Source organism: Dactylosporangium sp. NPDC048998, assembly GCF_043197855.1.
GTDB lineage: Bacteria > Actinomycetota > Actinomycetes > Mycobacteriales > Micromonosporaceae > Dactylosporangium.
This window is the reverse complement of sequence record NZ_JBICTV010000006.1, coordinates 110,769-165,930: the sequence shown is the minus strand read 5'-3', so window position 1 is coordinate 165,930 and position 55,162 is coordinate 110,769. Positions and strand designations below refer to the sequence as shown.

Below are 55,162 nucleotides of genomic sequence, written 5' to 3'. Positions count from 1 at the left end.
GGGACGGGGTCACCGGCGCCAAGGTGCCGGTGCTCGCCGCGGCCGGCGAGCACGACGCCGTCCTGCCACCCGAGCTCGTCCGCGCGGCGGCGCCGACCACCGCGTTCGCGGTAGTTCGCGGCTGCGGCCACCTGCCGCCGGCCGAGGACCCCGCCGCCGTGGCGACCCTGCTGACCGACTTCCTCACTACCCAGCGAGCGGACCGATGACCGACAACCACGACGCCGGCATGACCACGCGCCGACAGGTGCTCGGCGACGACCACGTCAACCGTGCCCAGGCCCGCACCACCGACCTGACCGCCGACTTCCAGGCGTTCATCACCCGCTACGCGTGGGGCGAAGTCTGGACCCGCCCGGGCCTGGACCGCCGCACACGCAGCGTGATCACGCTGACCGCCCTGATCGCGCACGGCCACTGGGAGGAGCTCGCAATACACCTGCGCGCCGCGCTGCGCAACGGGCTCACCCGCGAGGAGATCGCCGAGGTGATCCTCCAGGCCGCCGTCTATTGCGGGGTTCCTGCTGCCAACCACGCCTTCACGATCGCGCAGGGCGCCCTGACGGACGAGGAGCAGGAGTGACCAACCAGGCCTTCGTATACGACGCGGTGCGCACGCCATTGCCGGCTCCACGTACCTCGCCGAGGGCTACACCGGATGGCCAACGAGGTCGAAGACGCCGACGCCGCACTGAGTCCAAGCCGGACGCCCGATCAAACACGCCCAGGTACGCCAGTCGTAGCAGCACGGCCCTCGCACTGCTCGAGCACGGCTCGCTGGAGTCAGTCCGCGAGGGCGCCGTGGCCGACCGGCTTGCCGTCCTCGAAGAGCACACCGGTTGGCCCGCCGGCAGGCAGCATGGCCGCCCAGGCCACCCAGCGTGCGCTCTCGACCGTCGGCCGCCCGTCGTTGTCGTCGCCGAGCTCGGGATGGCTGGCGAACTGCCCAGGGTCGACGGAGTTGGCCAGGATCCCGGCGTCGCGCAGTTCGACGGCCAGCGAGGTGGTCAGGGCTTCGGCGGTGAATTTGGCCATCGAGTACCCCGGTGCACCGACGGGGCTGGGCAGCGCGGCGCCGGCGCGGACCTGCATGGCGGCGCCGCTGGACACGGTGACGATCCGGGCTGCCGGCGCCGCCTCCAGCAGAGGCAGGCAGGCCTGGGTGAGTGCCCACGGGCCGAAGACGCACACTTCGAAGGCGGCATGTACGGCGTCTGCATCGGCCTCCAGGAGCCGGAACGTGTCCCAGTCGGGCATCAACGCGGCGTTGTGGATCAGCGCGTCGAGCCGGCCGAACTCGGCACGAAGCCGCGCCGCGGCCTCGGTGATGGTTGCGGGATCGCTCAGGTCGATGCGTACTGCGGTGGCCGCGAAGCCGGCGACGGACATCTCCTCGGCCCGCAGCCGGGTCTCGTCGAGGTCGCGGCCGGCCAGAATGGCATGGAAGCCGTGTGTCGCAAGCTCGCGGGCGACGGCGACCCCGAGGCCGTACGGGCGACTGGCCCCGGTGATGAGGGCGACCCTGCCGGTGGCGTAGTCGTCGGTGCCGGAGGTGGTGGGCATGGGAAATCCTATCCCTGGTGCGGGATGTTGGGCTTCCTCAGAAGGCTGTCGCCAGGTACTGATGGCGCCGCGCCGAGTTGGCGTCTCGGTCCGGCGGGAGCGCGCACGAGGCCTTGGTCGGCCCGTCTGGCCTTCCTGCCCGAAGGGGTCCTGACCTAACGTCCCGGGCCGACCCCGGCCATGCCGCATACGCCGGCGACGGTGGCCTCGCGGCACAGCCGGCGGATCGTGTCGGTGGCCGCGGTGCGGTTGATGGTGCGTCCGGTGCGCCGCGGTGGATCAGGTGTTGCCCGCGGCGCGGCGGGTGGCGCGCCGGTCGCGTTGCCGTGTCCATGGCCCGGTCGGCCCGGCCGAGCCGAGGGCGATGTGCGGGTCACCGCCGGGGGTGCGGCAGATGCCGATGCTGACGCGCATCGTAACGGGTCTTCGGTTTCGCTCGTCGCCGCACGTTCGGAGGGGTTTGGCGTTACTGCTTGCGGGCAGGGACATGGTGATCATTCGTGGTGGGAAACGCGTGAGGCGCTGGGTCGAGGCCGTGCACGACATCGAGCCGCGCTGGCCCAACGGGCCTGAGACGACCCTGCGGCCGCCTCCGGGCGGGTGTGGCCTTCCGGCGCGGTGTGAGCGGCCGGTGGCCTCGATTCCGCAGGGGCGCATCTCGCGGGGCAGGCACGCCACGCGGGAGCGGGGCGAAGGGTCACGTCGCCGGGTGGCTGGTCGGCTGGTTCCCGGCGAGGCGCTACCCAGGCTCGTCGCCGGTCGCCGCTGGCCGAGCGACCAGAGAAGCAAGCTGTAATGGGACCTTTACTGAAAGCGTTGTTGCAAGCGGGGGAATGCGTTTCATGACAGATAGCGACGAAAATGTGCGTGCGGGACGACCACGGTGGAAGTTGAGCAGGCGACGCTTTCTTCAAGGGACGGTGGGCACTCTCGGCGCTGCTCTGGGATCCGCCGGCATCTATAAGATGATCGACACCATTGCGCAACCACCGGAGCGGCCCTCTGCCGCCTTCAGCCCACCCACCGAGGAACAATATGTCCTCCAGGGCGAGCAGGTGGTCAAGGTCGATGGCTCGGGCGTGAAGAGTAGCAATGGCACGATTGCGGTCCGGGTGCCGGCCCTGCACGATCATGTCATTACCGCAACCCTGAATGTCTCGGCGAATGCCCAGGCGTTGCAGGCGGCGCAGCACCACCTCGAGTCCGTCCTCCTGGGCCTGGAACGCAAATTTCCGCCCACTCCCACAGGAGTGGGCATCACGGTGGCCTGGGGACTTCCCTATTTTCGAGACTACATCCCGAGCCTGGGCAAGGCGTCGGGTTTCTTCAAGGCGGGAACATCCTATCCAGCGTATCTGCCGGTCGATTTGATGACCTCCAAGATGGAGGGCCGTACCGTGTATGCGCTGCAGGAGTCCAGGACGTTCCCCAGTGACCAGCCCCCGCCTGGCTTCGGGCCGGTCCGGTTGGAACAGAATGACGTGGCCGTGCTACTACGCAGTGACTCGATCGCGAATATCATGGCAGCCACGAACGCCCTGTTCCGGCCCGGATTTAACCCAGCGGGCAGCCTGTTCAAGGTGACGAGTATCCGCCGGGGCTTCTCCGGGGGCGGTTTCTACGGGCAACAGGGCCTGCCGAGCAAATTGGCGCTGGCAGCTCATATCCCGGGCGCACATTCGATTCCTCCGCAGGCGCAGGGCTTCCTCGGCTTCACCACCACCCTGGAGTCGAATATGGGACCCGGCGTCATCGCCAATCTGGAGACCCTGCCCGGCGTCACCGATCAGTGGCCCAACGGCTACTTCAAACAGGGGACCACCATGCATCTCTCGCACCTGTTTCAAGATCTGGCAAGCTGGTACGAACAGAGCTTCCCCCAGTATGCGCATCGCGTTCAGGCGATGTTCCAGCCCGGCCTCTCACCCGCGCCCGCGCCGGGCACGCTCACCCTCGAACCGCCAGGTCAAAGTGAGGCCGACGTGGCGCAGGGGGTCCAGCGGTATCATGCCTACGGCCACAGCGGGAGCATGGCGCAGGTGGACAGCACGACGTCGCCGATAACCAGCAACTACGGCGTGGCCTACCCCACGGGGACGACCATCCCGGTGCGCGGCGATTTCGACACGCTGGACAATCCGTTCTACTACACCGCCGATCCGGCGGGAGACCACTACAGCAAGACGAAGGCGGCCGGGTTGCACTTCATTGTGTTCCAGCCGACGATTGCAATCTTCAATCGCGTTCGGCTCGCGATGGACGGCCACTATTCCGATAAGACCCTCCCTGTCGCACCGCGTTCCCCTCACGCCGGCATCAACTCGGTCCTGTATACGACCCACCGGCAGAACTATCTGGTTCCACCACGTCGCCATCGCTCGTTCCCGCTCGCCGAGTTCCTCGCCTGACACGAACCGACGCGCGCCTCCGCGGCGCGCCGCACATGGTGGGCTGGCGCCGAGCGGGCTGAGGGACATCCCTGGCGAGGAGCGTCGATGATTGATCGGATAGGGCTTGTTGTGCACGGCGGCCGGCCGGCAGCCGTCTCGGCCGCAAGGGATGTCCGTCGCTGGGCCGACGAACGGGCCATCCCGTGCGTCGACATTGACGTATGGGACTCCTCGCCCGAGGGTGGCCGCCTCAGTCCGGCGGGCGAGGCCGCGCGCGCCAACAATCCGAGTCTCATCGTCGCTGTCGGCGGCGACGGTACATTCCTGCGTGGCGTCCGGGTCGCGGCCGCCATCGACGCGATGGTTCTGGGCGTTGACGTTGGTCGTGTGGGATTCCTTACGGAGGTGGAGGCGAGCGACGTCGCCGCGGCGCTCGACGCCGTACACACCGGGCAGTTTGCTGTTGACGCCCGACTCACCTTGACCATGCGGGCCTCGCGCCCGCTGGAGATCCCCACTGATATGCAGGTGTTGCTGCGCTACGGCCGTGGCCCGGCGCTTCCACCGCCACAGGTTCGTCCGAGCGACGCGACGCAGGTGGGCTGGGGCGTGCCGCTGGACGTGATCGCGCTCAACGACGTGGTCTTGGAGAAACTCGTCCGGGATCGTCAGGCGAGTCTCGCCGTCTACGTCAGCGGCCGGTTCTTCGCCTCCTACTCAGCCGACGCGCTGATCGTTGCGACCTCGACCGGATCGACTGCGTACAGCTTCGCCGCCGGCGGCCCGATCGTCTCGCCACACCTCGACGCGTTGATTTTCACGCCGGTCGCCCCGCACATGGTCTTCAACCGCAGCCTCGTCCTCGCCGCGCGGGACCAGCGCGTCGCCGTCCGGGTCCTCGAGCGATCCGGGCGGGTGGCCGTCACCCTCGACGGCCAGCTCCGCGGCGTGCTGGACCCCGGCGACTGGGTCTCCGTCTACGCTGGGCCCCGACGCGCCAAGCTCCTCCGTCTGGCGGAGCACGACTTCCTCGGACGGGTCCGGGACCGATTCCGGCTGGCGGACTCGCCGGCAGCCCTCGCCGACGGTTCCACACCGGCGATGTACAGCCCGCCCGAGCCGCTGCCGCCAGATCTCAGGCACCCTGGCCCACCGGACATCCGTTGAGGTCCAAGCGAAGGATGTCACTCAGTGTTCGCCGATGCGTGACCAAGGGCCCGCACGTGGGAGAGCGGCCCTGTGCGTGTCTCCCTGCTCATCGTCGTTGTCGCCTGAAAGTCACCCTGGAATTTGCCCGGGCAGCTGCGGCTATCGGCTGTGCCGCGCCGGCGCCGTGGCGCGGATGCCGTCGAGGAGCACCTGCAGGTAGCGGTCGACCCGGACGCCCGGCTCGTCGCCGATGCGCAGTGCGAAGACGATGCCGCAGACCAGATGGCGCAGGTCCTCGTCGGTGAGACCGGGTCGCAACTCGCCACCGTGCCTGGCGCGCCCGAGCACGGTCCGGGCCAGCTGCCCGAACTCGTCGCGATGAGCGGTGGTGCCCGGGCTGGCGTCCAGGTCCGGCCCAGTGGAGATGACCTCGGCGAAGCACGGCTCGGCCAGCTGCCGGGTGAGCAGCGCCCGCAGCAGCAGCTCGACGCCGGCCCAGGCGTCGTCGTGCCGGCTCGCGGCACGCGCGTCGTCGAGCAGTGCGGTGAAGGTGCCGTCGGCGAGGGCCTCGACGAGCGCCCGGCGGGTCGGGAAGTGCCGGTAGACAGTGCCGACGCCCATCCCGGCCCGGCGAGCGACGTCGTTGAGCTGCAGCGACAGATCGCCCGCAGCCACCATCAGGCGGGCCGTGGCCAGCAACCGGTCACGGTTGCGGGCGGCGTCGGCGCGAAGCGTCGCGGTCACGGCACCAGTCTACCGAACCGGATTGACAATCCGCTTCCAGCGCCCTTCAATCGGATAGGTCATCCGTTTAAGGCTCAGGAGCACTCATGCCCGACACCACCACATGGAGCATCGACGATCTCGGCGACCAGACCGGCCGCACCCTCATCGTCACCGGCGCCAGCAGCGGTCTTGGCGTGGCGATCACCCGCCACCTCGCCGCACGCGGCGCTCGGGTGATCATGGCGGTCCGCGACACCGGCAAGGGCGACCGCGTACGCAGCCAACTGCGGGCCGTGCACCCGAAGGCCGACCTCGAGGTCCGCCACGTCGACCTGCTGGACCTCGACACCGTGCGCCGCTTCGCCGACCGCCTGCACGCCGACGGCGTCACCCCCGACGTGCTCGTCAACAACGGTGGCATCGGGACCGTGCCCCGACGACTCAGCCCGCAGGGCGTGGAGATCCAGCTCGCGACCAACCACCTCGGGCACTTCGCGCTCACCGGCCTACTCCTCGACCGGCTGACCGCCGGGCGCGACCCAGCCGTGGTCACCGTCGCGTCCGGTCTGTACCGCATGGGCCGCCTCGACCTGGACGACCTCGCCGCCGAACGCAGCTACTCGCCGGGCGGCGCCTACGCCACCTCCAAGCTCGCCAACGTCCTGTTCGGCCTGGAACTCGACCGCCGCCTGCGCGCCGGCGGGTCACCGGTGCGCAGCCTGCTCGCCCATCCCGGCATGGCGAAGACCGACCTGGACCGCAGCGCACCGCCCTCGGCCCGCGTGGTCGGTACGTTGCTCGGACTCGTCCTGCGGCGCCCGATCGACGACGCCGTGACGCCGATCCTCTATGCCGCCACCGAGACCGCCGCACCCACGGGCCGCCACATCGGCCCAGGCCGGCCGTTGCGCCGGGCCCGTCCGACATTCGAGACATTCTCCGGCGCCGCCACCGACCGCCACCTGGCGACGCGTCTGTGGTCGCGGTCCGCGGAGCTGACCGGGGTCGACATCACACCGGCCCTGCCCCGCCACTGACGTCGCTCGGGGGACGTCCGTAGCCTCCTTCTTCCAGCCGGTCCCGGAGCCGTCGGCGGTGCGCTGCTCACCGTCGCGCTCGCCCGGACCGGCTGGCCGGGGCTGCGCGGGTCCACCGCGAGTAGGCCGGCAACTGGCGCACCGTCGCGCCCCCGTGGAGGTCACCGCCTGAGCCGGAAGCGGCCGGTCAGGCCTGCCGCAGCCGCGGCGTGTTGTCGATCTCGCCGTACTCCAGCCCGGTGGCCGGGTTGATCATCGGCGGACCCTCCTCGTCCGGGTCGAAGTCGTCCGGGTTGCGATCCGCGGCCCGCTGCCACTCCAGCCGCGTCGGCAAGGGGTCCGCCTTGGCCTCGGCCGCGGTCCGCTCGTACACCCGCTCTGCCATGGCAGCCCTCCCGTTCTTTGGCAATTTGTGCGCGAAATTGGATTCCCCGGAAGCGGCGGCGCAAACGTTGAGGGCCGCACTCCACGCGAAGGACATCCTGCGAGCGGCCCGGCGACGGCCTCGACCGCCTCTCGTGGGAGACGGACGCCTCGGTCTTCGGCGACCGGGCCTCCGAATTCCAGCGGCGCGAGCACGACTGAACCGACGCTGTACGACAACGCGGGCGCTGGCCGACGGTGAAGGCGAGGCCGCCGCGAGCAGCTTGCCGAAGTTCCGGTCCTGAGAGGCTCGTCACCGCCAAAAACATAACGCACTAATATAAGTACATGATATAGAAATGGTGTGTCCAGGATCCCCCCAGCCTCGACCGTCGACGGCGCGGCGCTGGCGAACAGCCTCGAGCGGGTCGTCGCCCTGCTCCGGCGGCTGACGCCCGCCGATGACGTCTCACCGACGACGGCCGCGACCCTGCGCACCTTGGACGTGCACGGACCCTGCCGCGTCTCGGATCTGGCGACGCGGGAGGGCATCACCCAGCCGGCGATGACCCAGCTGGTGTCGCGCCTGGAGCACGACGGCTATGCGGAGCGGCGCTCATGGGCCGACGACGCCCGGGTCGTCATGGTGCACCTCACCCCGGCGGGCGCCGATCTGCTGCGCCGCCGCCGCGACGCTCGGGCCCGCCTGCTGGACAGCCTGACCGGCCGCCTCAGCGCCGACGACCGCGCCGCGCTCGCCGCCGCGCTGCCCGCCCTGGACCGACTGGCCACCGCGTAACACACCGAACCCAGGAGTACCTCCGCATGAGCCATCAACACAGCCGCACGACGGCCAGCCCGTTCCGACAGCCGAAGGCGGTGTGGGCGGTCGCGTTCGCCTGCGTCGTGTCGTTCATGGGCATCGGCCTGGTCGACCCGATCCTGCCCGCCCTGTCGGTGAAGCTGCACGCCTCGCCCAGCCAGGTGTCGCTGCTGTTCACCAGCTACCTGCTGGTCACCGCGGTCGCGATGCTCATTACCAACCTGGTGTCCAGCCTCATCGGCCCGAAGCGCACCCTCATCGCCGGCCTGGTGCTCATCGTGGTGTTCGCCGCCCTGGCCGGCACCTCGGACACCATCGGCGGCATCGTCGGCTTCCGGGCCGGCTGGGGCCTGGGCAACGCGCTGTTCATCGCCACCTCCCTGGCGGTCATCGTCGCGTCGGCCAGCGGCGGCTTCGCCGGGGCGATCATCCTGTACGAGACGGCGCTGGGCATCGGCATCGCCGTCGGCCCACTGCTCGGCGGCGAGCTCGGCGGGATCAGCTGGCGCGGGCCGTTCTACGGCGTCAGCGTGCTGATGTTCATCGCGCTCATCGCCACCATCGTGCTGGTGCCCAAGACTCCGAGGCCCGCCCAGCGGACCTCCATCGCCGCGCCGATCGCCGCGCTACGACACCGCGGGCTGCTGATCATGAGCCTGACGGCCGTGTTCTACAACTGGGGCTTCTTCACCATGCTCGGGTACGCGCCGTACCCGATGCACCTGACCGAGCACAAGCTCGGGCTCGTCTTCGCCGGCTGGGGCCTGCTCGTCGCCATCTTCAGCGTCGCCGTCGCCCCGCGGCTGCAGCGCCGCTTCGGGACCGCCTCGACGCTGTACGCCAACCTGTTTCTGCTCGCCGTCGTCATGACCGTCATCGGGGCGTTCACCAACTCCCCCAAGACCGTCATCGTCGCCGTCATCGTCTGCGGCGCCTTCATCGGCATCAACAACACCCTGACGACGCAGGCCGTCATGACCGTCGCCCCGGTGCCGCGGCCGGTCGCCTCCGCCTCGTACGGCTTCGTGCGCTTCATCGGCGGCGGCCTCGCCCCCTTCGCCGCGGGCAAGCTCGCCGACCACTTCAACATCCACGTGCCGTTCTACGCCGGCGCCGGGGCGTTCCTCATCGCCATCGCCGTCCTGGCCACCGGCCACAAGATCCTCAGCGAGGCCGAGGCGAAGGCGGACGAGGCGGCCGCCGAGCCGTCCGACCTGGCCGTCGGCGAGCTCATCCCGGTCGGCCGGACCGGCGAGCCGAACGGCAACCCGCCGATCGTCGTCGCCGTCGACGCCGGCCCCGCCGCGGCGGCGGTGACCGCGGCCGCGGTCGAGGTGGCCACCCGCTGGAACGCGCCGCTGGAGCTGCTGCACGTCCAGGAGATCGCCGTCGTCGGCGACGACGCCGTGGACCGGGAGAGCTTTGAGCAGGCCCGCGACCGTGTCCGGGCACAGCTTGCCGAGCTGGCCGCCCAGGGGATGCCCGCGTCCGGACACATCCTGCGCAGCGTCGCCGACCACGGCCACGCCGGCAGCATGATCGCCGAGCACGCCCGCGCCGTCCACGCCCGGCTCATCGCGATCGGCAGCCCGTCGCACAACGGCGTCGCCCACCTGCTCGACGGCAGCGCCAGCCAGCGGGTCATCGCCGAGGCCGGCTGCCGCGTGCTGGTCGTCCCGCCGGAGGCCGCCCACGACACCGCGGACCGGCAGCCGGCGCTGCGCTGACCCGCAGCGGTCCGACCGGCTCGTCCGTGGCCAGGGCGCGGGTGAGCCGGGCGGCGACGTGCAGCAGCCGGTAGCGCAGTCTCTTGGGTTCGGCGGCGGCGAGGTCGCCGTGCAGGAGCAGCATCTGGGTCCAGGCGAGCAGGTCGATGCCGGTGAGGACGAGTTGGAGCCAGGCGGCGTTTGATGGCGAAGACCCGGGAGGGGAACCGGCCGAAGCCGGTGTCCTTGCCGGTCCGGATCCGGTCTTCGACGCGGGCGTGGCCGCGGTGGCGGGCTTCGACTGCGAGTTCGCCGGAGAGGCCGCAACGGGGGCACCTCTGCGCGGACGGTGCCGCTCGGGCATGCGATGGCCGAGTTGGTCAGCCGGCCGGGCCCCGCCCTGGTCGAACTCTGCGACCTCGCGGTTTCCGGCAGGGGTCGCCATCGGGCAGCGCCGGCGCTCCATCGGCGCGACCACCGCCGGCTCCATGAGGCCTGGGCTTGGGCGATTCCGCGAGCCGGAACCTCGGCCTGGTCGGGCATACCGGATCGGCACACACTCGGCAGGTGCATGCCAACACCGCCGCCGAAGCGGCCGTACGCGCCGACGCGCTGCTGAGCGACCTCACCGTGCTGGAGATCGGCTCCCGCCTGTCGACCGCGTACTGCGGGAGGCTGCTCGCCGACCTCGGCGCGACGGTCGTCAAGGTCGAGGCCCCTGCAGGTGATCCGCGCCGGGTGGACGACCCTGCCTACGCCGCCTACCTGGACGCCGGCAAGCAGTCGGTCGTCAACGAGAGCCCGGCGGCGCCGGTTGGCCTGGCGGACATCGACGTGACGACGGTCGACCTGGTCGTGTGCGACGATCCGCGCGTCGCCGAGGCCATGCGAGCGCTACGCGCACGCAGCCCCGCGCTGGTCGTCGTGCTGACGACGGACTTCGGGTCGACGGGGCCGTACGCGCACAACCCGGCGAGCGAGCTGACGCTGCAGGCGGGCGCGGGCCTGGTCGCCGTCCACCCGCACGGGGACCGGCCTCCGGTGATGGTGGGCGTCCCGCTCGGCGAACTGTGTGCCGGCGTCAACACCGCAGTGGGCGCGCTGCACGCGCTGCTGTCCACGGACGCCGGCGGTATGGCGATCGACGTTGACGTCTCGCGCTTGGAGTCGCTGGCCAACCTGATCCAGTACCCGTGGATGTACGACCAGATCGAGGGCCACTCGCCGTTCGTCGCTCCCGCGAACCCGGTGCCCGGCATCGAACCCGCGTCCGACGGATGGGTGTGCATTGTCGCCGTCACGCCCGACCAGTGGACGGCATTCAAGAGGATGTCCGGGCTCTCCGAGCTCGACGATCCGCGGTTCAACCTGGCCAACGAACGGTTCCGCCACAACGACGAGCTCACCCAGATGGTCCGACGGTTCACTACGAAGCACACCGTCGAGGAGCTGCTCGCCCTCGGCGTGGAGTTTCGCGTGCCGGTCACACACGTCGCCACCGCGCGCTCGGCGGCCAACCTGCCGCCGTTCGCGTCGCGTGGCAGCTACGTGCACAACGCCGCCGGCGGCTTCGACCAGCCGCGCCCGCCCTTCCGGATCGACGGCGCCGACGACTGGACCCCGCAGCCGGCGCCGGCCGTCGGCGAGCACAGTCGCCGCGCAGCGCCGCGCGGCGAATCCCGGCCGATGACCCCGCGGGCCACTCCGGAGCGTCCCCTGGCCGGCCTGCGGGTGGTCGAGCTCGGCTTGTTCCAGGCCGGACCGCTGGTCACGCAATACCTCGCGTTGCTCGGCGCCGAGGTAATCAAGATCGAATCACCGTCCCGCCCGGATCTGATCCGGTTCAATGGCGGTCCGCCAGCGGCGCCGCAGACGTGGGAGCGCAGCTCGGCGTTCCTCGCGCCGAACATCGGCAAGCGCGACATCACGGTCGACCTCAGCTCGCCGCACGGCCTCGAGATCCTGCGTCGACTGATCGCAACGAGTGACGTCGTCGTGGAGAACTACGCGCCCCGCACGCTGACGGCACGCGGCCTGGATTTCGCCGGGATCCACGCGATCAGACCCGACGCGGTCGTGATGCGTATGCCCGCCTGGGGCCTGACCGGGCCGTGGAGCGAACGGGCCGGCTTCACCTATACGGCCAACGCGATGTGCGGCATCGCCGACTTGACCGGTTACCCGGACGGCGCACCCCTCCTCAGCGGTACGATCATCGACCCGGCCGCAGCGGCCTATGGCACCCTCGCCGTGCTGGCGGCGCTGCGTCACCGTGCCCGGAAAGGGCAAGGCCACACGATCGAGATGGCGCTGTGCGACGTCGCCTCGCAGCTCAGCGCCAAGGCCGTGGTCAACGCCGGCGGGCCGCAGCCGAGCGCACGCTCCGGTAACGTCGTCGACGGGATCCATCACCAGGACGTCTACCGGTGCGCGGACAGTGCGTGGCTGGCGGTGTCCGTGCCCACGCAGGACCGGTGGCCTCTGGTGACGGCAACCCTCGGCACCGGCTCGGCATCGGTCAGCGACGCGCTGCGCGACTACTGCGCCGGCACGCGGTCCGCCGATGCGGTCGAGCGGCTCCGCGGGCTGGGCCTGCCGGCCGCCGTCGTGACGACCGGCGCGGACCTCATCACGCATCCCCAGCTGCTGTCGCGCCAGCGCGTCTACGAGAGCGCGCACCCCGTGGCGGGTCGGATCAGCTACATCGCTCCCGCCGCCCGGCTGTCGGTCCAGCCCGGTATCCCGCCGCTGCCGCACGCACCACTGTTCGGCCAGGACAACGAGGAACTGCTGCGCGACCTCGGATTCACCGACCCGGAGTTCATCGCCCAGCTGCGCGCCGAGAAGGTGATCGCGCAGTCGCCGTTCGGTCTCCCTCTGCCCGAGGCAGCCTCGTGACGGCGCCGTTCCCGCACTGTTCGCTTGGTCATCCTGCGGCCCGTCCCATCAGGCCGCGCGCGATGAGGAGACGCTGGATCTGGCCGGTTCCCTCGAAGATGTCGAGAATCTTGCAGTCCCGCCACCATTTCTCGATCAGCAGGTCCTGGCTCGTGCCGTCCGGACCCAGCAACTGCATGCACCGGCGGATGACGCGCTCGGCGGTTTCGGGCGCATAGGCCTTGCCCATGGCCGAAATTGCGCGGTCCGGCCGACCGCGCTGGACGGCGTCCTGCGAGCGGTAGGCCATGCGCCGGCCGCGGTCGATCGCCGTGCGCATCAGCGCCAGCTCGCGCTGCACGGCCGCCCACCGCTGCGGCGTGAACCCGAGGCTGCGACTCTTCAGCTCCTGCCCGGCGACGTCCAGCGAGGCGCGGGCGAGCCCGACGGCGATCGCCGCCATGTTGGGACGATTGTTGTTGAGAGCAGCCAGAGCGCCACCGCGTCCGCTCTGCCGCGGACTCCCCTCGCCGTCCGGACCGCATCCAAGCATGTTCTCCAACGGGATGGCACACTCGTCGAACGCGAGTTGCGAGGTCATCCAGCTGCGCATGCCGAGCTTCTCCTCGTTCTCCTTCACCACCACGTAGCCGCGGGTCTCCCGGGGCACCACGAATGCCTTGATGGCGGCTGGCCCCTGGTCGCGATCCGTGGTGGCGAAAACCGTCGTATAGTCCGCGATAGCGCCCTGACTGCAGTACAGCTTCACGCCGCTGAGGACCCACATGTCGCCGTCGCGCCGGGCCGTGGTAGCGACCAACGAGGTATCCGAGCCGAACTGCGGTTCGGTGAGCGCGAAGCCGGTGCATGTGCCGTCCCGCACCACCGGGTCGTACCAGCGCTCGATCTGCTCGGGCGTACCCATCGCCTCGACCACCAAGTGCCCGATGCCATTGCCGACCGACCCGTACATCCACGGGTCGCCGTAGTTCAGGCTCTCGTGAAAGACGAGTGCGCGGATCCACTCGCCGTCCGGGACGCGCGGCAACGCGTCGGCCTCTCCCTTGCCCGCCCGGCCGAGCGGTACCGGACAGGTGTCCAGGATCTCGGACCAGTTGTCGGGACGGGCGTGGCGGGTGTCGGCCTCCCGCGCATACAGACGGCCGACGGCCACGGCCCACTCCTCGAGCTGCTGGCCGTACTTCGCGAGCTCTGGACTGACTTCCATGGAGAGCGTCATGACTGTGGTGTTCCTCCTGTAAGAGCCGTGCCTACACGGCAGGGGTGAACGGTGAAAGCGCCGCGTCGAAGTCGATCGCCGACAGCGCTGTAGCTGTGCGGTACCAGCGCTCGACAGGGTGGTCGACCATGAACCCGTGGCCGCCCAGGGTCTGAACGGCAGTACGCGTCGCCTCCGTCGCGGCTGTCGAGGCGTAACTCACCGCGAGGTCGACGGCGCCGTTGACGGGGCCGGCACCGGCGTCCAGAGCCTCGGCGGCCAAGCCGACCTCCAGCCTGGACTGGTCCAGTCGCATGTGCGCCTCGGCCAGCGGGAAGGACACGCCCTGGAAACCGGCGATCGGCTTGCCGAATGCGATCCGCTCGGTCGCGTACTGGGCGGCGTAGTCCACAGCGTGCTGGCCGGTGCCGACGAGCGCGGCGGCGAGCAGCAGCCGGATCCGTTGCACGCTGCTCAGCAGGGCGGCGGGCGCGATCTCCGTGCCGCCGACCAGGGCGGAGGCGTCGATCGTGGCGTCGAAGCGAACCTCGGTGAGCCGGCCGGCCCCGAGCGCGAGTGGGCCAACGGGCGCGGCGGCATCCACACCGGGGGTGCTGACCCGCGTGACTACAGCACGCAGCCCGCCGGTGTCCGGGTCCTGCCCGACGACGACCAGGGGGTCGGCCTCGTCGCCGAATGCCACGGCCACCTTGGTCCCGACGACGCGGACGCCCGCCGGCACGGTCACGATCGTGGTGCGGTACTCGCCCGGAGCTCGACCAAAGCCTTCGTAGAGCGCGAGCGACGGACGTCCCGCGCCGCGCGCAGCCTCGATCTGCTCGGCGGAACCATGTGCGGCTAGCAGCAGCTCGGCGGCACCCGACCAGACCGCGGCCATGGTCAGCCCGCCATCACCGTACGCGAGGCTCTCGACGATCCGGACGTGCGCAGCCGCCGTGGGAATCGAGTCGGCGCCGCCGTCGAGGTAGCCGCCGGCGAGTCCCGTCGCCGCGAGCTTCGCCCACACGTCCTCGGGGTAGCGCCCACCGATCTCAGCGGCACGGGCAGCCGGCTCCAGCACCTTCACCCCGACCGAACGCGCCAGCTCCGAAAGTTCGGCGTCTTCTGCAGAAGCGGACAAATTGATCATCTGGACAACCCTTCGGTGGGAACCGAGGGGGAGGCTAGGCGCGTGGGGATGCACCGTGCCAGCACGGCGTTCTGCGGTACGGACCCGGTTCTGCCGCGTGGAACGCCCGCATAGCCCGATCGCGACCAGTCTGCGTACCGTATCGCTGAGGAGGGCCATGGCATGCTGGATGTACTGGACCGCGACGGCGTTGTGCTCCGCTATCAGCTCGAGCGGGCCGCCCGCGTCGCGCCCGACCAGACCTGCGTGGTTTTCGAGGACGGCTCCAGCTGGACCAGAGCCGAGGCGCTACGCGAGGCATGCGCGAGCGCCAATGAGCTCAGCCGCGCTGGCGCTACCCGCGACCGCGCCGTCGCCGCGGCACTGCCGAACGGCCCGGCGTACCTGCGGACCTGGTGGGGCGCGGCGATGCTCGGCGCACCCGTCGTCCCGTTCAACACGGCCTACCGCGGCCCGATGGTGCGCCGGCTGATGCGCCAGGCCAAGCCGGCCGTCGTCGTGACAACGTCACAGTTCCGCCCGCATCTGATCGACGCCATGGACGACGCGGCCACCGGGGACCTCCCCGCGCCGGCCGCTCTGCTGCTCGATCCGGCCGAGATCGTCGGCTCAGACGCGACGACTCCCGTGCTGGACCGGCCGATCGAACCGTGGGAGCCGATCAGCCTCGCGCTCACGTCGGGCTCGACCGGGCCGTCCAAGCTTGTCCGAGTTACCTATGCGCAGAGCATGGACAGCGGCCAGGTGAACTTCTCGCTGTGGGACATCGGCGCACCGGACACCTACCTCTCCGACATCCCAATGGTGCACGTCAGCGCCCTATACTTCCTGCACGCGTCCGTCGGCAATCTCACCCGGATCACCGTGCGGTCACGGCCCGCACTGGATCACTACTGGGAAGTCGCCCGTGACACGGGAGCGACGGTGAGCCAGCTGTACAGCACCATGATTACGTACCTGGATGCCCAGCCGCCGCGCGGCGCAGAACGGACACACCGGCTGCGCGTCGTCGTCACGGTGCCGCTGCCGCCCGACCCGACCGGGTTCGCGGCGAAATTCGGCATCGAACACCTCGCCATCGGCTATGGCTCGACCGAGACGTCCTGTCCCATCGCGGCCCGCCCGGGCGACGGCCTGCCCCCGGGCTCGATCGGACGACTGCGGCCAGGGTGGGACGTCCGGCTCGTCGACGAACACGACGTCGAGGTCCCCACCGGGCAGCCAGGCGAGGCTGTCATCCGCAGCAGTAAGCCCTGGCTGATCACCACCGAGTACGTGGACAACCCCGAGACGACCGCACACGCCTGGCGCAACGGCTGGTTCCACACCGGCGACCTGCTGTGCCGAGATGCCGACGGCACCTTCTACTACGTCGATCGGCTCAAGGACGTCATCCGCCGGCGGGGCCAGAACATCTCCAGCTACGAGGTCGAGTCGGTCATCCGCACCTATCCGGGCATCACCGACGTCGCCATCGTCGCGGAACGCTCCGGCGTCGAGTCCGAGGACGAGGTGAAGGCATGGCTCATCGTCAAGGAGCCGGCACGCATGGACTTCGTGGATCTCCTGCAATTCTGCACCGACCGGCTGGCGCACTACATGGTTCCCCGGTATTTCGAGATCATCGACGAGTTCCCCCGCACGGCCTCGGCCAAGGTCAAGAAGCAGGAGCTCCGCGATCGCGGCGGGTCCGAGCGCACCTGGGACCGGGTGGTCTACGGCTTCGACGTTCGCAGGACCGGCCTCATCACGATCGGTGGCCGACGGGTCGACGTCCGCTGATTCCCTATCGGGGAGGCACTGTTGCATTGAGCGCTGGCAAGATCGAGGCAGGCTTGAGCAGTGAAGCCATCGACCCGCTCTCGCCCGTAGTTGCCTCCAACTTCGGCGTTCGCCGGGTTTCGGGTCCCGACCGAGGTGATCGTGGTCGCGGTCCGCTGGTATCTGCGCTTCAACCTCTCGTATCGCGACGTTGAGGAGCTGCTGGTCGAACGTGGGGGCGAGGTCGGTCACCGTCTACCAGTGGGTGCAGCGGTTCACGCGCGATGTCGACGGCGGCCAGTGCGTCAGCCTGGTGCCCGACGAGGTGGCCGCGTTCGCGCATGAGCCCGCAGAGTTCTGTCCACAGTGGCCGGACCCTGCGGGGATCGGCGCCACCAGGAACACGAGCACGAACGGTACATCACGGCGAACGGCACGAACCAGTCCATACCCGTCATTGAACATCGCCGCGACCTGATGTCCGGGCCTTGCCCAGCGCCCTATCCAGGTCGGCGGCTTCGGCGGCCATGGCGCTCAACGTGCCGTCCAGTGGAACGCTCTGATTGCGGCCGTTGTCGAAACACTCGAACCTTGTGCCCATGAGTGAGGCGCTCTCGAATCGCGTCGACGTGGCTGCCGTCGCCGCCGCTGTCGACCGCCTACGGGCCGCGGCCGCGGACAGCCGGCCCACCCGGCCCGTGCGGGACCTGATCGGGCACGACGACGTCGTCGCGGCCTACGCCGTGCAGCGGCAGCTGGCCGCCGAACGCGTTGCCGCCGGCGCCACCATCGTCGGCCGCAAGATCGGGCTGACCTCCGAGGCGGTCCAGCAACAGCTCGGTGTGGACCGTCCGGATTTCGGCCTGCTCTTCGACGACATGGCCTACGTCGGTGGCGACACTGTGCCCTACGGTGCCGTGCTACAGCCTCGCGTCGAGGCTGAGATTGCGTTCATGCTCAGGGAAGACCTGGCCGACGGCCCGCTCGACGCCACTCATGTACGGGCCGCCATCGACTACGCCTCACCCGCACTCGAGATCTGCGGCAGCCGTATCCAGGACTGGGACATCACCTTCGGCGACACCGTCGCCGACAACGCTTCGGCCGGGGCGTACGTCCTGGGCCCTCTACGCAAAAAGCTCGACCAGGTCGAGCCCAGGTCGGTCGAGATGCAGATGACCGTCAACGGCGAGATGGTCTGCACCGGCAACGGCACGGCCTGCCTGGGCGACCCGATCGACGCGGTCGTCTGGCTGGCGCGTCAGGCCCGCGAGCTCGGCGAGCCGCTGCGAGCGGGACAGCTCGTCCTCTCCGGAGCTTTGGGACCGATGCGGCCCGTGCGACCCGGCGACTCCGTCACCGCCACGATCACGGAACTCGGCAAGGTCTCGGTCACGTTCAGCCAGTAGGGCTGCGAGCACACCAGCCAGTGAGGACAGTCATGCGCAAGACGAAGGTCGCCATCATCGGGTCCGGTAACATCGGGACGGACCTGATGATCAAGGTGATGCGGACCAGCCGACACCTGGAGATGGGCGCGATGGTCGGCATCGACCCCGACTCCGACGGGCTCGCGAGGGCACGGCGGTTCGGATTCGCCACCACGCCCGAGGGCGTCGACGGACTCATCGCACTCCCCGAGTTCCACGACATCGAGATCATCTTCGACGCGACCTCGGCCAAGGCGCACGAGCACAATGCCAGCAAACTTCAGCCGCTGGGCAAGCGACTCATCGACCTCACACCGGCCGCGATCGGACCCTATGTCGTTCCCGCGGTCAATCTCGCGGAGCACCTCGACGCACCGAACGTCAACATGGTGACTTGCGGCGGCCAGGCGACCATTCCGGTCGTCGCGGCCATCAGCCGGGTCGCCCCCGTGCCGTACGCCGAGATCGTCGCCTCGATCGCCTCGAAGAGCGCCGGTCCAGGCACCCGGGCCAACATCGACGAGTTCACCGAGACCACCTCGGCTGCGATCGTGGAGGTCGGCGGGGCGCGACGCGGGAAGGCGATCATCATCCTCAACCCCGCCGAGCCGCCGCTGATCATGCGGGACACGGTCTTCGCTCTGGTCGACGCCTCCGACGAGAAGCTCCACAATGAGATCCGGCGCTCGGTCGAGAAGATGGTTGCCGACGTGGCGGCCTACGTGCCTGGTTACCGGCTCAAGCAGCAGGTGCAGATTTCCAAGATCCCGGATGACCAGCCGGTCGAGACCCTCCTCGAGCCCGGCGCGAAGCGACCGACCCACCAGGTATCAGTGTTCCTCGAGGTCGAGGGCGCCGCGCACTACCTCCCGGCCTATGCCGGCAACCTCGACATCATGACCTCCGCAGGCCTGCAGGTGGCCGAGCGGATCGCCGCTCGCCATGACCAGGAGACCACCGCGTGAGCACCGCGATCTTCGTCCAGGACGTCACGCTCCGCGACGGAATGCACGCCGTCCGCCACCGCATCAGCACCGACGACGTGCGACGCATTGTGACCGCGCTCGACGCCGCCGGCGTCGATGCAATCGAGGTCGCCCACGGAGACGGGCTGGCCGGCTCTTCGCTCAACTACGGGCCCGGGTCCCACACCGACTGGGCGTGGATTGAAGCGGCCGCCGACGTGCTCCGCAACGCCCGCCTGACCACACTGCTGCTGCCCGGCGTAGGCACGATCCACGAACTCAAGACCGCGTGGGACCTCGGCGTCCGCTCGGTCCGGGTGGCGACCCACTGCACCGAGGCCGACATCTCGGCCCAGCACATCGCCGCGGCCCGCGAGATCGGGATGGACGTCGCCGGCTTCCTCATGCTGTCGCACATGGCACCGCCCGAGGAGCTGGCCAGGCAGGCGAAGCTGATGGAGTCGTACGGCGCCCACTGCGTCTACATCACCGACTCCGGCGGCCGGCTCACGATGAACGACGTCGTGGCGCGGGTGCGGGCCTACCGCGACGTGCTCGACCCAACCACGCAGATCGGCATCCACGCACACGAGAACCTCTCACTCTCAGTCGCGAACTCGGTCGTCGCCGTCGAGAACGGGGTCTACCGGGTCGATGCGTCCCTCGCCGGGCACGGAGCGGGCGCGGGCAACTGCCCCATCGAGGCGTTCATCGCGGTCGCCAACCTGTCCGACATCAAGCACGGGTGCGACCTGTTCAAGCTGCAGGACGCCGCCGACGACATCGTCCGGCAGCTGCAGGACCGCCCGGTGCGAGTCGACCGCGAGACCCTGACACTGGGCTACGCCGGCGTCTACTCCTCGTTCCTCCGCCATGCCGAAACCGCCTCCCGCCAATATGGGGTCGACGTCCGGGACATCCTCATGGAATGCGGCGCACGCCAGCTCGTCGGCGGCCAGGAGGACATGATCATCGATATCGCGATCACCCTGGCCACCGGCTGAACAGGGTGGCAGCGCGCCACAGGCAGGATCGTGACCGTCGCAAGCCTTGACGCAGGCTGATCACGCTGCACCCTCGACAGCAGAGGTTCGCTGCGCCGAGGTGCGCGTCGGGGGGTCCAACGCAGGCACGATGAACGCTCCGGCGGATGCCGAGGTGAGATCGACGACCCGCTTGCCCGACGGTGCGAGCGCGGCCGCGTTGCTTTGCGGGCACCCGTGTCAGGGTTCCACAAGAGCGGGGTACGGCAGGCTGACCAGCTCCAGCTGGGTGCCCCAGGGGTCCTGGCAGTAACACATCCGCCGGCCCGGACGGATCTCGTGGATCGCGGTGCGCGGCGCGCCGCCAGCGACCACGACGCGGGCGAGGGTTGCGTCAAGGTCCTCGATCGTGAGGCTGAGGTGGCTGATGCCGGTGCGCCAGTAGCCGAAAGGCTCGGGGACCGGCTCGGTCGGCGGGTCGATGAACGTGAACAGCTCGAGGCCGGCACGGTGACGCCGATGTGGTTGAGCTTCATTCGCCACTCCCTATCAACGTACGTGTTGACACCACCCGGGCAGGGCAATGAACGAACCGTCCAGGTATTTTCAACGCACGTGTTGACGGCTATGTTGGGCATTGTAACCGTCATCAGACCGAAACAGGGATGTCATGACACAGACTCTCGCCCTCAAGCTCGACGTCCATCCGCATCCCCCGGCGAGCTTCCCGGAAGGCGGCTCCCTGTCGAGCGTCGGCAAGTCGCTGCAGATCCTGAACTCGTTCCGGGGCTCCGGCGTCCTGCTGGGCGTCTCACAGATCGCCGAGCGTGCCGAGGTGTCCAAGAGCACCGCGCACCGGCTGCTCGCGGTGCTCGTCGAGCACGGGTTCGTCGAGAAGCGGGACGGGCGTTACATGCTCGGCCGGTCGATCTTCGAGCTCGGCAACCTCACCGCCGACACGCGGCCACGAAGCCTGCGCGAGAACGCTATGCCGTTCATGGTCGACCTGTACAAGGCGACCGACGCGACCGTCCACCTGGCGGTGCTCGACGGATCCGACGTCCTGTACATCGAGAAGATCTACGGCCACGCGGCGGTCCCGCTGCCCAGCCGGGTGGGCGGCCGGGTCCCCGCCCTCTGCACGGCCCTCGGGAAGGCCCTGCTGGCGTACACGCCACCCGACGAACGGGACTCCGCGCTGGCCAACCCGGTCCCGCGGCTGACGCCGTACACCGTCGTGGACACTCGAGTGCTGCAGGATCAGATCCACCACGTGCGCGCGCACGGTTACGCGGTGGACCAGGCGGGGTCGAGCATCGCGGCCCAGTGCTTCGCGGCTCCCATCCTGGACTCCCGGTCGCGTGCGGTCGCCGCCGTCTCGATGACCATCCCGGTCACGTCGACCGTCTCCACGGGCGCCCTGCGCGAGCTGATGCGAGCGGCGACCGGCATCGGACGGACGCTGACCTCGTGAGCGTCGTGGTCGTCGGGGCGTCGCTGAGCGGCCTGCGCACGGTGCAGGCGCTGCGGCGCCGGGGGTACGACGAGCCGATCACCCTCATCGGCGACGAGCGGGAGCGGCCCTACGACCGGCCGCCCCTGAGCAAGGAGTTCATGGCGGCGCCCGACGCGTCAGCACCGTACCTCACCGCCGACGGCGAGTTGGAGGGGCTCGGCATCGAGCTCCTGCTGGGACGGCGCGCGACCGGCCTCGACCCGGCCCGTCGGCGGGTCGCACTGGCCGGCGGCGACACGGTCCCCTACGAGACCCTGGTCGTCGCCACCGGCGCCACCGCCCGGCGGCTGGCCGTCCCCGGCGCCGATCTCGGCGGCGTCCATTGCCTGCGCACCCTGGACGACGCGCGGGCGCTGCGCCGGGCGCTCGACCGGACGCCACGCGTGGTCGTCGTCGGTGGCGGGTTCATCGGCGCGGAGTTCGCCTCCGCCGCCCGCGAGCGCGGCCTCGACGTGACGATGATCGAGCGTGAGCCGGCGCCCTTCGCCCTCAGCCTGGGCGGCCAGGTCGGCACTGCGCTCAGCCGAATCGTCCAGGACTGCGGCGTCGCGGTCCGCACCGGCGTCTCGGTCGTCGCGGCCCACGGCAACGGCCACGTCGAGTCGATCGCCCTCTCCGACGGCAGCCGGGTCGACGCCGACCTGGTCCTCCTCGGCGTCGGGGTCGCCCCGGCCACCGCATGGCTGGAGGGCTCCGGGGTCGCGGTGTCCGACGGCGTACGCTGCGACGCGCAGCTGCGCTCGGTCTCCACGCCCAATGTGTACGCCGCCGGGGACGTCGCCGCGTGGCCCCACCCCGGGCTGGGACGCGAGGTACGCATCGAGCACTGGACCAACGCCAACGAGCACGCCGACGTGGTCGCCGGCGGCATCACCGGCGACGCCGTCACGGCTGCGGCCGTGCCGTACGTGTGGTCCGACCAGTTCGGCCGGCGGCTGCAGGTGGTGGGCCGCTCCGCTGCAGGCGACAACGTCCAGCTCGTCGAGGCCAACGGCGTGCTGTCCGCCGCGGCCTGGTCCCGCGACGGTGTCCTCACCGCTGTCCTTGCCATCGACGCCCCGCGGATTGCGGTGCGGGCCCGCAAGGCGATCCAGCAGCGGGCGGCGGCCGCCGACTTCGTCCGGGAGCAGCTCGCCTCCGCCTGAGCCGGCGACCCGGCCTGCTCAGGCGGAGGCGTGGACGGCGGGGTCAACAGCCGAGCAGGGCCCGGGCGTTGCCGCCCCGCACCGCGGCGGCCTCGTCCGGGGCCAGTTCGTCGAGCCGCTCGAGGGTCGTGACGTCCTCGGCCGGCAGCGGGTAGTCGGTGCCGAACAGCACGTGCGAGCCGCCGGCGATGTCGAGGACGTACCGCAGGTTGCGCACGTCGTAGAGGACGCTGTCGACGTACACCTGCGAAAGGCGCCTCTGCAGCGCCTCGAGATCGCCGGGCGACATCAGCCGCCGCGCCCGGGACAGCGCCCAGAAGAACGCGCCGCCACCGTGGGCGAGCACCACGCGCAGCCGGGGATGCCGTTCGAGCACGCCACCGAAGACCAGCTTCGACGCCGCGATCGCGGTTTCGGTGGTCATCCCCAGGCCGAAGCGCATCTCGGCGCCGGTGATCCGCTCGCCCACCGCGTCGTCCAGGGTGGTGGCGATCGGGTGGACGAACACGAGCATGCCCAGACGCTCGACCGCCTCGAAGAAGTCGCCGAGCCCGGGGTGGTCGAGCTCGCGACCGCCCAGATCGGTGCCGATGAGGACCCCCACCAGGCCGGCCTCGTGGGCCCGCTCCACCTGGCCGGCCATCAGCTCCGGGTGCGCCTGGGCGACCGCCCCCATGCCGCTGAACCGGTCGCGGTGCGGGGCGACCAGCTCGGCGATGGACTCGTTCAGCCGATCGGTCCACGGGCCGGCCTCTTGCGCCGTTCCCGCGAGCGCCACCAGCGAAGGAAGCGGCGAGAGCACGTGATGGTCGATGCCGCGCCGGTCCAGCTCGAGGATGCGCCGATCCATCGACCATGCCTCGGGCGGCACCGTTCGCACGACCCGCCCGGCAACGCTGAGCCGGCCGGCCGTGCCGTCCTCCTCGAACACCGGGAAGGCGGCGCCGGGCGCCGGCGGGAGCGGCGGCACGACGTGCGTGTGCACGTCGACGCGGGCCCCCGGCGGCAGCCGCGGCCGTGACGTCGTCATGGGTTGACGAACTCCCGGGGCTCGCCCGGCGACCCGAGCAGCTCGTGCAGCCTCGCCAGGTGGCGTTCGTCCGCCACGCCCGCCGTCACGGCCGGCGCCGGCTCGCCCTGCCGGCCGAGGCACCGCACGAGGACGACGCTCGGGGTGGCGGCCTCCCACACGCGGCCGTCCTCGTCGGGGATGGCCGGCTCGACCTCGACGGCGATCACCGGGGTGCCGTTCTCGTCGTGGAGGCCGACGAGCACATTGACCGCACACCCCATCGTCTCGACCCGGACCAGCTTGTGCGGCCCGTCAGGATCGTGCTTGAGGAGCTGCATACTCACCCTCTCGACAAACCCGCGGTCCCGGACGGACCGGCGGTCAGACCTGCTCAACCAGCGTAGGAATCTCGGGGCGGCGCTTCGACACGCCGGCCTTGTCCGCGGTTGCCCTCGACACCCGGCCGGTGGCGAAGAACTCCGTGAAGACCTCGGCGAAGAGCTCCGGCTGGTCGGTCTGGCCCTGATGGCCACAGTCCTCAGGATAGAAGAACTGCACATTGGGCAAGGCGTCCTCGACCTGGAAGCCAAGCTCCTCGGCGGGCAGGATCGCGTCGTTCATGCCGTACAGGCAGATGCCGGGTATCGTCGTCCGGTCGAGCTTGCCCTTGGTCGACAGCGCCAGGGCGACGTCCGGGTCCACCTCGCCGAAGTTGTTGACCCGCTGCCAGGCCTCCCAGCCCTCCTTGTGGTTGTCCGCGGCGAGCATCCGCATCTCGAGCAGGTCCTCCGTGATCGCCTCCTCGTGATGGATGATGGAGCGCATCATCACCCGCATCGTCTCCCGGTCGCCCTTCTCCCAGCCGACCTTGGCCTTCAGCTGCTTCTGCGCTTCGAACCTGACCAGGTCACCGACCGGGCCGGCGATCAGGACAAAGCTCTTGACCCGATGCGGGTACCGCACGACGTAGTGCGAGGTGTTGATGCACCCCATCGAGTTGCCGGAGATGTGGAACTCGTCCAGGCAGAGCGCGTCGGCGAACCGGTTGATGAAGTCGACGTGCGTGTACGGGCCATTGACCGGCCAGTACTGCCGACGGTTGTCAGACAGCCCGAAACCGGGCTGATCCGGGCAGTACACCCGGAAACCCTGCGCCGCGAGCAGCGGCGCCATGAGCCGCCAGCCGGCCACCCCGGAGGATCCCGGAATGCCTCCGTGCAGGAGGATCACCGCCGGGCCCGTCTCGCCGGCGGTCATGTAGTGCGCCCGCTGGCCGTCGCCCAGCTGGACCCAACGGCTCAGCAGGCCCGGAACCTTGATGATGCCTTCGTCGGTCAACGCCATCTCTGCTCCCTTCTCCACGTTCAACGACGCGTGCCCGGCCGCGTCCCCAACAGGCTGCTCCCTCGGCACCGGCGCGACAACCTGGCCTTTTCGCCTGATGGAACCTACGTTCGGGCCGACAGGTAGGCCGCCTCGATCTCCGGCAGGCGCCGCAGGAGGTCCTCGGCTCCGCCCTCCATCGAGACCCGCCCCTTGCTCAGCACGTAGCCCCGGTCGCAGATGCGCAGCGCCTTGCGCGCCTGCTGCTCGACCATCAGGACGCCAACGCCGTCGTCGGCGGCCCGGCGGACGAGCCCGAGCAGGCGGTCCAGGATCTTGGGCGCCAGACCCAGCGACAGCTCGTCGGCGAGCAGCACCGCCGGACGGGCGGCCAGCGCCCGGCCGACGGTGAGCATCTGCTGCTCCCCGCCGGACAGCAGCCCGACCCGCCGGTCCAGGAGCGGGGCGAGCTCGGGCACGAGGTCGAGGGCCGCGTCCACCCCGCCCCGGCCGAGCCGGAGGTTCTCCCGCACCGTGAGCGACATGAAGGCGGACCGCTCCTCGGTGATGAAGGCGAGTCCGCGACGGGCGCGCTGGTACAGCGGGAGTCTCCGGCTCTCGCCGTCGAAGAGGATCTCACCGCCGATGCGCGGCAGGTCACCGGCCACGGTCAGCAGCGTCGTGGTCTTGCCCGCGCCGTTCGGCCCGAGCAGGACCACCACCTCACCGGCCGCGACGCAGATGTCGACGTCCTGCACGACCGGGACGCCGCCGTAGCCGGCGGTCAGCCCCCGGCACTCGAGCACGGCAGTTCCGGCAACCGGGGTCCTCATGACGTCACCTCTACACCTTCGGCGGCGGTCGGCTCCTCGGCGCCAAGATAGGCGGCCAGGACCAGGGGGTCCGAGCGCACCTCGGCCGGCGTACCGCTGGCGATGGTCCGCCCGAAGTCGATGGCGGTGATGTGGTCACACACCGACATGACGAGGTCGACGTCGTGCTCGATCAGGATGATCGCGATGCCCCAGTCCCGGGCGAGCCGGCGCAGCAGCTCGGCCAGCTCGCCGCGCTCCACGCCCGACAGGCCGGCCGCCGGCTCGTCCAGGCACAGCACCGACGGCCCCGCGGCCACGCTGCGGGCGATCGCCACCAGGCGCCGCCGGCCGTAGGACAGCTCGTCCGGGAGCCGGTCGAGGTCCCGCTCGAGCCCGAACTCGTGGATCGCGGCCCGGGCCGCATCGCTGAAGGCCACCTTGCGGGGATGGACCAGGTCGGTGGCGAGGGACGAGAACCGGTGGCCGCCCGATGCCAGCAGCAGGTTCTCGCCGACGGTCAGGTCGTCGAAGAGCTCCAGGCTCTGGAACGTGCGGCCCAGCCCGGCGCGCGCACGCGCGTGGGCGCTCGACCCGTCCAGCGTGACGTCGCCGAGCCGGACCGTGCCCCGGGCCGGCGTGGTGTACCCCGTCACCGCCTCGACCAGCGAGGTCTTGCCGGCACCGTTCGGCCCGATGATGCCCAGGATGGTGCCGGGCTCCACGGTGCAGCTGAACCGGCTGACCGCCGTCACCCCGCCGTAGCGCACGTCGAGGTCACGGACCTGCAGGGCGCGGGGCGCGACCCTGAGCGGTACCTCGTCGCGGGCGGCGAGGGCGCCCGCGCCCGACGGCCGCCTCCGGAAGACGAGTCGGCCGAGGTGCTGCCGGACGAGCCCCACCAGGCCGTCGGGGGCGTCCTGCATGAGCTTGATCGTGCCGAGCCCGAGCACGAGGCTCAGCCAGAGCGCGAAGGTGTCGCCCTGTCCGTGGAAGATGGTCGGGATGATGCTCGCGGGCTGGCCGAGGGAGCCCGTCAGCGGCCCGAGCACGTAGCCCACGCCGCCGACCACGGAGTAGAGCACGCCGTTGATGGACTGGATCGGCTGGAACTGGGCCACATAGCTCAGGCTGGTCTGCCGGAAGACCAGCAGGATGCCGCCCAGCGCCGCGATCGACCCGGACAGCGCGAACGCGTAGAGCTTGGCCCCGTAGACGTTGATGCCCACGGCAGCGGCGGCGCGCTCGTTGGACCGCATGGCGAGCAGTCTCCGGCCGGTCTGGCTGCGCCGCAGGTTGGCCACCATCAGGCTGGCCAGCACCACGAGCACGAGCGCGAACGTGGCGTACCGGCTTGGGTGCAGGAAGGTGTCAAGCTGCCAGCCGAAGACGGCGGGTACCGGCACGGTGACGTAGCTGCCGCCGGTATATCGGCTGTTGAGGAACAGCACGCCCTGCAGCGCCGAGGCGATGCCCAGGGTCGTGATGGCGAACGTGATGCCCCGCGTGCGCAGCGCCGGCGCACCGATCAGCAGCGCGAACGGGAAGGCCAGCACGACGCCCAGAACCAGGGCCAGCAGGAAGGGCAGGCCGAGCTCGCTGACGAGGAGCCCAGCGGTCACCGCGCCCACCCCGGCGAGCGCGAACTGGCACAGCGACAGCTGGCCGGCGTAGCCGGTGACCACCACGCTGGACAGCAGGATCAGCCCGACACAGAGCGTCAGCGTGACGGCGTCGACGTACTCGACCGGGAGCACCCAGTTGAGCAGGACGAACACCAGCAGCGCCGAGATCACCACAAGCAGGGGTCGGATCGTTCCGGACCCGACCCGGGGTCTGGTCTCGCGCGGTTGCGGCCGGCTCGGCAGGCCGGTGCTGCGCGCGACCATGACCGCGATGATGATGGCGAGGGGCACCGCGTCACCCCAGCCGGGCGTGTGGATGTAGCGGCCGACGAGCGCCTGCGCGATGCCGATGACGGCGCCGCCGGCGAAGGTCCAGCCGAACGAGCGCATGCTGCCCATCAGCGCGGCGGCGAGGACGGGCACGACGAGGCCCAGCTGGCTGGCCAGCTGCACCTGCAGTGCGGGCGCCATCATCGCGCTCGCGAAGCCGGCGATGCCCGCGCCGGCGCACCAGTTGGCCGCGCCGACGAAGCCGGGCGACATGCCCAGCGCCGCCGCGCCGCGGGCGTTCTCGGCGGTGGCCGTGGTGGCGAGCCCGAACCGGGTCCGCCGGTAGACGAGCACCAGGGCGACGGTGACCACGACCGAGACCGCGAGGAGGATGAGCTTGTCGCCGCGGACGGCGAGCCCGCCGAGCGCCACGTTGCCGTCCGGCAGCGGGTTGGGCACGATGCGCTGGTCGGAACCGTACCCGAGCTGCAGCGCCGACTGGACGACGACGAGCACGGCGAGCGTCGCGACCAACTTCGTCAGCGTCGACGCCCCGTGCAGCGGCCGGATCACCAGTGTGTACACCACCAGCCCGGCCAGCGCTGCGACCACCGTCGCGGCCATGACCGCGACCGGGAACGGCAGCGAGTGGTTGACGTCGAGCTCCCAGTACACGAACGCGCCGAGGCTGCCGATGGCCGCATGCGCGAGGTTGAGCACGCCCGAGCCCCGGAAGACGACCACTACGCCCTGGGCCGACAGGCTGATCATCGCACCGGCGCACAGGCCGAGTACAACGAGGTTCACGACTTCCACGGGTATACCTCCTCGGGCGTCGGGATCAGTGCTGCAGGGCCGGTGTGGCGTCGCCGAACTCCGCCGCGCCCTCCAGCGTCGGTTCGCCCTTGACGACCTTGACCACCGTGTACTTCACGTTGAACAACCGCGGCGCGTCCGGCACGGCGCCCTTGTCGGAGAAGGCGAAGTCGCCGATGACGCCGTGTCCCTGGACGGCGCCGAGCTTGCGGTAGGCGTCGAGCACGGACGCGGCGCTGACGTCGCCGCTCATCCCCTGCAGAACCTTGACGAGCAGGTCGGCGCCCATCCAGGAGGACAGCGCGAAGGCGCTCTGGGTCGCGTCCGGGGTGTACTTGGTCATCTCGGCGTGGAACTGGTCCAGGTAGGCGTTGCCCTTGGTGGTGACCGGGATCTGCGAGTCGGACAGCACGAAGCCCTCGGCGTCGGCACCCAACGCCTTGATGATCGGACCGGGCAAGTTGCCGGAGCTGGTGATCAGCGTGGCGCCGGGAAGTGCCCGGCGGAAGGCGGGGATCGCCTTCGGCATCTCCGGGACCGAGATGGCGTAGTACACGCAGTCCGCGCCGGCGCTGGCGGCGGCGGCCGCGGCCGGGGCGTAGTCCGACGACGTCGCCGGGGTGACGGTCTCCCCGGGCTCCTTGCCGGAGGCGGCCTTGACGCCGGCCTTGAACGCGGCGGCGACGGTGCGGTTGCCCGGGACGTCACCGTCGATCACGTAGATCGACTTGCACTTGAGGGTATTTACGGCGTACAGGCCGGCGCCGCCGGCCGTCGAGGCGCCGCCGCCGACCAGGGGGAAGGCAACCGCGCTGTGCAGCTCGCCCGGGCTGAGCGGGCGGTTCCCGGTGTACACGATCTTGGCCGACTCGAGGGCGCCGGTGAGCGCGTCACCGACCGCGGAGATGCCGCCGATGACGGCGACAGCCTTGTCCTGGGCGGCCTTGCGGACGCAGGCGGCCGCCTCGTTCGGGTCGGCCTTGTCGTTGCACGATGTGAAGTTGATTTTGCGCCCGTTCACCCCTCCCGCGTCGTTGACGGCCGCAAACCGCGCCTTCGCGGCGGCGGACGACTCGGGGAAGCTGTAGACCTGCGACTCCGTCGACCCGATGAACGCGACGGTGATGTCACCGCCGGAGCCGCCCGGCGCGGCGTCGTCCTTGGCACACCCGGCGAGCGCGCCGGCCGCGGCGGCGAGGGCCGCGATTGCTGCGAGGGTTCTCGACCTCTTCATCCGACTATCCACCTTTCGAGGCGTTCCCGGGCTTCGCGTACGGCCTGCGACCAGCCGAAAGTCCCGGGATACGCGGAACCGACGTGTAGAGGACGTCACCGTACGAGCGCCGCGACGGCCGCAGAACGCCGTTGTTCTGGATGCCGGAACCGGGCCTCGTCAAGGTCGGTTCCGTTGCCGGGAACGGCAGGATTTCGCCCGAGTGCCGGGGCCGTTACCGTGCCAACGGTCGTCGGCACTGCAAAGGAGTCAGCATGAACGGGCAGCTCGAAGGGCGTGTGATCGCGGTGACCGGCGCGGCCACCGGGGCAGGGGCCGCTGCCGTGGCGGCGCTGGCGGACGAAGGCGCCCGCGTCTTCGCGTTCCAGCGCTCCTCCGCCCCAGGTGCGGACCTCCTCGGCCGCGCGACCTGGCTGAGGTGCGACCTGACCGACCAGGCTGCGACCACGGCCGCGTTCGAGGAGATCCGCCGGTCCGCCGGACGGCTCGACGTCCTCGTCCACGCGGCGGGGCTGTGGGCTCCCGGCGCGCCGGGCCAGCTCACCGGCGACGACCTTGACCACATGCTCGCGGTCAACCTCAAGTCGACAGTGTTCGCCAACCAGGCCGCGTTCGAGCTCATGCGGGACCGCGGCGGCCGGATCGTCAACTTCGGCTCCGTCGAGGGGATCGCCGGGAACCCGCGGTCAGCCGCCTACGCCGCGGCGAAGGCCGGCGTGCACGCGTGGACCCGCTCGGCCGCGCTCGCCTGGGCCGCGTACGGCGTCACCGTGAACGCGGTCAACCCCGTGGTCGACACCACCAACGCGCAGCGGTTGCGCGAGCACTTCGGCCCAGACGGCGGCGCGCTGCTCGAACAGCGGATGAAGGCGCTGATCCCGCTCGGCGGTGCGATGGGAGACCCGCTGCGGGACCTCGCCCCGGTGCTGGTCTTCCTGTCCGGTGACGGCGCGCGGTTCATCACCGGACAGGTCATCGGCGTGGACGGCGGGATGCGCATGCTCGGCGCTTGACCCGCGGCGCGCCGGACACCCCGCCGTTCATACCGCCGGGGTGTCCGCGGTCCGGCGCTCGGCGACGAAGACGTCGCCGTCGATGACCTCCACCGAGTACGTCTCCAGGGCCCGCATCGCGGGCAGGCACAGCGGCCGGCCGTCACGCACGTCGAAGCGGGCCATGTGCAGCGAGCACGTCACCTCGAACCCGTCGACCTCGCCCTCCTCGCCGAGGGACCACTCCTCGTGAGAGCAGGAGTCGGCGGTGGCGTAGAACGCGCCGTTGACACGGTAGATCGCGACGGGCGGGTTCGTGTCGGCGCGCAGGCACTCGCCATCGGCGAGGTCGTCCACGCGACAGGCGTGCTGCCGTTCCATGTGCGCAAGGTCCTTCCGAAAAACTCATCTTGTCACAGCATCGAGCTGCCGCCGTTGACGCTGACGACCTGGCCGGTCATGTAGCCCGCGTCGTCGGAGGCCAGGAAGGCCACCGCCGCTGCGACCTCGCGCACGGTGCCGCCCCGGGCCATCGGGATCGAGCCGCGGATCTGCTCGACGAAGGCGTCCTGCCTCGCCGAGGCGTCGGGCTCGAGCGTGGCCACCAGGTCGAAGTACTGCGGCGTCAGCACCATGGCCGGGGCGACCACGTTGAACGTCACGCCCGTCTCGGCGAACTCCCGGGCCAGGCCGGTGGTGAAGCCGTGCACGCCGCCCTTCGCCGCGCTGTAGAAGGCGTGCTGCCACAGGCCGTTGCGCACGGACTCCGCGCCGATGCTCACCACCCGGCCGTAGCCGTTGCCGAGCAGGTGCGGCAGCATCGCGAGGGTGCAGTAGGTCATCGTCCACAGGTTGCGGTCGATGGTCTGCCGCAGCGTCTCCTCGGTGTGCTCCAGCGTCGGCCGGATCACGCCGCCGCCCGCGTTGTTGACCAGGATGTCGACCCTACCGAACGCGGCGATGGCCCGCGCCGCCATCGTCTCGGCGCCGTCGCGGGTGCTCAGATCCGCGACGACGCCCAGATGCGGGCCCTGGGCGACCACGGGGATGGTGGGCAGCACCTGGTCCAGGCGGTCGCCGTCGATGTCGGCGAGACAGACGCGGACGCCCTCCTCGGCCAGGTAGGTCGCCATGCCGAGGCCCAGGCCGCTGGCGCTGCCCGTGACGATCGCGGTGCGGTTGTCGAACTGCACGGTGAGGTCCTCCGTTCCGGCCGCAGCGGCTCAGATGATGATGCTGATCTTGCCGTGCGGATCGAGCGACTCGTGCTCGATGAGCGCGGTGCGATGCTTGATCTTGAGGGTGTCGCCGTCGAGGACGAAGAGGTACTCGTACCGGCCGACGTACGTGACGTCCTTGCCGTACCGGGAGCGGAACACGGCGAAGTTCGCGGTGGCCCGGATGCCGCTGCCATCCTGGGACAGCAGCCGCACGTTGGTGACCAGCCGGCGGGTCCGCGAGTGCGGGTACTCCGCGTGCGCGGTGGGCTTCTTCAGCCGCAGAACCCGCTGCTCCAGCAGCGGGCGGCGGTCGTGCACGAGGGAGTAGACCAGACCGCCGTCCATACCGCGGGTGTCGGAGGCCGGGACCTCGTAGACGCAGTCAAGCGTGAAGAGGTTCAGCCATTCCTCCAGCCGCCACTCGTCGAGCAGCGCCGCCTCCTCGTACAGGAAGTCCTCGATCTCGGCGCGGGTCACCACTCGCGTGCCGAGCGGTTCGTCCACCATCGTCACGTCACGCACCTCCTGTCGTGGCCGTCGAGCCGGACCTGATGTAGCCGGTGTCCAGCGGGGCGTTCTCGAACGTGTAGGACTCACCGGTGATCTGTTTGTTCCACTCCCGCCAGAACGCGCGCATCTGCAGTTCGTCGACGATGGCCGGGTTCTCCTTCTTCATCCCGCGGGAGATGTCGGACCACGCGACCTCGTTGGTCGAGGCGAAGCCGCGCTGGCACTGCTCGAGGCCCTCGACGTCGTCCGGCGTCGCCAGGCCGGCCGGCCCCCAGAAGCTCAGCGCGTTGTCGATGCGGTAGCGCTGCATCTGCTCGCTGATCCCCTCGGGCATGAGCTGCCAGCCGACGATCTCGGTGTGGCCCGGGGCGATCGGGTACATGGTGCGCACCTGGATGCCCCAGTTGAGGTCGATGATGGCGGAGTTCGGGAAGAGCACCATGTTGCGCGTCATGTTGGCGATGCGGATCGCGTGCTCCTCGCCGAACTTCGCGACCAGCTCCGCCCGTCGCTGCCGACGCTCGAGGAGCACCTCCTCGGACATCAGCGGCGAGCCCAGCTCAGGCATCAGCGCGACCGCATGGCCGTTGCCGAGCTCGACGCCCCGGCCGATCGCGCGGTTGCCGTCGAGGCCGGGTGGCGTGGTGCCGAGGTTCATCATCATCTCGAAGTACGTCTGGTGGACCGTGAGGGCGTGGTAGCCGTCGACGCTGTTCTCCATCAACAGCTTCCAGTTCGCGCGCATGGAGTAGCGGTGCGTGCCCACCACGATCCGCATGCCCTGGTCGGAGAGGTCCGAGACCTGGTCGAGAATGTGCGTCGCGTCGGCGAGGTAGTCCAGCAGCGGCTGGGTCTGCTGGCTGAACGTCGCGAACACGAAACCGCGGTAGCTGTCCACCCGCGGCTGGGCCAACCCGAGCTCGCTGCGGTCGAAGCCGGACGAGTACGAGTCGCTGTCCGGGACGCTGACCAGCGCACCGGAGTTGTCGTACGCCCAGCCGTGGTAGAAGCAGGTGAAGATCTTGCGGTTGCCGCTGCGCTCCCGGCACACCTCGGCGCCGCGGTGGCGGCAGGTGTTCAGCAGTACCCGCACGACGCCCCGGCGGTCGCGGGTGAAGATGACCGTCCGGCCGCCCACCTGCCGGGTGTGGAAGTCGTTGGGGTTGGAGATCTCGGACTCGTGACCGACGTAGAGCCAGGCCTTGTCGAACAGGTGCCTGCGTTCCAGGTCGAGGACCTCGTCGGAGACGAAGACCTCGCGGTTGACCCGGAACAGACCGCGCTCGCGGTCGTCGATCACGAAGCGGGGGGTCGAGTCGGCGGACATCAGCGGGCACCTACCGTCTCACGCACGTCGTTGCCAACGGTCCGGGCGGCGACCGAGCGCGGGTCGCCGGTGGAGCCGACCTCAGGCATCGCGCTGAGGCTGTCCACCTCCTGCAGCCCCATGTCCGGGATGACGATCTCGGGGAGCGGCGAACGCCAGACATCCGCGGTCTCCGGCGACATGGGCAGGATGCGGGCCTTGTGGTGCTCGTCCTCGATCCTGGGGTGCCCGACGCAGTACTCGACGGCGAAGCCGCGCGCCTCGTCCTTCATGTACACGCCGATCGAGCCCGACGGTGCGTGCCGGAGCAGGTCGTCGCGAAGCTTCACACCGTGGCGCAGCGCGTTGTTGCGGAAGCGCATCACGTCGTCGAGCGACTCGACCTGGATGCAGAAGTGGTTGAACGCCGACCGGTTGCTGCGCAGCATGACCGCGGAGTGGTGGAACTTGTCGCCGGCCCGGAAGAAGCCGACCTTGTCGCCGATCCAGTCGGAGGCCTTGAAGCCGAGCACCTCCTGGTAGAACTTGGTCGTCTGGTCGAAGTTCGCGGTCTCCCAGCCCCCGTGCAGGAACTTCTCGATGTTGACACCGTTGTTGACGGGGGCGACGCCCCGCTCGTACATGCCCCGATAGAGCTCGATGGCCGTCCCGCCGGGATCGGTGAAGCGCATCCAGCGCTGAACGCGGTCCTGCTGGGGACTGCCGCCCTCCTCGTACTCGATGCCCCACTGCTGCAGGCCAGCGCGCACGACGTCGAACGCGTCGTCGCTCGCGAGTTCGTAGCCGACGCGCTTGACGCCCTGATGGTTGCCCTGCTCGAGACGGATCCAGTGATGCTCGAGCCCGCCGGTCATGAACGCGGTGTCGCCGATCCTCTCGGTGAGGTCGAGGCGCGCGAACCGCGAGTAGAACTCCACGCCCTCGCGCAGGTCGCGTACGCCGATCGACAGGTATCCGAATTGTTGGACAATTGCCATCATGCCCTCCCGGAAGTAGGCTTTGAGCAGCGTAAACGTCGCGGCTCAGGCTGGGAACCGGCCCGTTTCACGGGTCGGAACGCAATCGGGCGTCTGCCCCGAAACGTACGATCCGGGGACGCACCAACCGGTCAGCTCTTGGGGTGCGTCTCGGGGTACGTGCCCGTGCTCAGTTCGATGGGGTTGCCCCACGGGTCGCGGCAGTAGCAGATGCGGCAGCCGGGCCGCACCGCGTGGATGCCGGTGCGCACGCTGCCACCGGCGGCCTCGAGCGCGGCCATCGTCGCATCGAGGTCGTCGACGGTGAACGCCAGGTGCGACAGGCCCACCCGCCAGTAGTCGAAGTGCTCGGCCGGGAAGACCATGGCCGGCTCGATGAACTCGAACAGCTCCACCCCGGTGCCGTTGGCGTCGGCCAGGTGCGCGAGCTTCATCGCCCCCCACCGGGCGCCGAAGACCTCGGCGCGCCGGTCGGCCCCCGGCGTCTGCGTGGTCGCCGTCTCCGCGACGACGAGCAGGTCGAGTTCGAAGACACGCGTGTAGAACTCGATCGCCTGATCCAGGTTTCCGACGGTGACCCCGACGTGGTTGACGTTCATGGCAGGCACGCTATGGTTGGCCGCAATTGTTGTCAACGCTAATGTTGACACCAGGCGGGCCGGGAATAGGGAGTGCCACATGGCTTGGGAGTTCGAGACCGATCCCGAGTTCCAGGAGGAGCTCGACTGGGCCGACCGGTTCGTGCGCGAGCGCGTCGAGCCACTGGACTACCTCCTGAAGAATCCGCACGACCTGGCGCAGCCTCGGTTCGACGAGCTGGTCCGGCCGTTGCAGGCACAGGTCAAGGCCCGTGGCCTGTGGGCCTGCCACCTGGACCCCGAGCACGGCGGCAAGGGCTACGGGCAGGTCAAGCTGGCGCTGCTCGCGGAGTTGACGGGCCGCGCACGGTTCGGCCCGACGGTCTTCGGCGCGCAGGCGCCCGACACCGGCAACAGCGAGATTCTGGCCCGGTTCGGCACGCCCGAGCAGCGGGCGCGCTACCTGGAGCCTCTGCTGGACAACCGCATCGTCTCGTGCTTCGCGATGACGGAACCGCACGGCGGCTCCGACCCGACCGCCCTGCGCACCACCGCGACGCTCGACGGCGACAACTGGGTGGTTGTCGGCGACAAGTGGTTCTCCACCAGCGCCAAGTACGCGGCGTTCTTCATCGTGGCCGCCGTGACCGACCCGGACGCGAGCCCGCACCGCCGCATGTCGCTGGTGATCGTCCCCGCCGGGACGCCCGGCGTGCGGATCCTGCGCGACAGCGGCTTCCACGGCGAGCCGGAGCCGGCCCACTCGCACGTGCGGTTCGACCGGGTCCGGGTGCCGGCGGGCAGCCTGCTGGGCGAGCGCGGCGCCGGCTTCGCGGTCGCGCAGGCACGGCTCGGCGGTGGCCGCATGCACCACGCCATGCGCACCGTCGGGCAGGCCCGCCGGGCGTTCGAGATGATGTGCGAGCGCGCCGTGTCCCGGACGACGAAGGGCGAGCGCCTCGCCGACAAACAGCTCGTCCAGGCGATGGTCGCCGACGCGTGGACCCAGCTGCGCATGTTCCGGCTGCTGGTGCTCGAGACCGCGTGGCTGATCGACGCACGCCGGGAGCCGGCCGAGGTGCGCCGCAACATCGCCGCCGTGAAGGCGACCATGCCGCGCGTGCTCCACGACGTCGCCTCGGCGGCGCTGCAGGTGCACGGGTCGCTCGGGCTGTCGACGGACATGCCGTTCTCGGACTGGATCATGCAGTCGTACCGGGTCGGGCTCTCCGACGGCCCCACCGACGTGCATCGGATCAACCTGGCCAAGCAGCTGCTGCGCGACGTCACACCCGGCCCCGAGGACTTTCCGGAGTACTTCCGGCCCTTCGCCCACGAGCGGGCCGTGCGGCAGTACCCCGTCGGCGTCGCAAGCTAGCATCACACCATGGCGAAGAGCGGGATCGGGCGGCGGCGAACGGCCGCGCTGCGCGACCACGGCGAGGGATACACACAGCGCCGCAACGAAATCATCGCCGCGGGGGCGCAGGTCTTCCGGGACAAGGGTTTCGAGGCATCCAGCCTGCGTGATGTCGCCGAGCGGCTAGGCACCGACCGTGCTTCGCTGTACTACTACGTCGCGAGCAAGAACGAGCTGTTCCAGCTCGTCACGCAGCGGGCGGTGACCGAGGTTGTCGTCGCCGCCGAGGCGGTCGCCGCCCAGAAGGGCGACGCGGAGAGCCGGCTCCGCGAGTTGATCGTCACGACCGTCGAGAAGTACGAGGCCCATTTCCCGTACATGTTCGTGTACATCCAGGAGGACATGAACCGGATCCACTCGAGCTCGATCGACGAGGTGTGGGCGCGCACGATGGTCGAGCTCGGGCGCCGGTTCGAGCTGGCCCTGATGCGCATCCTGGAGGACGGCGACAAGGACGACAGCCTCGTCATCGCCCATCCGCACCTGGCGATGAACGTCATCATCGGCGCGGTGAACTGGACGCACCGCTGGTTCACGCCGGGGCGCGGTTCGACGGGACGCGTGCTCGGCGACCAGATGGCCGACATGTTGCTCGACGGGTTCCGGGCCCACCCTTAGCCCGACTCCAGCAGCCTCACCGCGTGGCGCATGTTGGTGAGCGCGCCCGGTCCGCGCCGTTCCCACTCGGGGTCCTCGCGCTTGCCGCGGCGATGCAGGCTCAGGTTCAACGACGCGATGACGGCGTACTTGTAGTGGGCCAGTGCCTGGAACCACGTCACACCGGCGCTGTCACCGCCCGCCTTCGTGTACAGCGCGCGCAGCTGCTCGGCGTCGAAGTACGACGCGGACTCGCGGGCCAACGGGCCCCACGCCCGCCGGTCGTGGAAGGCCATGATCCACCCGAGGTCACTCAGCGCCGGCGCCACCCCGCACAGCTCCCAGTCGATGACGGCGGTCAGCGCACCGTCGTCGGTGAACATGAGGTTGCCGAACTGGAAGTCGCCGTGACACAACGCGAGCCGCTCGTCGCTCGGCGCGGATGCCAGCAGCAGCGCGCGGGCACGCTCGAAGTCGCGACGGAGCTCCGCGACGTACTCACCCTTGACGAAGAACCGGTCCCATCGGGTCACCTGCTGCTCGGGCCCCTCGAACGGACCCAGGTACCCCTCGACCGCACCGGCGGGCACCGAGTGGATCCCGGCCAGCGCGGCCATCGCCTCCGCGGCCATGCGATCGCGGACGTCACCGGCGAGACCGGCGAGCGAGCCCCGCCCTCCCCGTGCGCGACCCGCCACCACCGAGGTGACCAGGTAGTCGCCGACCAGCGCGTGCTCACCCTCCGCCAGCACCACCGGATGCGGTACCTCGGTACGCCCCAGCGCTGCGAGGGCGGTGCTCTGCCGCCGCAGGTCGGCGGTCCCCGCACGGCGCACGCCCGGCGGGGCAAGCCGCAGGAAGCAGGTGCGCTCCCCCTGGTCCGTGGCCACGTCGAACAGGTAAGAGAAGCCGGCATTGCCGCCGGCGGAGCGCACGCGGACCAGCGACGCGCCCGGCATCGCATCAGTCAGGTCCGGCAGGAGGTCGGACAGGGCCCGGGCGACGGTGGCGAGATCGCGATTGCGCATGGTCACGGGTTCCGTTCCGAAGGCCGGCCGAGCACGAAGTGGAAGTCGGTGATCCGCCCGGCCGGTTCGTCGGCGAACACGACGTCCACCCGCGTCGCGCGGAGGAGCCGCTCGCCGGCCGCGTCGGCGTCAGTGAGGTCCACGCCGCGGAGGAAGTTGAGGATCGCCGAGTCGGCGCCGTCGAGCGTGACGAAGCCGATCGCCAGCGGCGGCTCGGGAAGGCCCGGAAAGTGAGCCTGGATGATGGCGAACGCCTCGAGCGTGCCGGACAGGCCCACTTCCTCCCACTCCCCGGTCTCGACGTAGCAGGCGTCGCAGTACGACCGGGCGGGGATGAGCAGCCGCCGGCAGGACGGGCAGCGCCGCCCCATGATGCGGCGGTGGTCGCGCAGCTCCGCGAAGAAGCGGCTCGCGGTCTCGCCGGCGAAGTACTGGTAGTCGAAGTTCCAGTTGCCGGGGAGTACCAGCAGGTCGTCGACGGTCATGGCGCCTCGCTTCCGAGCAGGCAGACGGTGGAGAACTGGGTCGCGCCGCCCTGTCCAGTGGCCAGCGCCGTCCGGGCGCCGGGCACCTGTCTGTCGCCGGCCCGGTGGCGGACCTGGAGCGCCGCCTCCGCGATGCGCACCAGCGCCGTCGCGGACACCGGGTTGGCGGCCTGGGCGCCGCCCGACGGGTTGACGGTCAGCGGAATGTCGAGGACGATCGCCCGCTCGACGAAGTCGCGGTTGCCCTCCAGGTCGCACAGGCCCAGGGCCGGGTAGGCCATCGCCTCGATGATCGCGAAGGGTGCCTGCAGCTCCAGCACGTCGATCTGGCGCAGGGGGTCGGTGACACCGGCCTCGCGGTACGCCTTCACCGCGGCCCGCCGCAGCGGCACCATCTCGATCAGGCTGCCCTCCGGCCGGTGCATTCGGTCGCCCATCGCGTAGGTGTCGCTGTAGGCACCCGTGCCGAGGATCCACGCGGTGTCGCGGGAGCGGGCCAGTTCGCCGCGGGCCACGATGACCGCACAGGCGCCCTCGGAGATGGGGCAGGCCTCGTACAGGTGGATGGGCCAGGCCAGCACGGGCGAGGCCAGCACGTCCTGGACTGTGCGCGCCTTCGCGCCGACCACGAGCGGGTTGCGAGTGGCCTGAGTGAAGTTGCGCGAGGCGATGCCGGCCCAGTGCTCACCGGTGAAGCCGTGCCGGCTCATGAGCATCGTGGCCCGCAGCGCGGCCATCGTGATCGTGGTGAGGACGAAGTCCTTCTCGTAGATGGGGTCGAAGATCGTGTTGAAGATGCTCTGCGCCGTGGTCGCCTGACCCATCCGCTCCAGAGCGACGACGAGCACCACCCCGGCGCGGCCCGCGTCGATCAGCGTCCGGGCGGCCAGCAGCGCCGACGCACCGGTCGCACCACCGGTGTTGACGTGCAGGTACGGCTTGCCGGGCACACTGATCGCGGACTTGTCGATGTCGGCGATCCCGCTGAGGGCGTCCGGAGCCACGCCCCCGACGACGAAGTCGACGTCCGCGAGGTCGATGCGCGCGTCGGCGAGGGCCTCGGTGACGGCGAGCCGGACCAACTCTGCCGCGGACCGGTCTGGGTTGCGCTTGCGATACGGAGTCTGGCCGACGCCGATGATGCCGAGAGGCTCGCTCATATCCGCTCCAGGACGACCGCCGTGGCGGTCTGTTGCGCCACCGTCGAGCCGGCGACGACGAGACCGACGGAATCCCCATGATGGCCGCGCAGCCGACGGGCGGCCGCGACGAAGCGCAGCAGGCCGCCGCAGGGGAAGCAGTCGCCCGCCGCCGACCCGCCCGAGGGGTTCACCCACCCGCTGTCGGCGAAGACGCCGAGGCCCTCGCCACGGGCGGCGAGTCCGGCCGCCTCCAGGGTCAGGACCTCGTCGAAGAGCGTCGGGCCGGCGAGCTCGGCCAGCCCGACGTCGGACACGGCGCGGCCGGCGGCCCGCAGGGCGGCGACGACGGCGTCACGCACGGCCGGCAGCTCAACGAGGTCCCGGTCGCCGATCCCGGCCCGGTCGGTGCCGTGGCCAACCCCGGTGACACGTGGCCCGCGGCCATGCGGCCCCAGGACGACGGCGGCCGCGGCGTCGGCGGTGACCGCGAGCTCGGCGGGGCGCAGCGGCGCGACCACCCGGGCGTCCGCGTCCGCCGGCGCCGCCGCGGCCCGGCGCCAGCGGGCGGCGGCGGCCTCGGTGCGCCGGTCCCCCGGGTAGCGGCGCAGGTACGCCGAGGCCCGCAGCGCCGACACCGCGGTGTCGGTGAGCCCGAGCGGCTGCTCGACGACCGGGTCGAAGCCAGCGCGCGACGTCCGTTGCGGGCTTCCCTCGCTGGCCCGGCCCCAGGCCGCCACGAGGACCCTCGTCGCCTCGTGAGCCTGTAGGCGGGCCGCGGCCAGCGAGACGGCCACGAGCCCGTCGTCGGAGACCCGGATCTCGTCGCGCAGATACGCGCCCGCGGCGGGCCCCGTGATCATGCTGGACAGCGAGCGGCCGTCCACGAGGTCGTGCGCGGCGATGACGACGGCGTCGACGTCGGCCATCGTGCAGCCGGCGTCGGCGAGGGCAGCGGAGACGGTGGCGAAGATGAACTCGGGGAGGGAGCGGCTCGCGTCGCCGGTGACGACGCGCGCGCTCATACCCTGCACGACCGGCGCCGTCATGCGACGACCGAGTACAGGACGACGTCGTCGGCGCTCGCCGCGACCTCGCCCCGGTGTACCAGGAACGCGAGGTGGGCGCGGGTCTCGGTGACCGCCAGCGTGCGGTTGAACAGGTCGAGTTCGGCGAACGTCCGCTCGTGCCGCGTCCAGGGCAGCTCCTGCGCGACCTCGGCCGCGGTGGCGGAGGCGAGCCGGGCCACGGCGGAGCGGGTCTGGTCGAGTCGGCGGCGATGGTGCTCGACCAGCTCGTCGATGCGGGCGTGTACGCGCGCGTCAGCGGGGCCATGCGCGGGCAGCAGCCGGGCGTCCGGGAGCTGCCGGACCCGTCCGAGGGAGTCCAGGAACGACACGAGCGGCTGCGGCTGCGGTACCGACTCGAAGCCGATCGACGGCGTGATGTGCGGCAGGATCTGGTCGCCGCTGAACAACAGCTCCTCGTCCTCCAGCCACAGCACGATGTGGCCCTGGGTGTGCCCGGGTGTCTCCAGCACGCGCAGCGTCCGCTGCCCGATCTTGATCTCGCCCTCGCCGAGCCACACGTCGGGCAGCTCCCAGGACTCGGCCACCGGATCGGCCGCGGGGTCCTTCCGCGACATGTACTCCGCCAGCTGCGGGGCACCCGCGGTGAGGAGCTGGGCGGCCTGGAACCCGTGACGGGGCCCGTGACCGGTGATCCAGGTGAGCGAGTCCCGTTCGCCGCGGCCGACCGCGACCGGCGCGCCGTACTCGGTGCGCAGCCGTACGGCCAGGGTGTAGTGGTCGATGTGGGCGTGCGTCACGACGGTCCGGGTGACGTCGCCGGGGCGGTAGCCGATCGAGTTGAGCGACGCGGCGAGGACGTCGAACGCCTCCGGGATCGCCCATCCGCCATCGATGAGCGCCACGCCGTCGCCGTCCTCGATCGCGTAGACGTTGACGCCCTTGAGCCCGTCGTCGCGCAGTGGCAGTGGCAGCCGGTGGATCCCGGGCGCGATCGGGAAGGCGCCCGGCTCCGTCCACGCACCCGCGCCGGCCCTGCTCATACCGACTCCAGGATGGTGCTGCGGCCCGTCGTGTCGTACCGCGTCGAGGGCAACGCGACCTCCGTGGAGGAGATGCCTTCGAGATCGGCCTTGATCAGCAGAGCCAGGAAGCGCGAGTACAGCCGGCAGTCCAGCAGCGAACCTCCGGCGACCCACAGGCCCTCCTGGGCGGTGCGCTGCCACATGTTCCGCATGATGTAGTTGTCGTCGAAACCCCACACCGGGCCGACCTTGTCGGCCACCTCGTCGCCCAGCATGGCGCGGATGCCGTCCTGCTGGTCGCGGTAGCCGGTCGCCAGCACGACCAGGTCGTACTCCCGCATCCGGCCGGTCTTGAGCCGGATCCCCGCGGGCACGAAGGTCTCGTACTCTCCGGCCTGTATCAGCTCGATCTCGCCCGACACGATCAGGTCGGAGGCGCCCACATTGATGTAGTAGCCGCCGCCCTTGCGCAGGTACATCATGTGGAAGCCGGTCGCGTCGGTGCCGAAGTCCAGCTTGAATCCCCGGGCCGCCAGGCCGTCGAGGAGGGCCTGGTCGAGCTCGGTGGTCTTCCTGGTCAGGAACCGGTATGTGCTCTGCAGCACCGGGAACGGAATCGCGGCGGTGACCAGGTCGACGTCGTCCGCCGGCGGCCCCTCGGAGTAGACGGCGTAGACCATCGTGCCGCAAGGGATCAGGCTCACCACGCAGGTCGGGCTGCGCTGCATCAGGGTCACCTCGGCCCCGTTGCTGCGCAGGTCCTGGGCGACGTCGTGGCCGCTGGTGCCAGTTCCGACGACCAGCGCGCGCTTGCCCGCGTAGGGGACGCCGCTGGTGAACTTGCCGGAGTGCAGCACGGTCCCCTCGTAGTCGGCGAGGCCGGGCAGTTCGGGGATGTTGGGCACGCCGCTGGTGCCGCCGGTGGCGAGCACGAGATGGGGCACGGTGAGGTCTCGGACGCTCCCGTCGGCCCGCCGCAGCCGGACCGTCCAGCGTTCGGTGTCCCGGTCGAAGCGGGCCGACTGCGCCTCGGTCGACGTCCAGACGTTGAGCTCCATCGCTTCGGCGTAGTACTCGAGCCAGTCGGCCAGCTTGTCCTTGGGCACGAACGCCGGCCAAGTGTCGGGGAAGGGCAGGTACGGCAGGTGGTTGGACCACACCTCGTTGTGCAGCGTCAGGGAGTGGTACCGATCGCGCCAGTTGTCGCCGACCCTGGGGTTCTTCTCCACCAGCAGCGTCTGCACGCCGAGCTGGCCGAGCCGGGCCGCCAGGGCGAGGCCGGCCTGGCCGGCCCCGACGACGAGCACCTCGGCCCGCTCGCCGGCGGTCTCGACCGCCCTGCGCCGCTCGTCCGTCCAGTTGTCGCCCGCGAAGTTGTGGGAGTACTGCAGGCCGGACGGGCGTCGATCGCCCGTCCGGGGCTCGAAGCCCCGCAGTTCCTGCAGGGTGGTGAGCAGTATCCAGATGGTGGGCGGGGTGGCCGAGCCCGGCGCGTACAGGAGCCGGACGAACCCGGTGCCGCTGCCCACCGCGGTGTCGAAGTCGAAATATGCCTCGATGACGTCCTTGGCCGAGCGGCGCACGAGCCGGGCCGGGGTGCGACCCTGCGCCTTGCGCACGTTGCGCGGTCGCGTGGCGGCGATGGTGGCGCGCAGGCCGGCCTCGATATCGGACCGCTCCCCGAACGTACGGTAGCCCCAGGTGAAGGCGAGCACGTCCTTCCAGTAGCTTTCCGCAGCGAAGTCGCCGAGCACCGCGTCGATGTCGTGGCGCTCGAGGGCGTCGCCGAAACGCCGCAGCCACGCGGCGTAGACCTCGTCGGCGTCGGTGTCCTGGTCGGTCTGGTTCAAGGCCATGTATCGATCCTTGCCATTCGCTGAATGATGCGGGTCCCATTCCACCCGCCCTCCACCATGCTCGTCAACATGTGTGTTGACAAGAGTTCCGAACATCACGCCCCGCTCACGCGACGGCCCTCCTGGGCCCAGTACGGCTCCTTGACGGCCTTGCGCTGGAGCTTGCCGACCGGGCTGCGCGGGAACGGCTCGGTGCGGAACACCACGCGCCCCGGCTGCTTGTAGGCGCCAAGCTGCTCACGGCAGGCGGCCACGACCGTCGCCGCCGGCACCTCGGCACCCTCCTCGAGGATCACCTCGGCGACCGGCGTCTCACCCCAGCGCTCGTGGGGCGCGCCGACGACGACCACCTCGCGAACGCCGGGCAGCGCCGAGATGACCCGCTCCAGTTCGGCCGGCCAGATGTTGAATCCGCCCGAAACGATCATGTCGTCGACGCGATCGAGGATGTAGAGGAAGCCACGGGCGTCCAGCCGGCCCACGTCTCCGGTGAGCACCCACCCGTCGACGAGACGGCGTGCCGTCTGCTCGGGATCACCCCAGAGCCCGGTCATCTGCCCCTCGCAGCGGATCGCGACCTCACCCTGCTCGCCCACCGGCAGCGGCTGGTTCCCCTCGCCCCGGATCTCCAGCTCGGCGAAGGGCATGACCCGCCCCGCCGACAGGACGGGGTTCGAGCCGGGGCGGTCGCGGAACCACTCCTGCGGACCCATGAAGGTCACCGGCACGGCCTCCGTCTGGCCGTACATCTGGTAGAGCGTGTCACCGAACACGCGGTGCGCGGCGCGGGCGGTCTTCTCGCTGATCGGCGCGCCCGATACCATCACGACCTTCAGCGCCGGCAGGTCCTGCGGCTCGCCGCCGACGCGCTCGACGATGTCGGCGAGCATGGTCGGCACCGCGAAGAAGTGGGTGATCCGGTCGTCCCTGAGGTCGTCGATCACCTGCCGCCCGTCGAACGAGGGCGCGAGGACGTTGAGACCGCCACCGAGCCAGATCGGCAGGAACAGATAGCCCGACCCGTGCGAGATCGGGGCCACGTGGAGCATCGAGTCGCCCATGTTCACCGGCGGCAGCTGGTAGAACCAGTCGCGCGTCGCGCTCATCCACGCCCGGTGCGTGTAGGCGACGCCCTTGGCCCGGCCACTGGTACCCGCCGAATGCCGGATGATGAACACGTCGTCGAGGCCCACGACCGGGTCGGGGTCCTCGTCCGAGAAGCCCGCCAGCCACTCCTCGTAACCGTCGTCGCGGACGATCACCCGCAGGCCGGGAAGCTTCCGGTCGACGCCGTCGAGCTCGTGGGCGTACTGCTGGGAGACGACCACCGCCTTGCACTGCGTGTGCTTGAGCATGTACGCGTGCGACTCGGCCGAGTTGCGGCGGTAGAGCGGCACCCGGACAAGGTTTCCCGCGGCCGTCCCGACGTAGAAGTCGGCCGCCTCGAGGGAGTTGTCCTCGAGCACGGCGACGCGGTCGCCGGGCTTGACACCGAGCTCGCCCAGCGCGTTGGCCAGCCGAACGCCGCGCTGCCAAGCCGTCGCGAAGGTCAGTTCACGGCCCCCGCTGCGCACCGCGACGAGGTCGCTGTGGAACTGGGCCGAACGCCGCATGGCCGTCCTCACGTCGAGCATGACGCCCTCCAGGGGAAAGGGGATTGGACATGAGCAGCGTCACAGCGAAGGCGGCATTTCGTCAACACCTACGTTGATACCATCGCGGGCCAGCCCCACCTGAGGGCCGTCGGCGCGCAGGCCGTAGCAGGCGCCGGACAGGCCGGGGGCGACGCGCGCCGCCGCCCGCGTCCACCGCCCGTCGCCGCGCGTGTCCGGCGTGTATGCCACCTCCGGGTTGATCCGCAGGAAGATCACCATCGTGATCAGTTCGCTGAGCCCGAGCAGCAGGGTGTTCACGTGGGTGCATCCGCGCGCCCCGCCCAGCGCGGCCAGCACCGTCCGGCGCCACCCGGAGGCCACGGACTCGCCGATGAGCTGCACTGTGGGCGGAATGGCGAAGGGACAGTCCTCGTAGGGGTGGGCGTAGGCCACCACCGCGAGCTCACGCAGGACCAGCCGCGGTCCCTCGACCACACCCTCGGCGCCGAAGTCGTGGATGACCACCGAGCCGCCGGGGAAGTTGCCGTGGAACGCGGTGTCGGTAAGCCGCGCCACGAAACCGAAGCGGTCCTCCCCGAGCGGTGTGGCGTCCAGGGTCTTACTCCGGCTCAAGTTCGCCCTCTGCTCCCCCACCACAATCCCCTCCATTCTATCAACGCTATCGTTGACACATCCAGACTGTGGGGTCACGATGGGTGCGTCAAGAGGAGCGAGCATGACCGAGACCTTGCCGGCCGCGCCGCAGTTGTTCGACGACCTGCTCAGCGATGCGGCCATCCAGACCCCGACCGAGTTCTACAACCGGCTCCGTGAGCAGGATCCGGTCCACTGGAACCCGCGCTGGAACGGCTGGATCGTGACCGGCTACCGGGACGTGATAGCCGGCTTCCGCGACCACGAGCGGCTGTCCTCCGACCGCTTCGCGGGACCCTTCGCCAAGGACATGGCCGGCTCCGGCTCGCGGTACCAGCAGTTGATCGACTTCATGAGCCACTGGATGTTCACCAAGGACCGGCCCTACCACACCCACCTGCGCTCGCTGGTCAACACGGCCTTCACGCCGCGCAGCGTGGAGGTGCTCAGGCCCCGCATCCGGCAGCTGGTGGCCTCACTTGCCGATTCGCTGCGCGGCCGGGACCGGGTCAACTTCATGGCGGAGTTCGCCTTCACCCTGCCGGTCGTCGTCATCGCGGAGTACCTCGGGATCCCGCCCGAGTCCCGCGAGAACCTCCGCGCATGGTCGGAAGACCTCGGCGCGGTCGTCTTCTTCCAGGGCGGCAACCAGGACCGATTCGACACCGGCGGCCAGGCGATGCAGCACCTGGCGGAGTTGATCCGCCCGATCGTGCGCGACCGCGCCACGAACCCGCGCGAGGATCTCATCTCCGGCATGGTGCACGCCGAGCTCGACGGCGACCGATTCGAGGAGGACGAGATCATCTCGAACGTCGTGCTGATGGTGTTCGCCGGCCACGAGACGACGATGAACCTGATCGCGAACGGCATCGTCGCCTTCGACCGCTTCCCCGGGGAGTGGGAGCGGCTGGCGGGCGACCCGGGGCTCGCGCGGACCGCGGTCGAGGAGGTGCTCCGCTACGACGGCCCGATCCGCGCGCTGGCCCGGTGGGCGAAGGAGCCGTTCGAGCTCGGCGGCCGACAGATCGAGAAAAATCACCGGATCCTGCTGGTCCAGCACGCGGCCAACCACGACCCCGCGTTCTTCGCGCACCCCGGCCACTTCGACATCGGACGGTGGCCGAACAAGCACCTCGCCTTCGGACAGGGCATCCACACCTGCGTCGGCGCCCCGCTGGCCCGGTTGGAGGCGCAGGAGGCGTTCGCCTACCTGGCCCGCGAGTTCGCCTCGGTCGAGGTGCTCACCCGCGAACTGCGCTACGGCCGCAACCTGGTCTCGCGTAGCCTGTCGGGCCTCGACGCGCGGCTACACGACCGGTGACCGGACCCTCGGCGCGCCCCCGCGCGACCGTCGACCACGACCTCTGCGCCGGCATCGGCCAGTGCATGCTGGAGGCCCCGGGCGCGTTCCGGTTCGACGAGGAGGGCCTGTCCACGTTCGACCCGCACGGTCCCTGGACCGAGGCACAGGTGCGGCGGGCCGCGGACCTCTGTCCGATGGGTGCCATCGACGTCACGACGGACGGCTGAGCCGGCGGACGGCACCGCGCTCGAGGTGCCACGACGTGATGCGCCACCCGCCGCCGACGCGTCGGTACCGCTCGACGTAGGTGCCCAGGCCGAACCAGCCGGGGCGCCGCGGGTCGTCGAGTTCGACGACGTCGAACATCGACCAAGTGCCGGTGGCGTGATCGTCGTCGGCGAACTCGAAGCGGGGCATGAACCCCAGGTGGGTCGACCGCCCCGGCTCGACCGTCGCCCGGACGAAGTCGACGAAGTCGTCGGGCCCGGCCAGGTCGGGCAGCCGCGCCGAGCTGGTGAACGTACAGTCCTCGGCGAACAGGCCGCGCAGCAATTGCCACTCCCGGCCGTCGACCCACGCGAAGTACCGGGCCTTGAGCAGCCGGAGCTCCTCGATGTCCGTCAGCCGCCGCACCTGGGCGGCCAGCACCTCGAACTCGGTCATGGCGGCGAATGCCGGTACGTCTCGGGATCGACCCTGGTGAGCGCCACCCGGGGGATCACCTGGTCCGCGAGCAGCTGCAGGCTCTCCCAGGACAGGTCCGGGTCCATCCCGCCCACCAGCGGCGGGATCGTAAGCTGACCGCCCGGGCCGAGCTCCTCGCACAGCACCACCGCCTCGTCGGGGGTGAGCACCGGGTAGGCGCCGCTCGCGCGCAGCGAGCCGGTCGTGGCGTGCTCGGCATACCCCGTGTCCACCCCGGACCGCCGGGCCAGCGCACCGTAGGCGTTGCTTTCGTGCAGGCAGTACGGCGCGATCCGGCTCCAGGCGCGCTCGGGGTCCTCGGCGACGTAGACGAACGGCGGACCCGCCTGCGGCAGCGGCCCGGGCGGCGTCCGACCCAGATCGGCCACCGCCCGCTGGTAGGCGCCGTAGTGCCGGTTGCGCACGGGCAGGAACCCGTCCGCGACCCGGGCGGCCCGCCGGGCAGCGGCCTCCGACGCGCCGCCAAGGAGCAGCGGCGGACCGGGCGACCGGAACGGCCGCGGCGTGACCCGCACCCACCGGCCGTCGAGCTCGAACGGCTCTGCCGTCCACGCCTGACGAAGTACCCGGACGGCGCGGCCGACCAGCCGGGGCCGGTCGGCCGCGGAGACCCCGAACATTGCGAACTCGTCGTCGGCGTAGCCGCCCGCGGCCACCACGACCAGCCGGCCCGCGGACATCAGGTCCAGCACCGCCAGGTCTTCGGCCAGCCGGACCGGGTCGTGCAGGGTCACCACCAGCGCCTGGAGCAGGATCGTCATCGTCGACGTGACCGCGGCGACGCCGCCCGCGGCGACAAGCGGGGACGGCAGGTAGCCGTCGTCCGCGCCGTGGTGCTCGCGCACCGCCATCCGCGAGAACCCATGCCGGTCGGCCCAGGCGGCCTGCTCCAGCATCGTGCGGTACTGGCGGGCCCGGGCCTGCGCGTCCGCGCCGGGCAACCGCAGGTCGTAAACAAGGCCGAGGTCAACCACGGCGGCTCACCCGAGGACCGCCATGAACAGCTGGAGCTCGTCGGAGATGTGCACCGGGACGTGCAGCTCGCCGCGGTCCGTGACGCTGTCCCAGTTGTCGCGGACGTCGCGCCATGTGTGGCCGGGCCGCACCCAGCCCCGGGTCTCGGTGACCAGCACCTCCGCTACTCGGCCCCCGCCGACCGCGAAGATCCGGCCGGTCACGTCGCAGTCCGGATGGCACAACCACCCCACGGTCTGCGATACCTGCTCGGCGGGCATGCGCTGGAAGAGGTCGCCGATGACGTCGGCGGCCCGGTCACGGTCGCCGCCCGAGGAGCTCATTGCGGTAAGGGCCAGCGGCGCGATCGCGTTGACGTTGATGTCGGTTCCCGCGGCCTCGGCCGCCAGCATGCGGGCCATGCCCACGACGCCCATCTTGGCCGTACCGTAGCTGGCGTTGTTCGCCGTGCCGTAGATCCCGGCCGCGGATGAGGTGACCACGACCCGGCCGAAGCCCGCGTCGAGCATGTACGGCCAGGCCGCCCGGGTCAGCTCGTAGGCGCCGTGGACGTGCACCCCGATCACTGCCTCCCAGTCGGCGCGGTCGCGCTTGCGCAACGGGCCGTCGCGCAGGATGCCGGCGTTGTTCACCACGATGTCGACGCGGGAGAACGCGTCGATGGCCTTCTCCACGATCCGCTCCCCCGCGCCCGCGTCGGCGACGGAGGCGTGCACCGCGATCGCCGCGCCGCCGACGGCCCGGATCTCGGCGGCCACGGCCTCGGCGATCGTCACGCCCGGGTCTGCATCCGACGGCACCGGCAGGTCGTTGATGACGACCGAGGCGCCCATCGCGGCGAGCGTGCGGGCGTGCGCTCGGCCCAGGCCCGCCCCGGCCCCGGAGACGACGGCAACCCGTCCGGCCAGCGGCAGGTCATCGGTGGTGTTCACGCGGCGTCCCTTCCTTCGGGTCCCAGGGCGTGACCGGCGGCACGCTGTCCATGCGGAGCCGGTGCTGGCGGAACGAGGTGATGACCCAGCACCCGTCCTCGTTCTTGGCCAGCTCGTCGTGGTAGAAGCCGTAGCCCTGGTAGCGGATCGTGCCGTCGTCGGTCTCGACGTAGTCGTGCAGCGCCCAGGTGCCCGCCGCCGTCGTCGCGGAGGTCAGCGTGATCTCCGGTGCGTGCACCTGATGGACGCTGACCCCGGGTGTGATGCGCCGGGCCACGCGCTCGAAGAAGTCGCGCGGACCCGTCACGTCGGTGTGGACGGGATGGACGAACTCGCAGCCGAGGCTGAAGAGACCGACTACGCCGTCCCAGTCACGCAGGTCGACGAGCCGGCAGTACCGCGCCTTGACCTGCTTGATCGCTTCGATCTCCCACAGCGCCTCGGCCGGCGACAGACCGGTGACCATCACCGCTCGTCCGGCCGCTCAGGTCGAGGCGCCGAGCGTCGTGGCCCGGCCGGCCCAGTACGGCGCCCGCAGCTGCTTGCGGGAAATCTTGCCCAGCGGCGTGCGCGGCAGGCCGTCGGTGCGGATCTCCACGGCGGCGGGCTTCTTGTAGGAGCCGAGCCGGACGCGACATGCTTCGGTCACCTCCTGCTCGGTCAGCGCCGCACCTGGGGTGACGACCACCATCGCCATCGGGCTCTCCCCCCAGCGTTCGCTGGGGATGCCGAAGACGGCGACCTCCTGCACGCCGGGCAAGTCCATGATCACTGACTCCAGCTCGGCCGGCCAGATGTTGAACCCGCCGGAGATGATCAGCTCGTCCTTGCGGTCGTGCAGGTACAGGAAGCCGTTCTCGTCGATCCGGCCGATGTCGCCGGTCAGCACCCAGCCGTCCACGAGCCGCTTGGCGGTCAACTCCGGGTCGGCCCAGATCAGGGTCATCTGCCCGTCGCTGCGCAGCGCGATCTCACCGATCTCGCCCGGCGGCAGGGGATGGTTGTGCTCGTCGCGAATCTCGATCTCGGTGTACGGCATGATCCGCCCGGCGCAGGCCAGCGGGTCGGAGCCCGGGAACGCACCGAACCAGTCCTCAGGGCCGATCCACGTCCCGGGCACGCACTCGGTCTGCCCGAACATCTGGTAGAGCTTCGGCCCGAGCAGGTCGCGGGCCGCGATGATCGTGCGCCGGTCGATGGGCGCACCGCCCAGCACGAACGCCTTCAACCCCGAGACGTCCCGGCCGGCGCCGCCCACCTTCTTGACGAGGTCAGCCAGCATGGTCGGGACCCCGAACACGTACGTACCGCCGAGCTCGGCGATGAGCCGCATCAGCCGTTCGGGGTCGAACCTCGGCTCCAGCACGTTGCAGCCGCCGGCCAGCCACATCGGCACGAACAGGTAACCCGAGCCGTGTGAGATCGGCCCGACGTGGATGGCGTGGTTGCCGGCGGCGAAGGGCGGCAGGCCGTAGGTCCAGTTCCGCTCGGTGTTCATCCACGCCTCGTGGGTGAACGCGATCCCCTTGGGGATGCCGGTGGTACCGGCAGAGTGCCGGATCACGTAGAAGTCGCCCGGCGAGATCTCGGGGTCGGGGTCCGTCGCGGGGAATCCGGCCAGCCAGCGCTCGTAGCCCTCGTCGCGCACGATGACATGCTGCAGCCCGTCGAGCCGTCCTTCGAGGTCGCGGACCTCGTCGTACTGTTCGGCGCCGACCACCAGGATCGACGAACCGCTCTGCTGCAGCATGTGACGGTGCGCCTCCTCGCTGTTGCGACGATAGAGCGGGACGCGGACCGTGTTGCTGATGGCGGTACCGAGGAAGAAGTCCGACGACGCCAGCACGTTGTCCTCGAGCACGGCGATCCGATCGCCCGGCTTGGCCCCGAGGCTGATCAGGGCGTTGGCGAACCTGACCCCGCGCTCCCATGCCTCGGCGAAGGTCAGCGTGCGTCCCCCGGCCGTCACCGCTGGGCGGTCGCGGTGGAAACCGGCCGCGCGGCGCATCGCAGTTCTCACGTCGATCATGCACATCTCCCTTTCGGCGGACGTCACACCACGGCGACCGGAGCGACCGGGCTTCCGACCGCTCCCACCAGCGGTAACGGGGACAACACGAACAAAAACTCAGGCTGGCCGGCGGCGCACAGGGCGTCGAGGGCCATCAGCTCGGCGAAGTAGACGCCGTGGCCACGGATCAGCTCGATGTGCAACGGCACCTGGCAGGCGGGGTCGAAGGAGGGAAACGCCTCGACCGCCGGGTTGTCGGCGCCGACAACCGCCACTTGCCGCTCCGCCAGCCAGGCGCCGCAGTCGTGGTGCAGGCCCGGCCAGGCGGTGCTGTCGGCATCGCCGGCAAGCGCGGCGGCCAGCCAGCCGGTCCTGACCAGGAGTGCGTCGCCCGGCGCGAGCTCGACACCGGCGTTCGCGACTAGGGCGGCGAGCTCATCGCGGCGGACGGGATCGGACGGGGACCTCGCGCCGCCGGGGCAGGCGTCGATCACGACGCCGCGGGTCACGATCGGGGGCATCTTGTCGATGCCGAGGTGCTGCGCACCGCGGCTGGTGACGCTGTTGGCTGGGAAGCCGTTGTACATCAGCCCGTCCTGCCAGACGTGGGCGAGGGCGTCGACGTGCGTCGCGCCGTGCGTCGGCAGCGTGACGACGTCGTCGGCGAAGCCGAAGCCGGCCCGCTCCGGCAACCCCGCGGCGTAGTCGCTGCCGGTCCGGAGCATGAAGTGCATGGGTGCGGCCCGGCCGACCAGTCCGAACCCCACGCCGTGACGGATCGGCGCCGCCAGGGGGATCGGCGTGCCGGTGCGCACCGCCGCCAGACCGCGGCGCACGGCCTGCGACCCGACGGTCCGGGCGGCTCCGATCTCGTCATCAGTACCGTGGCGCTGGTCACTCACGAGGTCATCGTGTCCCCGGAAGCCGCAGTTGTCAACACTAGCGTTGACTGACGCGAAACCGCCTGTCTACGCTGGCCCCGAGGCGCCGCCGGGGCGCCGGAGAAAGGTGGCTCCCATTACCGCCGACCACCGCAGGCTGCGGGCCGAGGTCCGGGCGTTCGCCGTCGAGACCATGGCGTCCCTGGGGCTGCGGCCTCGCTGCGACTCGTGGATGGTGTCCCACTCGCCGCAGTTCAGCCGGGACCTGGCCGCCCACGGCTGGGTGGGCATGACGATACCTTCCGAATACGGCGGACGCGGCCGGTCGTTCCTGGAGCGCTACGTGGTCAACGAGGAACTGCTTGCCCTCGGTGCGCCGATCGCGGCCCACTGGTTCGCCGACCGCCAGGTCGGTCCCTCGGTACTGCGCCACGGCACCGAGGAGCAGCGGCGCCGGTACCTCCCGGGCATCGCCGCCGGCGAGCGGTACTTCGCGATCGGGATGAGCGAGGCGGAGAGCGGATCGGACCTCGCCGCCGTGCGCACCCGCGCCACGAAGGTGCCCGGCGGATGGCGGCTCAACGGCGCCAAGATCTGGACCAGCCACGCCCACCGCGCCCATGGCATCCTCGTGCTTGCCCGAACCGACCCGCCCGCGCCGAGCCGGCACACCGGACTCTCCCAGTTCCTCCTCGATCTCGACCTCGAGGGCGTGACGGTGCGGCCCATCGTGACGATGGACGGCGAGCACCACTTCAACGAGGTCGTCTTCGACGACGTGCCGCTGGGCGACGACGCGCTGCTCGGCGCCCGCGGCATGGGCTGGGCGCAGGTGACCGCCGAACTCGCATACGAGCGGAGCGGTCCCGAGCGGTTCCTGTCCACCATGCCGCTACTGCGTGCACTGCTGCGCCGGGCGGACTGCGAAACGCCGGAGGTCGGGATGCTGCTGGCCGAGCTGCGCAGCGTCCGGGTGCTCTCCTACCAGGTCGCGGTGGCGCTCGACCAGGGCCGGATCCAGGCAGCGCAGAGCGCTCTGGTCAAGGATCTGGGCACCCGGCTCGAACGCCGGGTGGCCGAGGTGGCCTGGCCTCTCGCCGGCGTGCGCCCCGATCCGCACGCCGACGACGAGCTGGCCCGGCTGCTCGGTGAGGCGCTGCTGCGCGACCCCGACCGCACGCTGCGCGGAGGCACGAACGAGATCCTGCGCGGCATCGTCGCCAACACCCTGGTGCGATCATGACCGGCGCGGTGTGGGAGGCCGTCGGCGGACTCCTCGGCAGCCTGAAGCAGGAGATCTCCGCACAGGGCTGGGACGAGGAGCTCGGCCGGCAGACGATGCGCGCGCTGGCCGATGCGGGCTGGCTCGGCGTCGGGCTGCAAGAGGGGCTCGGCGGCGAGGGCGGCGATCTCGCCGACGTCCTCGAGGTCGTGGACGCGATCGGCGGCACCGGCTGGCCGTCACCGGTGCCGGACCTGCTGTTGGTCGGCAACGGCCTGTTCGCACACGCCGGCGTGGCACGGCCCTCGACATCCGTCGTGGTCGTGCCGGCGCTCGGCGACGCATCCGCCGGCGGCGTCACGGTGGCCGCGGACGGCGTCCCCTGGGCACCGTGGGCGACGCATTTCGCCGTGGTCTCCCCCGCCGGGGACGGCGCGGCCTGCCTGAGCATCGTCGAAAGCGGGCACGCGCGGCTCAGGACGGCCCGCAACCTGGCCGGTGCTCCCCTCGCGGACGTGCGGCTCGACCGGGCGCCCGCACACTCGACCACCGTCGCCGCCACCCCCGCCGACGGCCTGGTCGGCTTCGTGCGAGACCTCGGCGCCCTGAGCCGGGCGGTCCTGTCCCGGTCCGCGCTGCGCCGCGTCCAGCAACTGACGGTCGAGCACGTCCGGGCGCGCGAGCAGTTCGGCCGGCCGCTCTCGGCGTTCCAGGCCGTGCAACAGCACCTCGCCGCCCTCGCCTGCGAGGTGGCCGCGGCCGAGGCCGCCGTCGATGCGGCCGTCCGCGGCGTGGCCACCGTCG

At 70.6% G+C, this 55,162-nt stretch carries 54 protein-coding genes and 2 pseudogenes (2 of these 56 only partly in view); 22 read left to right on the top strand and 34 right to left on the bottom strand.

Annotation, left to right across the window (positions count from 1 at the left end; all coding sequences use genetic code 11):
• Together ACGFI8_RS17470 and pcaC are read left to right on the top strand one after the other, a co-directional pair.
• Positions 1-209, top strand: partial view of an alpha/beta fold hydrolase gene (locus ACGFI8_RS17470; protein WP_392805842.1) — the end only. 565 nt of this gene lie to the left of the window's left edge; only the last 209 of its 774 coding nucleotides appear in the window; its start codon lies beyond the left edge, outside the window; it ends in the stop codon at positions 207-209.
• Positions 206-583 carry a 4-carboxymuconolactone decarboxylase gene (gene pcaC, locus ACGFI8_RS17465; RefSeq protein WP_392805840.1) on the top strand — a complete coding sequence of 126 codons (378 nt, stop codon included), beginning with the start codon at positions 206-208 and terminating at the stop codon, positions 581-583. The genes ACGFI8_RS17470 and pcaC overlap by 4 nt, the downstream gene beginning before the upstream one ends.
• Before the next feature lie 200 nt (positions 584-783).
• Here pcaC and ACGFI8_RS17460 read toward each other — a convergent pair whose 3' ends face one another.
• A complete protein-coding gene (locus ACGFI8_RS17460) occupies positions 784-1,563 on the bottom strand; it encodes an SDR family NAD(P)-dependent oxidoreductase (RefSeq protein ID WP_392805837.1) in 780 nt (259 codons plus the stop codon).
• Positions 1,564-1,842: 279 nt separating this feature from the next.
• Positions 1,843-1,977, bottom strand: a complete 135-nt coding sequence (locus ACGFI8_RS17455; RefSeq protein WP_392805835.1) for a hypothetical protein — start codon at positions 1,975-1,977, stop codon at positions 1,843-1,845.
• 551 nt (positions 1,978-2,528) lie between these two features.
• Here ACGFI8_RS17455 and ACGFI8_RS17450 point away from each other — a divergent pair.
• Both ACGFI8_RS17450 and ACGFI8_RS17445 read left to right on the top strand, forming a co-directional pair.
• Positions 2,529-3,971 (top strand): hypothetical protein, encoded by a 1,443-nt coding sequence (locus ACGFI8_RS17450; protein ID WP_392805833.1) that lies wholly within the window; start codon positions 2,529-2,531, stop codon positions 3,969-3,971.
• A gap of 87 nt (positions 3,972-4,058) precedes the next feature.
• Entirely contained in the window at positions 4,059-5,120 is a 1,062-nt protein-coding gene (locus tag ACGFI8_RS17445) for an NAD(+)/NADH kinase (protein ID WP_392805830.1), read from the top strand.
• A 141-nt stretch (positions 5,121-5,261) separates the two neighbouring features.
• On the opposite strand, the gene ACGFI8_RS17440 is transcribed toward ACGFI8_RS17445, so the two are convergent.
• The gene (locus ACGFI8_RS17440; RefSeq protein WP_392805827.1) at positions 5,262-5,846 is read right to left on the bottom strand and encodes a TetR/AcrR family transcriptional regulator; all 585 of its coding nucleotides are present in this window, start codon (positions 5,844-5,846) and stop codon (positions 5,262-5,264) included.
• 86 nt (positions 5,847-5,932) lie between these two features.
• Between ACGFI8_RS17440 and ACGFI8_RS17435 the strand changes: the two genes are divergently transcribed.
• Positions 5,933-6,865: an oxidoreductase gene (locus ACGFI8_RS17435; protein ID WP_392805824.1), complete on the top strand. Its 933-nt coding sequence runs from the start codon at positions 5,933-5,935 to the stop codon at positions 6,863-6,865.
• A gap of 187 nt (positions 6,866-7,052) precedes the next feature.
• On the opposite strand, the gene ACGFI8_RS17430 is transcribed toward ACGFI8_RS17435, so the two are convergent.
• The gene (locus ACGFI8_RS17430) at positions 7,053-7,250 is read right to left on the bottom strand and encodes a hypothetical protein (protein ID WP_392805821.1); all 198 of its coding nucleotides are present in this window, start codon (positions 7,248-7,250) and stop codon (positions 7,053-7,055) included.
• A 342-nt stretch (positions 7,251-7,592) separates the two neighbouring features.
• Between ACGFI8_RS17430 and ACGFI8_RS17425 the strand changes: the two genes are divergently transcribed.
• Complete coding sequence (locus tag ACGFI8_RS17425) at positions 7,593-8,027, top strand: MarR family winged helix-turn-helix transcriptional regulator (protein ID WP_392805818.1); 435 nt, start codon at positions 7,593-7,595, stop codon at positions 8,025-8,027.
• Between the two features lie 26 nt (positions 8,028-8,053).
• Positions 8,054-9,778 carry an MFS transporter gene (locus tag ACGFI8_RS17420; RefSeq protein WP_392805816.1) on the top strand — a complete coding sequence of 575 codons (1,725 nt, stop codon included), beginning with the start codon at positions 8,054-8,056 and terminating at the stop codon, positions 9,776-9,778.
• Between the two features lie 37 nt (positions 9,779-9,815).
• Here ACGFI8_RS17420 and ACGFI8_RS17415 read toward each other — a convergent pair.
• Positions 9,816-10,059 (bottom strand): annotated as a pseudogene (locus tag ACGFI8_RS17415) (transposase); the annotation flags it as partial.
• A 265-nt stretch (positions 10,060-10,324) separates the two neighbouring features.
• Here ACGFI8_RS17415 and ACGFI8_RS17410 point away from each other — a divergent pair.
• Positions 10,325-12,655 (top strand): CoA transferase, encoded by a 2,331-nt coding sequence (locus ACGFI8_RS17410; RefSeq protein WP_392805813.1) that lies wholly within the window; start codon positions 10,325-10,327, stop codon positions 12,653-12,655.
• A 28-nt stretch (positions 12,656-12,683) separates the two neighbouring features.
• On the opposite strand, the gene ACGFI8_RS17405 is transcribed toward ACGFI8_RS17410, so the two are convergent.
• Positions 12,684-13,874 (bottom strand): acyl-CoA dehydrogenase family protein, encoded by a 1,191-nt coding sequence (locus ACGFI8_RS17405; protein ID WP_392805810.1) that lies wholly within the window; start codon positions 13,872-13,874, stop codon positions 12,684-12,686.
• A 31-nt stretch (positions 13,875-13,905) separates the two neighbouring features.
• Positions 13,906-15,162 carry an acyl-CoA dehydrogenase family protein gene (locus ACGFI8_RS17400; RefSeq protein WP_392805808.1) on the bottom strand — a complete coding sequence of 419 codons (1,257 nt, stop codon included), beginning with the start codon at positions 15,160-15,162 and terminating at the stop codon, positions 13,906-13,908.
• A 3-nt stretch (positions 15,163-15,165) separates the two neighbouring features.
• Between ACGFI8_RS17400 and ACGFI8_RS17395 the strand changes: the two genes are divergently transcribed.
• From ACGFI8_RS17395 to dmpG, 5 genes and pseudogenes are all read left to right on the top strand, one after another.
• Positions 15,166-16,785 (top strand): AMP-binding protein, encoded by a 1,620-nt coding sequence (locus ACGFI8_RS17395; RefSeq protein ID WP_392805806.1) that lies wholly within the window; start codon positions 15,166-15,168, stop codon positions 16,783-16,785.
• A 90-nt stretch (positions 16,786-16,875) separates the two neighbouring features.
• A pseudogene (locus tag ACGFI8_RS17390) lies at positions 16,876-17,016 on the top strand (IS6 family transposase); the annotation flags it as partial.
• 347 nt (positions 17,017-17,363) lie between these two features.
• Positions 17,364-18,173, top strand: a complete 810-nt coding sequence (locus ACGFI8_RS17385) for a 2-keto-4-pentenoate hydratase (RefSeq protein WP_392805803.1) — start codon at positions 17,364-17,366, stop codon at positions 18,171-18,173.
• 32 nt (positions 18,174-18,205) lie between these two features.
• A complete protein-coding gene (locus tag ACGFI8_RS17380) occupies positions 18,206-19,159 on the top strand; it encodes an acetaldehyde dehydrogenase (acetylating) (protein ID WP_392805801.1) in 954 nt (317 codons plus the stop codon).
• Complete coding sequence (dmpG, locus tag ACGFI8_RS17375) at positions 19,156-20,163, top strand: 4-hydroxy-2-oxovalerate aldolase (protein ID WP_392805798.1); 1,008 nt, start codon at positions 19,156-19,158, stop codon at positions 20,161-20,163. The genes ACGFI8_RS17380 and dmpG overlap by 4 nt, the downstream gene beginning before the upstream one ends.
• Before the next feature lie 219 nt (positions 20,164-20,382).
• Here the strand turns inward: dmpG and ACGFI8_RS17370 are convergent, their stop codons facing one another.
• Positions 20,383-20,685, bottom strand: coding sequence for a VOC family protein (locus ACGFI8_RS17370; RefSeq protein ID WP_392805796.1), 303 nt, complete (start codon positions 20,683-20,685; stop codon positions 20,383-20,385).
• 127 nt (positions 20,686-20,812) lie between these two features.
• On the opposite strand from ACGFI8_RS17370, the gene ACGFI8_RS17365 reads away from it, so the two are divergent.
• Both ACGFI8_RS17365 and ACGFI8_RS17360 read left to right on the top strand, forming a co-directional pair.
• A complete protein-coding gene (locus ACGFI8_RS17365; protein ID WP_392805793.1) occupies positions 20,813-21,616 on the top strand; it encodes an IclR family transcriptional regulator in 804 nt (267 codons plus the stop codon).
• Positions 21,613-22,803, top strand: coding sequence for an NAD(P)/FAD-dependent oxidoreductase (locus ACGFI8_RS17360; protein ID WP_392805790.1), 1,191 nt, complete (start codon positions 21,613-21,615; stop codon positions 22,801-22,803). The genes ACGFI8_RS17365 and ACGFI8_RS17360 overlap by 4 nt, the downstream gene beginning before the upstream one ends.
• A gap of 43 nt (positions 22,804-22,846) precedes the next feature.
• Here ACGFI8_RS17360 and ACGFI8_RS17355 read toward each other — a convergent pair whose 3' ends face one another.
• From ACGFI8_RS17355 to ACGFI8_RS17330, 6 genes are all read right to left on the bottom strand, one after another.
• Entirely contained in the window at positions 22,847-23,833 is a 987-nt protein-coding gene (locus ACGFI8_RS17355) for an amidohydrolase family protein (protein WP_392805788.1), read from the bottom strand.
• Complete coding sequence (locus tag ACGFI8_RS17350; protein WP_392805786.1) at positions 23,830-24,159, bottom strand: hypothetical protein; 330 nt, start codon at positions 24,157-24,159, stop codon at positions 23,830-23,832. Before ACGFI8_RS17350 ends, ACGFI8_RS17355 begins: the two co-directional genes overlap by 4 nt.
• 37 nt (positions 24,160-24,196) lie before the next feature.
• Entirely contained in the window at positions 24,197-25,159 is a 963-nt protein-coding gene (locus tag ACGFI8_RS17345) for an alpha/beta fold hydrolase (RefSeq protein ID WP_392805783.1), read from the bottom strand.
• A gap of 104 nt (positions 25,160-25,263) precedes the next feature.
• A complete protein-coding gene (locus ACGFI8_RS17340) occupies positions 25,264-25,971 on the bottom strand; it encodes an ABC transporter ATP-binding protein (RefSeq protein ID WP_392805780.1) in 708 nt (235 codons plus the stop codon).
• Entirely contained in the window at positions 25,968-28,661 is a 2,694-nt protein-coding gene (locus tag ACGFI8_RS17335; protein ID WP_392805777.1) for an ATP-binding cassette domain-containing protein, read from the bottom strand. The genes ACGFI8_RS17340 and ACGFI8_RS17335 overlap by 4 nt, the downstream gene beginning before the upstream one ends.
• A 25-nt stretch (positions 28,662-28,686) precedes the next feature.
• Positions 28,687-29,895 (bottom strand): ABC transporter substrate-binding protein, encoded by a 1,209-nt coding sequence (locus ACGFI8_RS17330; RefSeq protein ID WP_392805774.1) that lies wholly within the window; start codon positions 29,893-29,895, stop codon positions 28,687-28,689.
• Between the two features lie 254 nt (positions 29,896-30,149).
• Between ACGFI8_RS17330 and ACGFI8_RS17325 the strand changes: the two genes are divergently transcribed.
• A complete protein-coding gene (locus ACGFI8_RS17325; RefSeq protein WP_392805772.1) occupies positions 30,150-30,908 on the top strand; it encodes an SDR family NAD(P)-dependent oxidoreductase in 759 nt (252 codons plus the stop codon).
• Positions 30,909-30,935: 27 nt separating this feature from the next.
• Here the strand turns inward: ACGFI8_RS17325 and ACGFI8_RS17320 are convergent, their stop codons facing one another.
• From ACGFI8_RS17320 to ACGFI8_RS17295, 6 genes are all read right to left on the bottom strand, one after another.
• A complete protein-coding gene (locus ACGFI8_RS17320; protein ID WP_392805770.1) occupies positions 30,936-31,268 on the bottom strand; it encodes a non-heme iron oxygenase ferredoxin subunit in 333 nt (110 codons plus the stop codon).
• Positions 31,269-31,300: 32 nt separating this feature from the next.
• Positions 31,301-32,080 carry an SDR family NAD(P)-dependent oxidoreductase gene (locus ACGFI8_RS17315; RefSeq protein WP_392805767.1) on the bottom strand — a complete coding sequence of 260 codons (780 nt, stop codon included), beginning with the start codon at positions 32,078-32,080 and terminating at the stop codon, positions 31,301-31,303.
• Positions 32,081-32,110: 30 nt separating this feature from the next.
• Positions 32,111-32,614, bottom strand: coding sequence for an aromatic-ring-hydroxylating dioxygenase subunit beta (locus ACGFI8_RS17310; protein WP_392806393.1), 504 nt, complete (start codon positions 32,612-32,614; stop codon positions 32,111-32,113).
• Between the two features lie 7 nt (positions 32,615-32,621).
• Entirely contained in the window at positions 32,622-33,944 is a 1,323-nt protein-coding gene (locus tag ACGFI8_RS17305) for an aromatic ring-hydroxylating dioxygenase subunit alpha (RefSeq protein ID WP_392805764.1), read from the bottom strand.
• Positions 33,944-34,921 (bottom strand): VOC family protein, encoded by a 978-nt coding sequence (locus ACGFI8_RS17300; protein WP_392805762.1) that lies wholly within the window; start codon positions 34,919-34,921, stop codon positions 33,944-33,946. Before ACGFI8_RS17300 ends, ACGFI8_RS17305 begins: the two co-directional genes overlap by 1 nt.
• Before the next feature lie 131 nt (positions 34,922-35,052).
• Positions 35,053-35,520: a VOC family protein gene (locus ACGFI8_RS17295; RefSeq protein WP_392805760.1), complete on the bottom strand. Its 468-nt coding sequence runs from the start codon at positions 35,518-35,520 to the stop codon at positions 35,053-35,055.
• Between the two features lie 79 nt (positions 35,521-35,599).
• On the opposite strand from ACGFI8_RS17295, the gene ACGFI8_RS17290 reads away from it, so the two are divergent.
• Complete coding sequence (locus tag ACGFI8_RS17290) at positions 35,600-36,877, top strand: acyl-CoA dehydrogenase family protein (RefSeq protein ID WP_392805758.1); 1,278 nt, start codon at positions 35,600-35,602, stop codon at positions 36,875-36,877.
• 9 nt (positions 36,878-36,886) lie between these two features.
• Positions 36,887-37,537 (top strand): TetR/AcrR family transcriptional regulator, encoded by a 651-nt coding sequence (locus ACGFI8_RS17285; RefSeq protein ID WP_392805756.1) that lies wholly within the window; start codon positions 36,887-36,889, stop codon positions 37,535-37,537.
• Here ACGFI8_RS17285 and ACGFI8_RS17280 read toward each other — a convergent pair.
• From ACGFI8_RS17280 to ACGFI8_RS17245, 8 genes are all read right to left on the bottom strand, one after another.
• Complete coding sequence (locus ACGFI8_RS17280; RefSeq protein WP_392805753.1) at positions 37,534-38,544, bottom strand: phosphotransferase family protein; 1,011 nt, start codon at positions 38,542-38,544, stop codon at positions 37,534-37,536. The two genes, ACGFI8_RS17285 and ACGFI8_RS17280, sit on opposite strands and share 4 nt — an antisense overlap.
• Before the next feature lie 2 nt (positions 38,545-38,546).
• Entirely contained in the window at positions 38,547-39,029 is a 483-nt protein-coding gene (locus ACGFI8_RS17275; RefSeq protein WP_392805750.1) for a Zn-ribbon domain-containing OB-fold protein, read from the bottom strand.
• On the bottom strand, positions 39,026-40,189 hold the full coding sequence (locus tag ACGFI8_RS17270) for a thiolase family protein (RefSeq protein ID WP_392805748.1): 1,164 nt from the start codon (positions 40,187-40,189) through the stop codon (positions 39,026-39,028). Before ACGFI8_RS17270 ends, ACGFI8_RS17275 begins: the two co-directional genes overlap by 4 nt.
• The gene (locus ACGFI8_RS17265) at positions 40,186-41,193 is read right to left on the bottom strand and encodes a hypothetical protein (protein WP_392805746.1); all 1,008 of its coding nucleotides are present in this window, start codon (positions 41,191-41,193) and stop codon (positions 40,186-40,188) included. Before ACGFI8_RS17265 ends, ACGFI8_RS17270 begins: the two co-directional genes overlap by 4 nt.
• Before the next feature lie 20 nt (positions 41,194-41,213).
• Positions 41,214-42,239, bottom strand: a complete 1,026-nt coding sequence (locus ACGFI8_RS17260) for an MBL fold metallo-hydrolase (protein WP_392805744.1) — start codon at positions 42,237-42,239, stop codon at positions 41,214-41,216.
• Positions 42,236-44,077, bottom strand: coding sequence for a flavin-containing monooxygenase (locus ACGFI8_RS17255; RefSeq protein ID WP_392805742.1), 1,842 nt, complete (start codon positions 44,075-44,077; stop codon positions 42,236-42,238). The genes ACGFI8_RS17260 and ACGFI8_RS17255 overlap by 4 nt, the downstream gene beginning before the upstream one ends.
• A 95-nt stretch (positions 44,078-44,172) precedes the next feature.
• On the bottom strand, positions 44,173-45,711 hold the full coding sequence (locus ACGFI8_RS17250; RefSeq protein ID WP_392805739.1) for a class I adenylate-forming enzyme family protein: 1,539 nt from the start codon (positions 45,709-45,711) through the stop codon (positions 44,173-44,175).
• Between the two features lie 39 nt (positions 45,712-45,750).
• Positions 45,751-46,305, bottom strand: a complete 555-nt coding sequence (locus tag ACGFI8_RS17245) for a DUF2889 domain-containing protein (RefSeq protein WP_392805736.1) — start codon at positions 46,303-46,305, stop codon at positions 45,751-45,753.
• A gap of 103 nt (positions 46,306-46,408) precedes the next feature.
• Between ACGFI8_RS17245 and ACGFI8_RS17240 the strand changes: the two genes are divergently transcribed.
• Positions 46,409-47,650, top strand: coding sequence for a cytochrome P450 (locus ACGFI8_RS17240; protein WP_392805733.1), 1,242 nt, complete (start codon positions 46,409-46,411; stop codon positions 47,648-47,650).
• Positions 47,647-47,859 carry a ferredoxin gene (locus ACGFI8_RS17235; protein ID WP_392805730.1) on the top strand — a complete coding sequence of 71 codons (213 nt, stop codon included), beginning with the start codon at positions 47,647-47,649 and terminating at the stop codon, positions 47,857-47,859. Before ACGFI8_RS17240 ends, ACGFI8_RS17235 begins: the two co-directional genes overlap by 4 nt.
• Here the strand turns inward: ACGFI8_RS17235 and ACGFI8_RS17230 are convergent.
• The 6 genes from ACGFI8_RS17230 to ACGFI8_RS17205 are packed head-to-tail and all read right to left on the bottom strand — an operon-like array spanning position 47,843 to position 53,157.
• A complete protein-coding gene (locus ACGFI8_RS17230; RefSeq protein ID WP_392805727.1) occupies positions 47,843-48,295 on the bottom strand; it encodes a nuclear transport factor 2 family protein in 453 nt (150 codons plus the stop codon). The two genes, ACGFI8_RS17235 and ACGFI8_RS17230, sit on opposite strands and share 17 nt — an antisense overlap.
• On the bottom strand, positions 48,292-49,311 hold the full coding sequence (locus ACGFI8_RS17225) for an LLM class flavin-dependent oxidoreductase (RefSeq protein WP_392805725.1): 1,020 nt from the start codon (positions 49,309-49,311) through the stop codon (positions 48,292-48,294). Before ACGFI8_RS17225 ends, ACGFI8_RS17230 begins: the two co-directional genes overlap by 4 nt.
• Before the next feature lie 6 nt (positions 49,312-49,317).
• The gene (locus ACGFI8_RS17220) at positions 49,318-50,244 is read right to left on the bottom strand and encodes an SDR family NAD(P)-dependent oxidoreductase (RefSeq protein ID WP_392805723.1); all 927 of its coding nucleotides are present in this window, start codon (positions 50,242-50,244) and stop codon (positions 49,318-49,320) included.
• Positions 50,228-50,710 (bottom strand): nuclear transport factor 2 family protein, encoded by a 483-nt coding sequence (locus ACGFI8_RS17215; protein ID WP_392805720.1) that lies wholly within the window; start codon positions 50,708-50,710, stop codon positions 50,228-50,230. Before ACGFI8_RS17215 ends, ACGFI8_RS17220 begins: the two co-directional genes overlap by 17 nt.
• An 18-nt stretch (positions 50,711-50,728) precedes the next feature.
• Positions 50,729-52,273 carry a class I adenylate-forming enzyme family protein gene (locus ACGFI8_RS17210; RefSeq protein ID WP_392805718.1) on the bottom strand — a complete coding sequence of 515 codons (1,545 nt, stop codon included), beginning with the start codon at positions 52,271-52,273 and terminating at the stop codon, positions 50,729-50,731.
• Between the two features lie 23 nt (positions 52,274-52,296).
• Complete coding sequence (locus tag ACGFI8_RS17205) at positions 52,297-53,157, bottom strand: cyclase family protein (protein ID WP_392805716.1); 861 nt, start codon at positions 53,155-53,157, stop codon at positions 52,297-52,299.
• 106 nt (positions 53,158-53,263) lie between these two features.
• Here ACGFI8_RS17205 and ACGFI8_RS17200 point away from each other — a divergent pair, with 106 nt between their 5' ends.
• Complete coding sequence (locus ACGFI8_RS17200; protein ID WP_392805713.1) at positions 53,264-54,379, top strand: acyl-CoA dehydrogenase family protein; 1,116 nt, start codon at positions 53,264-53,266, stop codon at positions 54,377-54,379.
• Positions 54,376-55,162 carry the 5' portion of an acyl-CoA dehydrogenase family protein gene (locus tag ACGFI8_RS17195; RefSeq protein WP_392805710.1) on the top strand. The gene runs 254 nt beyond the window's last position, so the window shows 787 of its 1,041 coding nt (coding positions 1-787); its start codon is at positions 54,376-54,378; its stop codon lies beyond the right edge, outside the window. Before ACGFI8_RS17200 ends, ACGFI8_RS17195 begins: the two co-directional genes overlap by 4 nt.

Bases quoted from the DNA above. Each gene is read 5' to 3' on its own strand.
- pcaC (WP_392805840.1), top strand. From the start codon at position 206: ATGACCGACAACCACGACGCCGGCATGACCACGCGCCGACAGGTGCTC.
- ACGFI8_RS17460 (WP_392805837.1), bottom strand. From the start codon at position 1,563: ATGCCCACCACCTCCGGCACCGACGACTACGCCACCGGCAGGGTCGCC.
- ACGFI8_RS17455 (WP_392805835.1), bottom strand. From the start codon at position 1,977: ATGCGCGTCAGCATCGGCATCTGCCGCACCCCCGGCGGTGACCCGCAC.
- ACGFI8_RS17450 (WP_392805833.1), top strand. From the start codon at position 2,529: ATGATCGACACCATTGCGCAACCACCGGAGCGGCCCTCTGCCGCCTTC.
- ACGFI8_RS17445 (WP_392805830.1), top strand. From the start codon at position 4,059: ATGATTGATCGGATAGGGCTTGTTGTGCACGGCGGCCGGCCGGCAGCC.
- ACGFI8_RS17435 (WP_392805824.1), top strand. From the start codon at position 5,933: ATGCCCGACACCACCACATGGAGCATCGACGATCTCGGCGACCAGACC.
- ACGFI8_RS17430 (WP_392805821.1), bottom strand. From the start codon at position 7,250: ATGGCAGAGCGGGTGTACGAGCGGACCGCGGCCGAGGCCAAGGCGGAC.
- ACGFI8_RS17420 (WP_392805816.1), top strand. From the start codon at position 8,054: ATGAGCCATCAACACAGCCGCACGACGGCCAGCCCGTTCCGACAGCCG.
- ACGFI8_RS17405 (WP_392805810.1), bottom strand. From the start codon at position 13,874: ATGACGCTCTCCATGGAAGTCAGTCCAGAGCTCGCGAAGTACGGCCAG.
- ACGFI8_RS17400 (WP_392805808.1), bottom strand. From the start codon at position 15,162: ATGGCCCTCCTCAGCGATACGGTACGCAGACTGGTCGCGATCGGGCTA.
- ACGFI8_RS17395 (WP_392805806.1), top strand. From the start codon at position 15,166: ATGCTGGATGTACTGGACCGCGACGGCGTTGTGCTCCGCTATCAGCTC.
- ACGFI8_RS17385 (WP_392805803.1), top strand. From the start codon at position 17,364: ATGAGTGAGGCGCTCTCGAATCGCGTCGACGTGGCTGCCGTCGCCGCC.
- ACGFI8_RS17380 (WP_392805801.1), top strand. From the start codon at position 18,206: ATGCGCAAGACGAAGGTCGCCATCATCGGGTCCGGTAACATCGGGACG.
- ACGFI8_RS17365 (WP_392805793.1), top strand. From the start codon at position 20,813: ATGACACAGACTCTCGCCCTCAAGCTCGACGTCCATCCGCATCCCCCG.
- ACGFI8_RS17355 (WP_392805788.1), bottom strand. From the start codon at position 23,833: ATGACGACGTCACGGCCGCGGCTGCCGCCGGGGGCCCGCGTCGACGTG.
- ACGFI8_RS17345 (WP_392805783.1), bottom strand. From the start codon at position 25,159: ATGGCGTTGACCGACGAAGGCATCATCAAGGTTCCGGGCCTGCTGAGC.
- ACGFI8_RS17340 (WP_392805780.1), bottom strand. From the start codon at position 25,971: ATGAGGACCCCGGTTGCCGGAACTGCCGTGCTCGAGTGCCGGGGGCTG.
- ACGFI8_RS17330 (WP_392805774.1), bottom strand. From the start codon at position 29,895: ATGAAGAGGTCGAGAACCCTCGCAGCAATCGCGGCCCTCGCCGCCGCG.
- ACGFI8_RS17325 (WP_392805772.1), top strand. From the start codon at position 30,150: ATGAACGGGCAGCTCGAAGGGCGTGTGATCGCGGTGACCGGCGCGGCC.
- ACGFI8_RS17320 (WP_392805770.1), bottom strand. From the start codon at position 31,268: ATGGAACGGCAGCACGCCTGTCGCGTGGACGACCTCGCCGATGGCGAG.
- ACGFI8_RS17310 (WP_392806393.1), bottom strand. From the start codon at position 32,614: ATGGTGGACGAACCGCTCGGCACGCGAGTGGTGACCCGCGCCGAGATC.
- ACGFI8_RS17305 (WP_392805764.1), bottom strand. From the start codon at position 33,944: ATGTCCGCCGACTCGACCCCCCGCTTCGTGATCGACGACCGCGAGCGC.
- ACGFI8_RS17300 (WP_392805762.1), bottom strand. From the start codon at position 34,921: ATGGCAATTGTCCAACAATTCGGATACCTGTCGATCGGCGTACGCGAC.
- ACGFI8_RS17295 (WP_392805760.1), bottom strand. From the start codon at position 35,520: ATGAACGTCAACCACGTCGGGGTCACCGTCGGAAACCTGGATCAGGCG.
- ACGFI8_RS17290 (WP_392805758.1), top strand. From the start codon at position 35,600: ATGGCTTGGGAGTTCGAGACCGATCCCGAGTTCCAGGAGGAGCTCGAC.
- ACGFI8_RS17285 (WP_392805756.1), top strand. From the start codon at position 36,887: ATGGCGAAGAGCGGGATCGGGCGGCGGCGAACGGCCGCGCTGCGCGAC.
- ACGFI8_RS17280 (WP_392805753.1), bottom strand. From the start codon at position 38,544: ATGCGCAATCGCGATCTCGCCACCGTCGCCCGGGCCCTGTCCGACCTC.
- ACGFI8_RS17275 (WP_392805750.1), bottom strand. From the start codon at position 39,029: ATGACCGTCGACGACCTGCTGGTACTCCCCGGCAACTGGAACTTCGAC.
- ACGFI8_RS17270 (WP_392805748.1), bottom strand. From the start codon at position 40,189: ATGAGCGAGCCTCTCGGCATCATCGGCGTCGGCCAGACTCCGTATCGC.
- ACGFI8_RS17265 (WP_392805746.1), bottom strand. From the start codon at position 41,193: ATGAGCGCGCGCGTCGTCACCGGCGACGCGAGCCGCTCCCTCCCCGAG.
- ACGFI8_RS17260 (WP_392805744.1), bottom strand. From the start codon at position 42,239: ATGAGCAGGGCCGGCGCGGGTGCGTGGACGGAGCCGGGCGCCTTCCCG.
- ACGFI8_RS17255 (WP_392805742.1), bottom strand. From the start codon at position 44,077: ATGGCCTTGAACCAGACCGACCAGGACACCGACGCCGACGAGGTCTAC.
- ACGFI8_RS17250 (WP_392805739.1), bottom strand. From the start codon at position 45,711: ATGCTCGACGTGAGGACGGCCATGCGGCGTTCGGCCCAGTTCCACAGC.
- ACGFI8_RS17240 (WP_392805733.1), top strand. From the start codon at position 46,409: ATGACCGAGACCTTGCCGGCCGCGCCGCAGTTGTTCGACGACCTGCTC.
- ACGFI8_RS17230 (WP_392805727.1), bottom strand. From the start codon at position 48,295: ATGACCGAGTTCGAGGTGCTGGCCGCCCAGGTGCGGCGGCTGACGGAC.
- ACGFI8_RS17215 (WP_392805720.1), bottom strand. From the start codon at position 50,710: ATGGTCACCGGTCTGTCGCCGGCCGAGGCGCTGTGGGAGATCGAAGCG.
- ACGFI8_RS17210 (WP_392805718.1), bottom strand. From the start codon at position 52,273: ATGATCGACGTGAGAACTGCGATGCGCCGCGCGGCCGGTTTCCACCGC.